Annotated in this window: 70 protein-coding genes, 1 tRNA gene and 1 other RNA gene (1 of these 72 cut by a window edge); 18 read left to right on the forward strand and 54 right to left on the reverse strand. The window is 65.2% G+C overall.

From position 1 onward, the window contains the following. Nucleotides 1-14: 14 nt before the first annotated feature. Nucleotides 15-1,214, reverse strand: coding sequence for an MFS transporter (locus tag N5J29_RS12315; RefSeq protein WP_164152967.1), 1,200 nt, complete (start codon nt 1,212-1,214; stop codon nt 15-17). Nucleotides 1,215-1,286: 72 nt separating this feature from the next. On the opposite strand from N5J29_RS12315, the gene N5J29_RS12320 reads away from it, so the two are divergent. After that, nucleotides 1,287-2,084 carry a helix-turn-helix transcriptional regulator gene (locus N5J29_RS12320; RefSeq protein WP_164152968.1) on the forward strand — a complete coding sequence of 266 codons (798 nt, stop codon included), beginning with the start codon at nt 1,287-1,289 and terminating at the stop codon, nt 2,082-2,084. A 61-nt stretch (nt 2,085-2,145) separates the two neighbouring features. Here N5J29_RS12320 and dnaJ read toward each other — a convergent pair whose 3' ends face one another. The 4 genes from dnaJ to hrcA form a co-directional block, all read right to left on the reverse strand. Continuing rightward, a complete protein-coding gene (gene dnaJ, locus N5J29_RS12325; protein WP_053519713.1) occupies nt 2,146-3,270 on the reverse strand; it encodes a molecular chaperone DnaJ in 1,125 nt (374 codons plus the stop codon). Between the two features lie 153 nt (nt 3,271-3,423). After that, on the reverse strand, nt 3,424-5,346 hold the full coding sequence (dnaK, locus tag N5J29_RS12330) for a molecular chaperone DnaK (RefSeq protein ID WP_053519712.1): 1,923 nt from the start codon (nt 5,344-5,346) through the stop codon (nt 3,424-3,426). Between the two features lie 206 nt (nt 5,347-5,552). Continuing rightward, a complete protein-coding gene (gene grpE, locus N5J29_RS12335; protein WP_053519711.1) occupies nt 5,553-6,068 on the reverse strand; it encodes a nucleotide exchange factor GrpE in 516 nt (171 codons plus the stop codon). A 63-nt stretch (nt 6,069-6,131) separates the two neighbouring features. Then, nucleotides 6,132-7,196, reverse strand: a complete 1,065-nt coding sequence (hrcA, locus tag N5J29_RS12340; RefSeq protein ID WP_164152969.1) for a heat-inducible transcriptional repressor HrcA — start codon at nt 7,194-7,196, stop codon at nt 6,132-6,134. A gap of 114 nt (nt 7,197-7,310) precedes the next feature. Here hrcA and recN point away from each other — a divergent pair, with 114 nt between their 5' ends. Next, a complete protein-coding gene (gene recN / locus N5J29_RS12345) occupies nt 7,311-8,972 on the forward strand; it encodes a DNA repair protein RecN (protein WP_053519709.1) in 1,662 nt (553 codons plus the stop codon). A 43-nt stretch (nt 8,973-9,015) separates the two neighbouring features. Here the strand turns inward: recN and N5J29_RS12350 are convergent, their stop codons facing one another. Next, on the reverse strand, nt 9,016-9,933 hold the full coding sequence (locus N5J29_RS12350) for a LysR family transcriptional regulator (protein ID WP_065181303.1): 918 nt from the start codon (nt 9,931-9,933) through the stop codon (nt 9,016-9,018). A 97-nt stretch (nt 9,934-10,030) separates the two neighbouring features. Between N5J29_RS12350 and N5J29_RS12355 the strand changes: the two genes are divergently transcribed. After that, nucleotides 10,031-11,284, forward strand: coding sequence for an SGNH/GDSL hydrolase family protein (locus N5J29_RS12355; RefSeq protein ID WP_164152970.1), 1,254 nt, complete (start codon nt 10,031-10,033; stop codon nt 11,282-11,284). 55 nt (nt 11,285-11,339) lie between these two features. On the opposite strand, the gene fur is transcribed toward N5J29_RS12355, so the two are convergent. Beyond that, on the reverse strand, nt 11,340-11,747 hold the full coding sequence (fur, locus tag N5J29_RS12360) for a ferric iron uptake transcriptional regulator (RefSeq protein WP_053519706.1): 408 nt from the start codon (nt 11,745-11,747) through the stop codon (nt 11,340-11,342). 103 nt (nt 11,748-11,850) lie between these two features. Between fur and bamE the strand changes: the two genes are divergently transcribed. Beyond that, nucleotides 11,851-12,243 (forward strand): outer membrane protein assembly factor BamE, encoded by a 393-nt coding sequence (bamE, locus tag N5J29_RS12365; RefSeq protein ID WP_053519705.1) that lies wholly within the window; start codon nt 11,851-11,853, stop codon nt 12,241-12,243. 36 nt (nt 12,244-12,279) lie between these two features. On the opposite strand, the gene N5J29_RS12370 is transcribed toward bamE, so the two are convergent. Beyond that, nucleotides 12,280-12,537, reverse strand: a complete 258-nt coding sequence (locus tag N5J29_RS12370) for an RnfH family protein (protein ID WP_053519704.1) — start codon at nt 12,535-12,537, stop codon at nt 12,280-12,282. A 3-nt stretch (nt 12,538-12,540) separates the two neighbouring features. After that, on the reverse strand, nt 12,541-12,966 hold the full coding sequence (locus tag N5J29_RS12375) for a type II toxin-antitoxin system RatA family toxin (RefSeq protein WP_053519703.1): 426 nt from the start codon (nt 12,964-12,966) through the stop codon (nt 12,541-12,543). Nucleotides 12,967-13,023: 57 nt separating this feature from the next. Here N5J29_RS12375 and smpB point away from each other — a divergent pair, with 57 nt between their 5' ends. Continuing rightward, the gene (gene smpB / locus N5J29_RS12380; RefSeq protein WP_019661238.1) at nt 13,024-13,527 is read left to right on the forward strand and encodes an SsrA-binding protein SmpB; all 504 of its coding nucleotides are present in this window, start codon (nt 13,024-13,026) and stop codon (nt 13,525-13,527) included. Nucleotides 13,528-13,578: 51 nt separating this feature from the next. On the opposite strand, the gene N5J29_RS12385 is transcribed toward smpB, so the two are convergent. After that, on the reverse strand, nt 13,579-14,151 hold the full coding sequence (locus tag N5J29_RS12385; protein ID WP_053519702.1) for a hypothetical protein: 573 nt from the start codon (nt 14,149-14,151) through the stop codon (nt 13,579-13,581). A gap of 229 nt (nt 14,152-14,380) precedes the next feature. Here N5J29_RS12385 and ssrA point away from each other — a divergent pair. Together ssrA and N5J29_RS12395 are read left to right on the forward strand one after the other, a co-directional pair. Continuing rightward, nucleotides 14,381-14,734, forward strand: a transfer-messenger RNA (tmRNA) gene (gene ssrA, locus N5J29_RS12390). 105 nt (nt 14,735-14,839) lie between these two features. Then, entirely contained in the window at nt 14,840-16,105 is a 1,266-nt protein-coding gene (locus tag N5J29_RS12395) for an integrase arm-type DNA-binding domain-containing protein (RefSeq protein ID WP_279924431.1), read from the forward strand. A 4-nt stretch (nt 16,106-16,109) separates the two neighbouring features. On the opposite strand, the gene N5J29_RS12400 is transcribed toward N5J29_RS12395, so the two are convergent. Next, a complete protein-coding gene (locus N5J29_RS12400) occupies nt 16,110-16,619 on the reverse strand; it encodes a hypothetical protein (RefSeq protein ID WP_279924432.1) in 510 nt (169 codons plus the stop codon). A gap of 109 nt (nt 16,620-16,728) precedes the next feature. Here N5J29_RS12400 and N5J29_RS12405 point away from each other — a divergent pair, with 109 nt between their 5' ends. Further along, nucleotides 16,729-17,394 (forward strand): SOS response-associated peptidase, encoded by a 666-nt coding sequence (locus tag N5J29_RS12405; protein ID WP_279924364.1) that lies wholly within the window; start codon nt 16,729-16,731, stop codon nt 17,392-17,394. Here the strand turns inward: N5J29_RS12405 and N5J29_RS12410 are convergent. From N5J29_RS12410 to N5J29_RS12585, 36 genes are all read right to left on the reverse strand, one after another. Further along, nucleotides 17,391-18,101, reverse strand: a complete 711-nt coding sequence (locus tag N5J29_RS12410) for a hypothetical protein (RefSeq protein WP_279924365.1) — start codon at nt 18,099-18,101, stop codon at nt 17,391-17,393. The genes N5J29_RS12405 and N5J29_RS12410 overlap by 4 nt on opposite strands. Beyond that, complete coding sequence (locus N5J29_RS12415) at nt 18,098-20,038, reverse strand: sialate O-acetylesterase (RefSeq protein WP_279924366.1); 1,941 nt, start codon at nt 20,036-20,038, stop codon at nt 18,098-18,100. Before N5J29_RS12415 ends, N5J29_RS12410 begins: the two co-directional genes overlap by 4 nt. Nucleotides 20,039-20,041: 3 nt before the next feature. After that, nucleotides 20,042-20,740, reverse strand: a complete 699-nt coding sequence (locus N5J29_RS12420; RefSeq protein ID WP_053517539.1) for a DUF2612 domain-containing protein — start codon at nt 20,738-20,740, stop codon at nt 20,042-20,044. Next, nucleotides 20,740-22,197, reverse strand: coding sequence for a baseplate J/gp47 family protein (locus N5J29_RS12425; RefSeq protein WP_279924367.1), 1,458 nt, complete (start codon nt 22,195-22,197; stop codon nt 20,740-20,742). Before N5J29_RS12425 ends, N5J29_RS12420 begins: the two co-directional genes overlap by 1 nt. Nucleotides 22,198-22,200: 3 nt before the next feature. Further along, the gene (locus N5J29_RS12430; RefSeq protein WP_053517536.1) at nt 22,201-22,560 is read right to left on the reverse strand and encodes a hypothetical protein; all 360 of its coding nucleotides are present in this window, start codon (nt 22,558-22,560) and stop codon (nt 22,201-22,203) included. Then, on the reverse strand, nt 22,557-23,186 hold the full coding sequence (locus N5J29_RS12435; RefSeq protein WP_053517535.1) for a Gp138 family membrane-puncturing spike protein: 630 nt from the start codon (nt 23,184-23,186) through the stop codon (nt 22,557-22,559). The genes N5J29_RS12430 and N5J29_RS12435 overlap by 4 nt, the downstream gene beginning before the upstream one ends. Next, the gene (locus tag N5J29_RS12440; protein ID WP_053517534.1) at nt 23,183-24,055 is read right to left on the reverse strand and encodes a hypothetical protein; all 873 of its coding nucleotides are present in this window, start codon (nt 24,053-24,055) and stop codon (nt 23,183-23,185) included. Before N5J29_RS12440 ends, N5J29_RS12435 begins: the two co-directional genes overlap by 4 nt. Beyond that, nucleotides 24,055-24,375: a hypothetical protein gene (locus N5J29_RS12445; protein ID WP_053517533.1), complete on the reverse strand. Its 321-nt coding sequence runs from the start codon at nt 24,373-24,375 to the stop codon at nt 24,055-24,057. Before N5J29_RS12445 ends, N5J29_RS12440 begins: the two co-directional genes overlap by 1 nt. Continuing rightward, nucleotides 24,375-24,980 (reverse strand): phage baseplate protein, encoded by a 606-nt coding sequence (locus N5J29_RS12450; RefSeq protein ID WP_053517531.1) that lies wholly within the window; start codon nt 24,978-24,980, stop codon nt 24,375-24,377. Before N5J29_RS12450 ends, N5J29_RS12445 begins: the two co-directional genes overlap by 1 nt. A 2-nt stretch (nt 24,981-24,982) precedes the next feature. Then, nucleotides 24,983-25,837 (reverse strand): hypothetical protein, encoded by an 855-nt coding sequence (locus tag N5J29_RS12455; RefSeq protein WP_279924368.1) that lies wholly within the window; start codon nt 25,835-25,837, stop codon nt 24,983-24,985. Nucleotides 25,838-25,900: 63 nt separating this feature from the next. Then, entirely contained in the window at nt 25,901-27,946 is a 2,046-nt protein-coding gene (locus N5J29_RS12460; RefSeq protein ID WP_279924369.1) for a tape measure protein, read from the reverse strand. Between the two features lie 148 nt (nt 27,947-28,094). Next, entirely contained in the window at nt 28,095-28,586 is a 492-nt protein-coding gene (locus tag N5J29_RS12465) for a phage tail assembly chaperone (RefSeq protein WP_279924370.1), read from the reverse strand. Beyond that, nucleotides 28,586-29,017, reverse strand: coding sequence for a phage protein (locus N5J29_RS12470; RefSeq protein ID WP_279924371.1), 432 nt, complete (start codon nt 29,015-29,017; stop codon nt 28,586-28,588). Before N5J29_RS12470 ends, N5J29_RS12465 begins: the two co-directional genes overlap by 1 nt. A gap of 11 nt (nt 29,018-29,028) precedes the next feature. Beyond that, complete coding sequence (locus N5J29_RS12475) at nt 29,029-30,111, reverse strand: DUF3383 family protein (protein ID WP_279924372.1); 1,083 nt, start codon at nt 30,109-30,111, stop codon at nt 29,029-29,031. Between the two features lie 70 nt (nt 30,112-30,181). Next, complete coding sequence (locus N5J29_RS12480) at nt 30,182-30,691, reverse strand: hypothetical protein (RefSeq protein WP_279924373.1); 510 nt, start codon at nt 30,689-30,691, stop codon at nt 30,182-30,184. Beyond that, complete coding sequence (locus N5J29_RS12485) at nt 30,688-31,059, reverse strand: hypothetical protein (RefSeq protein ID WP_080375266.1); 372 nt, start codon at nt 31,057-31,059, stop codon at nt 30,688-30,690. The genes N5J29_RS12480 and N5J29_RS12485 overlap by 4 nt, the downstream gene beginning before the upstream one ends. Then, complete coding sequence (locus N5J29_RS12490) at nt 31,059-31,508, reverse strand: hypothetical protein (protein WP_279924374.1); 450 nt, start codon at nt 31,506-31,508, stop codon at nt 31,059-31,061. The genes N5J29_RS12485 and N5J29_RS12490 overlap by 1 nt, the downstream gene beginning before the upstream one ends. Next, on the reverse strand, nt 31,496-31,900 hold the full coding sequence (locus tag N5J29_RS12495; RefSeq protein ID WP_279924375.1) for a DUF4054 domain-containing protein: 405 nt from the start codon (nt 31,898-31,900) through the stop codon (nt 31,496-31,498). Before N5J29_RS12495 ends, N5J29_RS12490 begins: the two co-directional genes overlap by 13 nt. 2 nt (nt 31,901-31,902) lie before the next feature. Further along, complete coding sequence (locus N5J29_RS12500; protein ID WP_279924376.1) at nt 31,903-32,247, reverse strand: hypothetical protein; 345 nt, start codon at nt 32,245-32,247, stop codon at nt 31,903-31,905. Further along, nucleotides 32,247-33,200, reverse strand: coding sequence for a DUF2184 domain-containing protein (locus tag N5J29_RS12505; protein WP_279924377.1), 954 nt, complete (start codon nt 33,198-33,200; stop codon nt 32,247-32,249). Before N5J29_RS12505 ends, N5J29_RS12500 begins: the two co-directional genes overlap by 1 nt. 66 nt (nt 33,201-33,266) lie before the next feature. Beyond that, nucleotides 33,267-33,725 (reverse strand): hypothetical protein, encoded by a 459-nt coding sequence (locus N5J29_RS12510; protein WP_279924379.1) that lies wholly within the window; start codon nt 33,723-33,725, stop codon nt 33,267-33,269. A 6-nt stretch (nt 33,726-33,731) separates the two neighbouring features. Next, nucleotides 33,732-34,799: a DUF2213 domain-containing protein gene (locus tag N5J29_RS12515; RefSeq protein WP_279924380.1), complete on the reverse strand. Its 1,068-nt coding sequence runs from the start codon at nt 34,797-34,799 to the stop codon at nt 33,732-33,734. Nucleotides 34,800-34,808: 9 nt separating this feature from the next. After that, nucleotides 34,809-35,603: a phage minor head protein gene (locus tag N5J29_RS12520; protein WP_279924381.1), complete on the reverse strand. Its 795-nt coding sequence runs from the start codon at nt 35,601-35,603 to the stop codon at nt 34,809-34,811. Further along, nucleotides 35,600-36,880: a DUF1073 domain-containing protein gene (locus N5J29_RS12525; protein ID WP_279924383.1), complete on the reverse strand. Its 1,281-nt coding sequence runs from the start codon at nt 36,878-36,880 to the stop codon at nt 35,600-35,602. Before N5J29_RS12525 ends, N5J29_RS12520 begins: the two co-directional genes overlap by 4 nt. Then, a complete protein-coding gene (terL, locus tag N5J29_RS12530; RefSeq protein ID WP_279924385.1) occupies nt 36,877-38,298 on the reverse strand; it encodes a phage terminase large subunit in 1,422 nt (473 codons plus the stop codon). Before terL ends, N5J29_RS12525 begins: the two co-directional genes overlap by 4 nt. A gap of 1 nt (nt 38,299) precedes the next feature. Next, nucleotides 38,300-38,773 carry a DUF2280 domain-containing protein gene (locus N5J29_RS12535; RefSeq protein ID WP_279924387.1) on the reverse strand — a complete coding sequence of 158 codons (474 nt, stop codon included), beginning with the start codon at nt 38,771-38,773 and terminating at the stop codon, nt 38,300-38,302. A 31-nt stretch (nt 38,774-38,804) separates the two neighbouring features. Continuing rightward, nucleotides 38,805-39,398, reverse strand: a complete 594-nt coding sequence (locus N5J29_RS12540) for a putative metallopeptidase (RefSeq protein ID WP_279924389.1) — start codon at nt 39,396-39,398, stop codon at nt 38,805-38,807. Between the two features lie 213 nt (nt 39,399-39,611). Then, entirely contained in the window at nt 39,612-39,893 is a 282-nt protein-coding gene (locus N5J29_RS12545; RefSeq protein ID WP_279924391.1) for a hypothetical protein, read from the reverse strand. Nucleotide 39,894: 1 nt separating this feature from the next. Further along, nucleotides 39,895-40,377 (reverse strand): hypothetical protein, encoded by a 483-nt coding sequence (locus N5J29_RS12550; protein WP_279924392.1) that lies wholly within the window; start codon nt 40,375-40,377, stop codon nt 39,895-39,897. Then, entirely contained in the window at nt 40,374-40,829 is a 456-nt protein-coding gene (locus N5J29_RS12555; RefSeq protein ID WP_279924393.1) for a hypothetical protein, read from the reverse strand. The genes N5J29_RS12550 and N5J29_RS12555 overlap by 4 nt, the downstream gene beginning before the upstream one ends. After that, a complete protein-coding gene (locus N5J29_RS12560; protein WP_279924394.1) occupies nt 40,826-41,386 on the reverse strand; it encodes a hypothetical protein in 561 nt (186 codons plus the stop codon). The genes N5J29_RS12555 and N5J29_RS12560 overlap by 4 nt, the downstream gene beginning before the upstream one ends. A 77-nt stretch (nt 41,387-41,463) precedes the next feature. Beyond that, nucleotides 41,464-41,537, reverse strand: a tRNA-Gly gene (locus N5J29_RS12565). A gap of 121 nt (nt 41,538-41,658) precedes the next feature. Then, the gene (locus N5J29_RS12570; protein ID WP_279924395.1) at nt 41,659-42,339 is read right to left on the reverse strand and encodes a hypothetical protein; all 681 of its coding nucleotides are present in this window, start codon (nt 42,337-42,339) and stop codon (nt 41,659-41,661) included. Then, the gene (locus tag N5J29_RS12575; RefSeq protein ID WP_279924396.1) at nt 42,332-42,568 is read right to left on the reverse strand and encodes a hypothetical protein; all 237 of its coding nucleotides are present in this window, start codon (nt 42,566-42,568) and stop codon (nt 42,332-42,334) included. Before N5J29_RS12575 ends, N5J29_RS12570 begins: the two co-directional genes overlap by 8 nt. Continuing rightward, on the reverse strand, nt 42,565-43,017 hold the full coding sequence (locus tag N5J29_RS12580) for a RusA family crossover junction endodeoxyribonuclease (protein ID WP_279924397.1): 453 nt from the start codon (nt 43,015-43,017) through the stop codon (nt 42,565-42,567). The genes N5J29_RS12575 and N5J29_RS12580 overlap by 4 nt, the downstream gene beginning before the upstream one ends. Beyond that, complete coding sequence (locus N5J29_RS12585) at nt 43,014-43,322, reverse strand: nuclease domain-containing protein (RefSeq protein ID WP_279924398.1); 309 nt, start codon at nt 43,320-43,322, stop codon at nt 43,014-43,016. Before N5J29_RS12585 ends, N5J29_RS12580 begins: the two co-directional genes overlap by 4 nt. 50 nt (nt 43,323-43,372) lie before the next feature. On the opposite strand from N5J29_RS12585, the gene N5J29_RS12590 reads away from it, so the two are divergent. Beyond that, on the forward strand, nt 43,373-44,011 hold the full coding sequence (locus N5J29_RS12590; RefSeq protein ID WP_279924399.1) for a hypothetical protein: 639 nt from the start codon (nt 43,373-43,375) through the stop codon (nt 44,009-44,011). Nucleotides 44,012-44,016: 5 nt separating this feature from the next. Here the strand turns inward: N5J29_RS12590 and N5J29_RS12595 are convergent, their stop codons facing one another. From N5J29_RS12595 to N5J29_RS12620, 6 genes are read right to left on the reverse strand one after another with little or no spacing between them, the layout of a single operon-like run. Then, a complete protein-coding gene (locus tag N5J29_RS12595; protein ID WP_279924400.1) occupies nt 44,017-44,421 on the reverse strand; it encodes a recombination protein NinB in 405 nt (134 codons plus the stop codon). Then, nucleotides 44,418-44,624, reverse strand: a complete 207-nt coding sequence (locus tag N5J29_RS12600; protein WP_249844434.1) for a hypothetical protein — start codon at nt 44,622-44,624, stop codon at nt 44,418-44,420. The genes N5J29_RS12595 and N5J29_RS12600 overlap by 4 nt, the downstream gene beginning before the upstream one ends. After that, a complete protein-coding gene (locus N5J29_RS12605; RefSeq protein WP_279924401.1) occupies nt 44,614-45,168 on the reverse strand; it encodes a hypothetical protein in 555 nt (184 codons plus the stop codon). The genes N5J29_RS12600 and N5J29_RS12605 overlap by 11 nt, the downstream gene beginning before the upstream one ends. Further along, complete coding sequence (locus N5J29_RS12610) at nt 45,161-46,036, reverse strand: hypothetical protein (RefSeq protein ID WP_279924402.1); 876 nt, start codon at nt 46,034-46,036, stop codon at nt 45,161-45,163. Before N5J29_RS12610 ends, N5J29_RS12605 begins: the two co-directional genes overlap by 8 nt. A 10-nt stretch (nt 46,037-46,046) precedes the next feature. After that, nucleotides 46,047-46,361, reverse strand: a complete 315-nt coding sequence (locus N5J29_RS12615) for a winged helix-turn-helix domain-containing protein (RefSeq protein WP_279924403.1) — start codon at nt 46,359-46,361, stop codon at nt 46,047-46,049. After that, on the reverse strand, nt 46,361-46,927 hold the full coding sequence (locus N5J29_RS12620; RefSeq protein WP_279924404.1) for a hypothetical protein: 567 nt from the start codon (nt 46,925-46,927) through the stop codon (nt 46,361-46,363). The genes N5J29_RS12615 and N5J29_RS12620 overlap by 1 nt, the downstream gene beginning before the upstream one ends. 297 nt (nt 46,928-47,224) lie before the next feature. Here N5J29_RS12620 and N5J29_RS12625 point away from each other — a divergent pair, with 297 nt between their 5' ends. Continuing rightward, complete coding sequence (locus N5J29_RS12625; protein ID WP_279924405.1) at nt 47,225-47,704, forward strand: hypothetical protein; 480 nt, start codon at nt 47,225-47,227, stop codon at nt 47,702-47,704. 134 nt (nt 47,705-47,838) lie between these two features. Here N5J29_RS12625 and N5J29_RS12630 read toward each other — a convergent pair whose 3' ends face one another. Continuing rightward, complete coding sequence (locus tag N5J29_RS12630) at nt 47,839-48,075, reverse strand: YdaS family helix-turn-helix protein (protein ID WP_279924406.1); 237 nt, start codon at nt 48,073-48,075, stop codon at nt 47,839-47,841. Between the two features lie 82 nt (nt 48,076-48,157). On the opposite strand from N5J29_RS12630, the gene N5J29_RS12635 reads away from it, so the two are divergent. The 8 genes from N5J29_RS12635 to N5J29_RS12670 form a co-directional block, all read left to right on the forward strand. Beyond that, the gene (locus tag N5J29_RS12635; protein WP_279924407.1) at nt 48,158-48,856 is read left to right on the forward strand and encodes a S24 family peptidase; all 699 of its coding nucleotides are present in this window, start codon (nt 48,158-48,160) and stop codon (nt 48,854-48,856) included. A gap of 15 nt (nt 48,857-48,871) precedes the next feature. Continuing rightward, nucleotides 48,872-49,501 carry a hypothetical protein gene (locus tag N5J29_RS12640; RefSeq protein ID WP_279924408.1) on the forward strand — a complete coding sequence of 210 codons (630 nt, stop codon included), beginning with the start codon at nt 48,872-48,874 and terminating at the stop codon, nt 49,499-49,501. A 138-nt stretch (nt 49,502-49,639) separates the two neighbouring features. Beyond that, entirely contained in the window at nt 49,640-50,050 is a 411-nt protein-coding gene (locus N5J29_RS12645) for a DUF1566 domain-containing protein (protein WP_279924410.1), read from the forward strand. A gap of 187 nt (nt 50,051-50,237) precedes the next feature. Further along, on the forward strand, nt 50,238-50,579 hold the full coding sequence (locus N5J29_RS12650; RefSeq protein ID WP_053517484.1) for a hypothetical protein: 342 nt from the start codon (nt 50,238-50,240) through the stop codon (nt 50,577-50,579). Then, nucleotides 50,576-50,785, forward strand: a complete 210-nt coding sequence (locus N5J29_RS12655; protein WP_111185492.1) for a hypothetical protein — start codon at nt 50,576-50,578, stop codon at nt 50,783-50,785. The genes N5J29_RS12650 and N5J29_RS12655 overlap by 4 nt, the downstream gene beginning before the upstream one ends. Next, on the forward strand, nt 50,782-50,922 hold the full coding sequence (locus N5J29_RS12660; protein ID WP_279924411.1) for a hypothetical protein: 141 nt from the start codon (nt 50,782-50,784) through the stop codon (nt 50,920-50,922). Before N5J29_RS12655 ends, N5J29_RS12660 begins: the two co-directional genes overlap by 4 nt. Beyond that, the gene (locus N5J29_RS12665) at nt 50,919-51,191 is read left to right on the forward strand and encodes a hypothetical protein (protein WP_279924412.1); all 273 of its coding nucleotides are present in this window, start codon (nt 50,919-50,921) and stop codon (nt 51,189-51,191) included. The genes N5J29_RS12660 and N5J29_RS12665 overlap by 4 nt, the downstream gene beginning before the upstream one ends. Then, nucleotides 51,188-51,913, forward strand: partial view of a hypothetical protein gene (locus N5J29_RS12670; protein WP_279924413.1) — the 5' portion only. Its footprint extends 120 nt past the window's final position; 726 of the gene's 846 nt are visible here — the first part of the coding sequence; it begins with the start codon at nt 51,188-51,190; its stop codon lies beyond the right edge, outside the window. The genes N5J29_RS12665 and N5J29_RS12670 overlap by 4 nt, the downstream gene beginning before the upstream one ends.

A 51,913-nucleotide genomic window follows, 5' to 3' on the forward strand; every position in this document is an offset into this window, starting at 1 on the left:
AAACCCACCCTCCCTCAGTGAGCAGCAGGCCGCGACGGCGGCAGCCATGCCGCCACGATGCCGAGCAGCGGCAGGAACGCCGTCAGGTGATAGACGTATTCGATGCTGGTCCTGTCCGCCAGCAGGCCCAGCACCGCCGCGCCCAGGCCGCCCATGCCGAACGCAAAACCGAAGAACAGGCCCGACACCATGCCGATCCGGTGCGGCATCATCTCCTGCGCGTAGACCACGATGGCAGAGAAGGCAGACGACAACACGAAACCGATCAGCACCGCCAGCACCGTGGTCCACAGCAGATCCGCATGCGGCAACGCCAGTGCGAACGGCGCCACGCCCAGGATCGAGGTCCAGATGATCGGCTTGCGGCCGATGCGATCGCCCAGCGGACCGCCCAGAAAGCCACCCGCCGCCGAAGCCACCAGGAACGCGAACAGATGCAGCTGCGCCTGCGCCACCGGAATGCCGAAATGGTGGATCAGGTAGAAGGTGAAGTAGCTGCCGATGCTGGCCATGTAGAAGTACTTGCTGAAGATCAGCACCAGCAGGATCGCCAGCACCTTGGCCACGGTGCGCGGAGGATGCCGCGACGCCACCGCCGCCACGCCGGCCGGGCGGGGTGCGCCCAGGTGCAGCGCATACCAGCGGCTCACATAGGTCAGCAGGGCGATGCCGACCAGCGCAGCACCGGCAAACCATGAGGCCGCATGCTGGCCGTACGGCACGATCACGGCGGCGGCAATCAGCGGCCCCAGCGCGGTACCGAAGTTGCCGCCGACCTGGAACACCGACTGTGCGAAGCCATGGCGCCCGCCGGACGCCAGCCGTGCGATGCGCGACGCTTCCGGGTGGAAGATCGCCGATCCGATGCCGACCAGCGCGGCGGCCATCAGGACCATCGCATAGTTCGGCGCGAAGCCGAGCAGCAGCATCCCGCACAGCGTCGAGGCCATGCCGATCGGCAACGAGTACGGCGCTGGATGGCGGTCGGTATGCATCCCCACCAGCGGTTGGAAGATCGACGCGGTGAGCTGGTAGGTCAGCGTGATCAGGCCGATCTGGGTGAAACTGAGATTGAAGCCGCCCTTGATGACCGGATAGATCGCCAGGATCAGCGACTGCATCATGTCGTTGACGACATGCGAGGTGGAAATGGCAGCCAATACACCGGGCGCCACCGGGCGGGAGGTCGTTGCAGGGGAAGCCAGAGTCGACATGGACGCAGTCAGATTTGGGGGCGGTTCCGCATGCTACGGTTGCCTTCCCCTCCCTTCTGCCGCGTTCGGGTCATGGCCTATCGCAAAAAGGACATTGGCGGTGACGTCGATCCGGCTGCGCCGTGGCGCGATGTGCCGCTGCATCGCCCGGTCACCTACCGGGTTACCCAGTACCCGGCCGGCACCCATATCGCAGGCCACAAGCACCAGCGCCACCAGCTGGTCTATGCCATCTCCGGGCTGATGGTGGTGCGCTCGGAAGTCGGTCGCTGGGTCGTGCCCTCCACCCGTGCGATCTGGATGCCGGCCGGCATGGTGCATGCGGTGGACTGCATTGCCGCCGTGCACATGCGCAGCCTGTACATCGACCCGTCATTCGCCCCGCAACTGCCGGCCGAACCGTTCGCGGTACAGGTGGCACCGCTGCTGCGCGAACTGCTGCAGGCAGCCACCCTGATCAAGGGCGAGCACATCGAAGACAGCCGCGATGGCCGCGTGGTGCGCCTTCTGCTGGACGAGCTGCATCGCATGGACGTATTGCCGCTGCACCTGCCCGCGCCTGCCGATCCGCGCCTGCAGCGGATCTGCCGGCACCTGCAGAAGCACCCCGGCGATGACGCCACGCTGCAGGACTGGGCGCAGGCACTGGAAGTGGATGTGAAAACCATCCAGCGCCACTTCGCCAACGAACTGGGCATGACCTTCGGCCAGTGGCGGCAGCAGGCGCGGCTGCTGGCGGCAATGGAACGGCTGGCGACCGGCGAGAAGGTCATCGATGTCGCACTGGCGATGGGCTACGACAGCCCCAGCGCGTTCACCAGCATGTTCAAGCGCCAGCTGGGGCAGACCCCGGCGGCGTTCTTCCGCTGACCCCATGCACAGAAACGCCGGGCATGGCCCGGCGCTACCGTTCAACGCTTGCGTTGAAAATTCAGGACGTCATCCGGTCCCAGAAGCCCTTCACGCCGTCCATGAAGGTGGCGGACTTCGGCGAGTGCTTGCGCGCTTCCTCACCGACGAAGGTGGCCTCGAACTGCTCCAGCAGCCTGCGCTGGTCGTTGGTCAGGTTGACCGGCGTCTCGACCACCACGCGGCAATACAGATCGCCCTCGCTGCGGCTGCGCACCGAACGCACGCCCTTGCCGCGCAGGCGGAACAGTTTGCCGGTCTGGGTCTCTGCCGGAATGCGGATCTCCGCTTCGCCGCCCAGCGTCGCCACGCGCACGGTATCGCCGAGCGCCGCCTGCGAGATGCGGATCGGCACTTCACAATGCAGATCGTCGCCATCGCGCTGGAAGATGGGGTGCTCGCGCACGCGCACTTCCACGTACAGGTCGCCCGGCGGCGTGCCGGCCGGCCCCGCTTCGCCCTCGCCAGCCAGGCGGATGCGATCGCCGGTGTCGACGCCCGCCGGCACCTTCACCGACAGCACCTTGTCTTCCTCGACACGGCCATTGCCGTGGCAGGTCTTGCAGGGCTTGGCAATGATCTGGCCGCGGCCGCCGCAGTTGTGGCAGGCCTGCTGCATGGCGAAGATGCCGCGCTGGATGCGCACCTGGCCGCGGCCGTGGCAGACGTTGCAGGTCTCCACCTTGCCATCTTCCGAGCCGCTGCCATCGCAATCGCCGCATTCGGCCAGGGTCGGGATCTCGATGCGGCGCTCGACGCCACGCACCGCTTCTTCCAGGTCCAGCTCCATCACGTAACCGATGTCGGCACCGCGGCGTGCCTGGCGCGGGCCGCCGCCGGCACCACCGAAGATGTTGCCGAAGATGTCGCCGAAGATATCGTTCATGTCCGGACCACCCGGACCGCCCCCGCCCATGCCGTGCTCGAACGCGGCATGACCGTGGCTGTCATACATCCGGCGCTTGTTGCCGTCGGACAGCACCTCGTAGGCTTCCTTGCACTCCTTGAAGGAGGCTTCGGCGGCCGCATCACCCGGATTTCGGTCCGGATGGAACTTCATCGCGCAGCGGCGGTAAGCCTTCTTCAGCTCTTCTTCGTTGGCGGTGCGGGCCACGCCCAGCACTTCGTAGTAATCGCGCTTGCTCATATCGTGAATCGGCTTCCGGAATGTCGGGATTCGTCAAAACGGAAGAGCGGAACCAGGTCCGCTCTTGCGTCGGGCGCCCCGACGCGCCGGAGGCGGTCAGGACCCTGATGCGACAACGGGACGCTGCCAGGCAGCGTCCCGCGTCGGTCCGGATCAGGACTTCTTGTCGTCCTTGACTTCGGTGAACTCGGCGTCCACCACGTCGTCGTTGCCCTTGCCCGCATTGCCGGCATCGGCGCCCGGGGCACCGCCCTGCTCTGCCGACGCTGCGGCGAACAGCGACTGGCCGGCTTCCTCCAGCACCTTCGACTTGGCTTCGATCTGTGCCTTGTCGTCGCCCTTCATCGCGGTTTCAAGATCGGCCAGAGCCGCTTCAACCTTGCCGATGACATCGCCGCCGACCTTGCTGCCGTGCTCGGTGATGGCGCTGCGGGTGCCGTGGATCAGGGCATCGGCCTGGTTGCGGGCCTGCACCAGCTCCTGAAACTTCTTGTCTTCTTCGCGGTTGGCTTCCGCGTCGGCGACCATGCGCGCGATCTCTTCCTCGGACAGGCCCGAGCCGGCCTTGATCTCGACCTTCTGTTCCTTGTTGGTCTTCTTGTCCTTGGCCGACACATGCAGGATGCCGTTGGCGTCGATGTCGAAGGACACTTCCACCTGCGGCAGGCCACGCGGCGCCGGCTCGATGCCGGACAGGTCGAACTTGGCCAGCGACTTGTTGAAGCGGGCCTGTTCGCGCTCACCCTGCAGCACGTGCACGGTCACGGCCGACTGGTTGTCCTCGGCGGTGGAGAACACCTGCGAGGCCTTGGTCGGGATGGTGGTGTTCTTCTCGATGATCTTGGTGAACACGCCGCCCATGGTTTCGATGCCCAGCGACAGCGGGGTCACGTCCAGCAGCAGCACGTCCTTGACGTCGCCGCCCAGCACGCCACCCTGGATCGCCGCACCCAGTGCCACGGCTTCGTCCGGGTTGACGTCCTTGCGCGGCTCCTTGCCGAAGAACTCGGTCACCGCCTGCTGCACCTTCGGCATGCGGGTCTGGCCGCCGACCAGGATCACTTCGCTGATGTCGCTCGAACGCAGGCCGGCATCGTTCAGGGCGACGCGGCACGGCTCGATCGACTTCTTGATCAGGTCTTCCACCAGCGCTTCCAGCTTGGCGCGGGTCAGCTTGATGTTCAGGTGCTTCGGACCCGACGCGTCAGCGGTGACGTACGGCAGGTTCACTTCGGTCTGCTGGGCGCTGGACAGCTCGATCTTGGCACGCTCGGCAGCGTCCTTCAGGCGCTGCAGGGCCAGCGGATCCTTGCGCAGGTCGATGCCCTGGTCCTTGTTGAACTCTTCCACCAGGTACTCGATGACGCGGTTGTCGAAGTCTTCGCCGCCCAGGAAGGTGTCGCCGTTGGTGGCCAGCACTTCAAACTGCTTCTCGCCGTCGACGTTGGCGATCTCGATCACCGAGACGTCGAAGGTACCGCCGCCCAGGTCGTACACAACGATCTTGCGATCCTTGTTGTCGCCCTTGTCCAGGCCATAGGCCAGCGCGGCCGCGGTCGGCTCGTTGATGATGCGCTTGACGTCCAGGCCCGCGATGCGGCCAGCATCCTTGGTGGCCTGGCGCTGGCTGTCGTTGAAGTAGGCCGGCACGGTGATGACCGCTTCGGTGACCTTCTCACCGAGGAAGTCCTCGGCGGTCTTCTTCATCTTCTCCAGTACCTTGGCCGAGATTTCCTGAGGCGCCATCTTCTTGGCGTCGCTGGTCGCCACCCACGCATCACCATTGTCATGGGCGAGGATGCTGTACGGGACGTGGGCGATGTCCTTCTGCACCTCGGCGTCGGTGAACTTGCGGCCGATCAGGCGCTTCACCGCGTAGAAGGTGTTCTTCGGGTTGGTCACCGCCTGGCGCTTGGCCGAGGCACCGACCAGGACTTCGCCGTCCTTGGTGTAGGCGACGATCGACGGGGTGGTGCGATCGCCTTCCGAATTCTCGATGACGCGGGCCTTGCCGCCGTCCATGATCGCCACGCACGAGTTGGTGGTGCCGAGGTCGATACCAATGATCTTGCCCATGGGGGAGACTCCTGAGAAATGCTGTGTGGATGTCAGTCCGGCCGCTCGGCCGGTGGATGAATGGGATGTGGGGGAGGCTCGTGGAACATTCAAGCCATCTCCCGAACGCTGTGTTCAGCCGTTCAAGGTTCGCCGGGCATGGCCCGGCGATGACGATCCGGGGGTAGCGCCGGGCCATGCCCGGCGGCCGCTCCCGGATGGACCGCTCAGTCGGCGGCCACCACCACCAGCGCCGGCCGCAGCAGGCGCTCGTTGAGCAGATAGCCCTTCTGGAACACGGTCACCACGCTGCCCGGGGCGGCGTCCGGGGCCGGCACCTGGCTGATCGCCTGGTGGTGCTCCGGGTTGAACGGCTGGCCGGTCGGGTCAATCAGGACCAGGCCGTTGTCGGCGGCGACCTTCAGCAGCTGCTTGTAGGTCAGCTCCAGGCCCTCGCGCAGCGGGTGCGGGTCGTCGCCGGCGGCCTTCAGGCCGGCATCCAGGCTGTCGAACACGGGCAGCAGCTCGCCCAGCAGCTTCTCGTTGGCGAACTTGCGGGCCTGCTCGATGTCGCGGGCCACGCGCTTGCGCTGGTTCTCCAGGTCGGCGCGCTCACGCAGCGCATCGGCCCTGACCTGCTCGACTTCCGCGCGCAGGCGCTCCACTTCGTCATTGACGCCTGCTGCGGCGGCCGCGTCGGCGGCGCTCTGCTGGGATTCGAAATCTGGATGTTCGTGGTTCATGTCTGGGTCCCTGGCGGTCACTCCCCGCCTCCACCCACCCTAGTGTGGGCGGGATGCTGCGTTTCAAGCGTCCGCGGCACCGGATCCGCGTCCGGTCGGTGAAAAGGCCGCCCCCAGCATGTCGGCGGTGGCCTGTACCAGCGGGATCATGCGGTCGTAGGCCATCCGCTTCGGCCCGATCACCCCCAGCACGCCCAGCACCTGCCCGTTGGCCGCATACGGGGCGGTCACCAGCGAAACGCCCTGCAGCGGCATCATCCCGGTCTCTTCGCCGATGAAGATGCGCACGCCCGGGGCCTGGATGGTCCGCTCCAGCAGCTGCAGGATCTCGCGCTTGCTGGAAAACAGCTCGAACAGTTCACGCAGGCGCTCCAGGTCGGACAGGTCCTGGACCCCCATCAGGCGGGTCTGGCCCGCCACCAGCATGTCGTCGGCCGCGGGCTGCAGGGCCTGCTCGGCCAGTTCGATGCTGTGCGCCAGCAGCTGCTCCAGCTCGGAGCGGGCATCGCGCAGCTCCAGCAGCAGGCGCGCCCGGATCTCCGCCAGCGGCAGCCCGGCGAAATGGGCGTTGAGGTAATTGGCGACCTGCTCCAGCTGGCCCGGCGCGAAGTCCTGGCGGGTTTCGATCACCCGGTTCTGGACCTCGTTGTCGGCGAACACCAGGATCGCCAGCACCCGGCGGCCGTCCAGCGCCACGAAATCGATCTGGCGGAAGGCGAACTGCTCGCGCCGCGGCGCGCTGACCACGCCGACGAAGTGGCTCATCGCCGACAGCAGCTCGGAGGCACTGCCGAGCAGGGCCTGGGTGCTGCCGCCACCGGCCAGTTCCTGGCGCAAGCGGGCCAGCTCGCCCTCGCCCGGCGGCTGCATCTGCAGCAGGCTGTCGACAAACACCCGGTAGCCATGCGCGGTCGGGATCCGCCCGGCGGAGGTATGCGGCGACGCCAGCAGGCCCAGGTCCTCCAGGTCGCCGAGGATGTTGCGGATGGTGGCCGGGCTGACTTCCAGCCCGGCCACGCGCGCCAGCGTCTGCGAGCCCACGGGCTCACCATCCTGGATGTGGCGCGCGATCAGCGTGCGCAGCAGATGGCGCGCGCGCGGGGCGAGTTGGTCGGCGGAACCGTGCATGGAATCAACCTGTGAGACACGGAGACTAGATAATGGCGCCGGATCACCTTGGCAAGCCATTGGACCGCCCGCGTGCGCGTGCTAGCGTTGCGCGGCTCAGCTACCCCCAGACCCATGCTCAGACACCTATCGATCAAGGATTTCGCCGTCGTCCGCGCCACCGAACTTGAATTCGGGCCTGGCATGACCGTGGTTTCAGGCGAGACCGGCGCCGGCAAGTCGCTGATGGTCGACGCGCTGGGCTTCCTGTCCGGCCTGCGCGCCGACAGCGGCGTGGTCCGCCACGGTGCCGCCCGCGCCGAGCTGTCGGCCGAGTTCGCGCTGGAGCATCTGCAGGCCGCACGCCAGTGGCTGGCCGACAACGAGCTGGACGATGAGGACCAGTGCCAGCTGCGCCGCGTGATCCGCGCCGACGGCGGTTCGCGGGCCTGGATCAACGGCCGCCCGGTCACCCTCGCCCAGCTGGGCGAACTGGCCGCGCTGCTGGTGGAAATCCACGGCCAGCATGAACAGCAGGCCCTGCTGGCGCGTCCTTCCCAGCTGGCCCTGCTTGATGCCTATGCCGGCAACGAGGAAGAGCGCCGTCAGGTCCGCCGCGCCGCAGCCGCCTGGCAGGCACTGGTCGATGAATCCCTGGCGCTGTCGCAACAGGGCGACGTCAGTGACCGTATCGGTTTCCTCGAGCATCAGCTGCGCGAACTGGACCGTGAGGATCTGGAGCCCGAATCGATCCTCGCGCTGGGCGCCAGCCATCGGCGCCAGGCCCATGCCAGCGCGCTGCTGACCGCCTGCCAGGCCGCCAGCAACCAGCTCAACGGCGACGAGGGCAGCTCGGCGCTGGATCAGCTGCAGCAGGTGCGGCACGAACTGGCCCGGCTGATCGAACACGACCCGCGCCTGGGCGAGGTGGACAGCCTGATCGAAAACGCGTCGATCCAGCTGCACGAAGCCCTGTCCCTGCTCGACCGCGTGCACGACGACCTGGATGCCGACCCCGAGCAGTTCGAGGAGAACGAGCGCCGTCTCGGCCGCCTGCACGACCTTGCGCGCAAGCATCGCGTGCCGATGGACGAACTGGGCGCGCAGCGCGAGCGCATGCATGCCGAAGTGGAGCAGCTGCGCGGCGCCGACGAACGGCTGCAGCGCCTGGCCGGCGAGATCGACAAGGCCGCGGCCGCCTGGCGGGTGCAGGCCGAAGCACTGACCGCAAGCCGGCGCAGTGCGGCGGCCGCGCTGTCGACCACCACCACCGGCATCATCGCCGAGCTGGGCATGGGCGGTGGCCAGTTCCTGATCGAGCTGGAACCCCAGGACGGCGGCAAGCCCGACCCGCAGGGCGCCGAACGCGTGGAGTTCCTGGTCGCGGCCAATGCCGGTCAACCACCACGCGCCCTGCGCAAGGTGGCCTCGGGTGGCGAACTGTCGCGCATCTCGCTGGCAATCGAAGTGGCCGCGCTCGACCTGGACGCCGTGCCGACCATGGTGTTCGACGAAGTCGACTCGGGCATCGGTGGCGCGGTGGCCGACATCGTCGGCCAGAAACTGCGCGCCCTTGGCGAGAAGCGCCAGGTGCTGTGCGTGACCCACCTGCCGCAGGTCGCGTCCAAGGGCCATGCCCACTACCGGGTCAGCAAGGCACCGGTGGAAGGCATGACCCAGAGTGCGGTGGAGAAGCTGGACCTCAAGGCACGCGAGGAAGAACTGGCACGCATGCTCGGTGGCGTCGAAGTGAGCAAGGAAGCGCGCGCGGCCGCCCGCAAGCTGCTGCAGGTCTGACGCCGGCGGCGTCGAGCGACGCCCGGTCCGTCCCACCGCAGGTTCACCCCAGCGGCCGCGCCAGATCCACCTTTTCCACCAGGAAATCCAGGAACGCACGCACCCGCAGCGGCAGATAGCCACCCTGCCCCAGGAATACCGCGTGCACCTCTTCCAGATCGCCGGGATTGGCCTCTTCCAGCACCGGCAGCAGCCGCCCGGCCGCTATGTCGTCCCTGACCTGGAACGCGGCCAGCCGGGCCAGCCCGAGCCCTCCCAGCACCAGCTGCCGCAGGGCATCGCCGTTGCTGGCGCGCGCATTGCCGCTGGTGGGCACGCGCAGCACCTGGCCGCCCTGCAGCAGCGGCCACCCCTGCATCGCCCGCGCATGGCCGATGTCCAGCCGGTTGTGCGTCTGCAGGTCGTCGACGTTGCCAGGCAGACCGTGTCGCTGCGCATAGCCGGGTGAGGCCACGATCATCATCCGCGTCGCCCCCAACCGTCGTGCCACCAGGCTGGAACTCTTCAGCGGACCGGCCCGCACGGCCACATCGGTGCGCTGCTCGAGCAGATCGATCACTTCATCGGTCAGGGTCAGGTCCACCCCCACCTGCGGGTGCTGCTGCAGGAACATGGGCAGCAACGGCAGCAGGAAATGCTGGCCGAAGGGCACGTTGGCATTCACCCGCAGCCGCCCGCGCGGTTCGGCATGCGCGCTCGCACAGCGCTCGGCCTCTTCCAGGTCAGCAAGCACGCGCAGCCCGCGCTCATAGAAGGCGCAGCCCTCCGGGGTCAGCTGCAGCTGGCGGGTGGATCGCTGCAGCAGGCGCGTGCCCAGCCGCTGCTCCAGCCGCGCCACCAGCTTGCTGACCGCCGAGGGCGTCATGTCCAGGCTGCGGGCCGCCGCAGAGAATCCGCCGGTTTCGATCACCCTCACGAACACTTCCAGCTCGCCGGAGCGATTGATGTCGGGTCGCGGCATGGTGATGAATCCAGTTCACAGATGATTATCCAGGCGCAGTCTAGTTCACAGAAAGCGGCAGGGACACCATGGCCCCTCCTTCCGACGGACCCTTCCGATGAACCGCCTGAGCACGTTGACCACCGCTGCCCTGCTCACCCTGTCCGCAGCAGCCAGCGCCACGGCCGCCCCTCCCCGGCACTGGGTGGCCAGCTGGCAAGCCAGTCCACAACCGGTTTGGCAGGCAGACTTCCTGTTTCCGACGCTGATCCCCGCAGAGCTGGCCGACCAGACCTTCCGCCAGACCGTCCGCATCAGCCTGGGCGGCTCGCGCCTGCGTGTCCGCTTGAGCAACGCCTACGGGACACAGCCACTGCGGGTGGGCCGGGCCACCCTGGCGGCACATCCGGGCGAGGTGCCGCAGGCGCTGACCTTCGATGGCCAGCCCGGCGTGCTGATCGCGCCTGGCCAGGACCGGCTCAGCGACGCGCTGCCACTGCCCACGCGCAACCTGCAGTCGCTGCAGGTCAGCATCCATCTGCCACAGCCCACGCCGCTGCGGACGTTCCACTGGGAGGGCCGGCAGACCAGTTGGATCGCGCCGGGTGACCAGAGCCTGGCTGCGGACCTGGACGGGGCCCGCAGCACCACGGCCCGCCTGCTGCTGTCCGGCATCGACGTCGAAACCGCAGCCCGCGCGCGCAGCGTGGTGGTGATCGGCGACTCGATCACCGATGGCGCAACGGCCAGCCTCGACCAGGACCAGCGCTGGACCGACCATCTCGCCGCACGGCTGGCACCGCAGGGAATCGCAGTGGTCAACGCCGGCATCTCCGGCGGACGCCTGCTGCGCGACGGCATGGGGGAATCCGCCCTGGCCCGCGTCCCGCGCGATGTCCTCGACCAGCCCGGTGTCGCCAGTGTGATCGTGCTGATCGGCATCAACGACATCAGCTGGCCGGGCACAGCGTTCGCGCGCGGCCAGGACCGGCCCGGGCTCGCCGAACTGCAGGCCGGCTATCGCAGCCTGGCCGGACAGGCCCATCGCCATGGACTGCGCATTGTCGGCGCAACCCTGCCGCCGTTCGCCGGTGCCCTGCCCGGCACCCCGCTGGACGACTACTACCAGCCGGACAAGGACACACTGCGCCAGCAGCTCAATGCCTGGCTGCGGCAGGACAGCCCATTCGATGCGGTGATCGACCTGGATGCAGTGCTGCGCGACCCCGCCGATCCCTCACGGATGGCCGCCGCCTACGATTCAGGCGACCATCTGCATCCGGGCGATGCCGGCAACCGGGCCATGGCCGAGGCCGTGGATCTGCGGATGCTGATGCCGCCATCGCACCCGGCGGTCACTCCGCCGCGCTGACGAAAAACCCCGGGCCCAGCCCGGGGTCTCGTCGCAACCGGCACGCAGGGGGTGCCTATCTGCGCTTCTTGCGCACGTACAGCACCAGCGAGTGTTCTTCCAGCTCATAGCCGTGATCGGCCGCGATCTTGCGCTGCAGTTCCTCGATCTCGGTACTTTCGAACTCGATGATCTTGCCGCTGTCCACATCGACCATGTGATCGTGATGGCCGCCGCGGTCCAGTTCATAGACGGCCTGGCCGCCTTCGAAATTGTGCTTGAGCACGAGGCCGGCAGCCTCGAACTGGGTCAGTACCCGGTACACCGTGGCCAGGCCGATCTCGTCACCATGCTCCAGCAGCTGGCGGTAGATGTCTTCGGCGGTCATGTGGTGCTGGGCAGTGCGCTGCTCGAGCAGCGCCAGGATCCGCATCCGTGGATGGGTTACCTTCAGGCCGACTTTACGCAGGTCGTGGGTTTCCATAGGTCTCCGTTCATTGGCGATTTAGCGCCAGCTGCCTCGGATTGGGTCGCGGTGGCACGCCGGGAGTGTATCATCGGTTCGATTTCCCCAACCGCCAGTCCCGATGCGCAATCTCCTGTTGGTCGCCGCCGTCGCCCTGTCCACCACCGGGTGCGGCATCATCTACAAGCAACCCATCTATCAGGGCAACCTGATCCGGGAAGATGCCGTGGCCAAGCTGCAGGTCGGGCAAAGCAAGCAGCAGGTGAACGCGCTGCTGGGCACGCCCTCCGTGCCGGACCCGTTCCATGCCCAGCGCTGGGACTACACCTCCAGCCAGCGGGTCGACCGTCTCGGCCGCACGGAAGTGAAGAACTTCACCGTGTATTTCGAGAACGACGCCGTGACGCGCTGGGAGGGTGACTATTTCCCGGCCAACGACAAGGCGCTGGCCCAGCAGACCGTCCGCCAGTTCGGCCGCAACCTGCCGAAGGACAAGAAGAAGAAGGGCCGCTGAGGCCGCCGGCCCGTTCCGACGGACGGGCCCTGGCCCTCAACCGCCGAGCGCGCGACGCCGGCGGTTGTCCTTGGGATCGGCCTGCAGCGGGCGCAGCAGTTCGACCCGGTCCCCATCCAGCAGTGCCTGCTGCGGGCGGGCCAGCACACCATGCACGGCGGCAGCCGGGCAGCCGGCACTGCCCTCAAGAGCGGCAGCGGCGATCGCATCGGCAACCGTGGCGCCCTCTTCCAGCTGCAACCGGCGTGACAGCACCCGCTGCGGCCAAGCAAGCACCACCTCGACCTCGATCATCGCTCAGTCCTCGTCGGCGACCCGGACGAAATCGTTGACCATGCGATCGGCCAGACCCTGGAAGCCGATCGCCAGCGCCGGGCCCAGCAGCCGTGAGCTGGGTTCGAATTCCAGGGTCAGCGTCACCTTGCAGGCGTCTTCGGCCAGCGCGTGGAATTCCCAACGGCCATGAAGCTGCTTGAAGGGACCGTCGCGCAGCTGCATGTCGATGCTGTGCGGGCGCTGCAGGGTGTTCTCGGTCTGGAACCAGGTACTGAACGAACCCAGGCCCAGGTCCAGACGCGCCACCAGCCGGTCCTCGCCCTGCTCCAGGATGCGGGCATCGGAGCACCAGCGGAAGCGGCGCGGATAAGCCTGGACGTCGTTGACCAGGTCGAACATGCGCGCGGCCGAATGTTCGACCAGGGCGCTGCGGCGGATAGTAGGCATGTATACGGGACGTTTCGGCAATCGACCGGGCGGGCCCGAATCGGAGACAATACGGAAATGAGCAAGAACAGCGGCAAGGATAAAGCAAAGAGCGCGACGGCCAACAAAACCATCGCGCTGAACAAGCGTGCCCGCCACGAGTACCACATCGAAGAGCGCTTCGAGGCCGGGCTCGCCCTGCAGGGCTGGGAGGTCAAGTCGATCCGGGCGGGGCGCGGCAACATCATCGACGCCTACGCTTACGTGAAGCGTGGCGAGATCTACCTGATCGGCGCACAGATCACTCCGTTGATCCAGGCCTCCACCCACGTGGTGGCCGAGGATCGGCGCGAGCGCAAGCTGCTGCTGCACCGGAACGAGATCGACAAGCTGATCGGCAAGGTCGAGCGTGATGGCTATACGATCGTGCCGACCGCGATGTACTGGAGCAAGAACAAGATCAAGCTCGAGATCGCGCTGGCCAAGGGCAAGCAGAACCACGACAAGCGCGATGCGGCCAAGGATCGCGACTGGGCGATCGAGAAGCAGCGGGTGATGCGGCGCGGCAACCGCGACGCCTGAGGCAGGCCCCGCCGCCATGTGGCGCCGGGCGATGCCCGGCGGCCCGGGCCATCAACCGGCCAGCATGCCCTGCCCGCGCGCGCGCGGCGCCAGGGCCGCGTGCATCACGGCCAGGTGCATCACCACCGCCAGTTCCGGCGCGTGGCGGTCATCGCCCGCCCGCCACTGCTGGGCGAGCTGGGCTGCATCGGCCGGCAGCAGGGCCAGCAGCTGCGTATCGTCGAGGGCATCGGCTGCACCCTGCAGCTGGCGCGCCAGCTGCCGCGACTGCCACACGTGAACGCCGATGCTGAGGCTGGCCAATGTCATCAAGGTCAGCGCCAGGCCGTGCTCGAACCACTGCGCCAGCACGTCCGGCCCCCACAGCAACGCCGCCAGTACCGCCAGCGCCGGCAGCCGCCAGCCCAGCCAATGGGTGCGCCCACGCTGCGGCCAATGCACCACCACTGCGCTGGCGACCAGCGCCACCGCTGCGGTGGCCGGCAGTTCGGTCAGCCAGGTCGCCGCCAGCAGCACCGCCAGCAGCGCCCAGACCCAACCGGGAGGCAACGCCCGTCGCTGATAGTCGGCCCCGACCGGGCCCACCAGCTGGCGCAGGCTGCGCTGTTGCATCGCGTCGGTCACCCACAGTCTCCCGTTTCTGTCCTGCCCTGGATGGTCACGACCAGTGTGTCGCAAATCCGTGCCGGAGACGTTAGCAATCCGCTATGACACAGGCAGTACAACATGTTGCGGATTGACCGGCCGCGCGAGGTGACTGTTCAGCTGTTTTGCCGTAGCATGACAACCGTTGGGCAGGCCCTGCCCGTGGTGACACGGAATCGGCCCTGTACCTTGCAGCACTGTAGAAACCGGGGGTGCATTGGTTTCGACGGGGGTTGTGAAGTCGCCTGGCGCATGCCGAGGGGGTAGCTTTCCTCGTAAATCCAGCTGCAAAACTCTAGTTGCCAACGACGACAACTACGCTCTGGCCGCTTAAGGCCTAAGCCTCGAAACCGCTTGTGTCCATGCTCGCGGTGTAGAGTCACTATCATGGAATCGCGCTGGACGGCTGCCTGTCAGTCCGGCACTAGAACACAACAGGCTGGTTCCCGGATGCGCTTTGCACGCCGTGCTGTTCGGGGACGAGATTCAACGGCGAGCTAAGCATGTAGTGCTGGGGATGGAGTGCCTTCGGACGGCGGTTCAATTCCGCCCACCTCCACCAACGAACGGTCCGCCAAGGACCGGAGAAGCCCGGAAACCCCCGCATCACAAGGGTTTCCGGGCTTTTTTATTGTCCGCAGCAGACCGGGGCAATCCGTTTCAATCCATGAGACGGTGGGGGTATATCAAGGGGTATCCGACCGCACCCACTGAAGCGATACCCCCAATGCCTCTGACCGACGCAGCCATCAGGCGCGCCAAGCCAAGCGACAAGCCGCAGAAGATCACCGACGGCGGCGGCCTGTACCTCTATCTCACCCCGACCGGCGCGCGCAGCTGGCGCTGGAAGTACCGCATCGCCGGCAAGGAAAAGCTGCTGTCGATCGGCCTGTACCCGGATGTTTCATTGGCCCGCGCCCGCGAGGCCCGCGACGAAGCCCGCCGGCTGTTGGCCCGAGGCGTCGACCCGGGCGCGCAGAAGAAGGCTGCTGCCCTCGCCCAATCCGCCCTGGGCTCGGACAGCTTCGAGACCATCGCCAATGAGTGGCTGGCCGCGCGCCCTTGGGTGCCCAGCTATGCGGAGAAGGTCAAAGCATGGATGAAGAACGACGTGTACCCGTGGATCGGGTCACGCTCTGTGGCCGACCTCACCGCGCCAGACTTCCTCCGGGTGGCCCGGCGCATCGAGGAACGCGGCGCGATCGAATCCGCGCACCGGATCATGCAGAACTGCGGCCAGATCATGCGGTACGCCGTGGCCACTGGCCGCGCGGAGCGAAACCCGGTTGCCGACCTGAAGGGAGCGCTCGCGCCGCCGAAGGAGGCCCACCATGCGGCGATTACCGACCCCGTGCAGCTGGGTGGCCTGCTGCGCTCCATAGAGGCGTACAGCGGATCTGCCATCACCCGTTCGGCGCTGCGGCTGGCGCCGCTGGTGTTCCTGCGTCCTGGCGAACTGCGGCATGCGGAATGGGAGGAATTCGACCTCGACGCGGCCGTGTGGACCATCCCCGCCAGCAAGATGAAGATGCGTGCTGCCCATCTGGTGCCGCTGTCCAGACAGGCGCTGCAGATCTTGGAGGACATCAAGCCGATCACCGGCCGGCACAAGTGGGTGTTCTCTGGAGCCCGCGATGCCAAACGCCCGATGTCGGAGAACGCCGTTACCGCAGCGCTGCGCAACATGGGCTACGACCGCACGATGATGACCGGCCACGGCTTCCGCGCGACGGCTCGCACCATTCTGGACGAGGTCCTGCACTTCCGCCCGGACATCATCGAGCACCAGCTTGCTCACGCGGTGAAGGATCCGAATGGCCGGGCCTACAACCGCACATCTCACCTGCAGGAGCGCGTGCGGATGATGCAGGTCTGGGCGGATTACCTCGATGGCCTGCGCGATGGGAACGTCGTGCAGTTGCGGACAGGCTGAGGAATCAGACTCCGCGCCGCAGCTGCTCCAGCGCCGCCCTTACCCGGGCCTTCTGGGGATCCCTTGCCCTGGGCTTGGTCGCTGCCGGTGGCTTGCGCGGCTCCAGCGCTTCCTTGATCCGTGTCAGATCCAGCGCCCCAGACTCAGCCAGGCGGCGCGCCTGTTGCTGCTGCGCACGCGTTGGCGGTAGGCCGGGCAGTGGCGGCGGCAGTTGGATCGGGGTGCTGTCGGTCAGCCGGGCGACGGCCTCGCGCAGGGGAAGGTCGGGATAGAGCCTGGCCGCGCACCAGCGCTCGGCGTACCGCTTCGCCTGCCGGACGCTCGCCGCGCGCACTTCCTTCACTTCCCAAAACTTTTGGCCTTCCAGCCATAGGCGCACCCCCGGACCGCCATCGAGTTCGACGCCGGCCGTCTCCCGGCCGTTGTACCAGAGCGCCCAGCGCTCGCCGGTCTGGACCCAGCCGGACGGAACTGGGGCGGTGCGGAAACCGTGGTGGCCGGGGGAAGGAAGCATGGCCGGAAGGATACGACCGGTGGTCGCAGATCCTGCGAACGCGGCCAGCATCTGCCTGAATCGTTCGGGATCACGCTCCGGCCACAGCCTCCCGGTCTACCCTCCGGCCATGTGCGGTCGATTCGTCCAGCTCCCCGTCGGCAACTTCGGACAGGCCGAGCTGGCTGACCTTGCCCCGGGCCTGGCCGAGATCCAGCCCAGCTACAACCTCGCCCCGACACAGCGGGCGTCGGTGATCCTGGACCGCGGCGAAGGCCGGCAGGTCACCCGGCTGGCGTGGGGCCTGCTGCCGTTCTGGGCCAAGGCCAAGGGCCTGCAGGGATCGACCATCAACGCCCGCATCGAGACCGTGGCCACCAAGCCGGCATTCCGCACGGCGTTTAAGAAGCGCCGATGCGTCATCCCAATGGCCGGCTACTACGAGTGGTCGGTCAGCCCGATCGACGGGAAGAAGGATCCGTGGTTCATCCACGCGGCCGAGCCGCTTCTGGCTGCCGGGCTGTGGGAGGACAGCAGCCCGCTGCTGCCCGACGGCAACCTGGGAACCTTCACCGTCATCACCGGGGACAGTAGCGGCGTGTCGGCCGACATCCACGACCGCATGCCGGTGTGGCTGCTGGCCAGCCAGATCGATGAGTGGATGGCAGCCAGCCCCGACGATGCGATGGCGATGCTACTGGCCAGCGAGCCCCCATCCATGGAGGCCTATCGCGTCAGCCGCGCGGTGAACACGCCGCGGAACAACTCGGCCACCCTTCTGGATGCGCTCGCTTAGAGTACGACCAGGCCGCGCGCCGCCACCCGGGCGGCCATCTCATTCACGGCCGTGGTCAGCTCGTCCATGCTGGATGGGCGTGGCAGGTACTGGTATTCGGCAAACGACACGGGCCGCAGGTATCCCGCCGTGCTGTAGCCGTTGTTGCCGAGCGTGCGCTTGACGCCCGGGCGCACCGTCTTGGTGCCCGCCGCGTCGATGGGTGCGCCGCCGCCATGGACGATCACCTTCCGCCCCTCCGAAGAGAACGACACACCGATGATCATCATGGTGGTGGCCGCAATGGTCGGGATGGATACATCGGTGTTCGGGAAGCCAACGGCGATGCTGCGGATGTTCTGCCCATTGGTGACGATGCCATCGCCGCGGTTCACGCCCTCGTCGGCGCCCACCGACCCGGCCACGAACATCAGCGAGGATGCGCCGCGCGCCACGGCATAGACCTCGGTGAAGCTGGCCGAGTCGGCGAATGGGGTGATCAGGCCCGCGCCAAGCTCCTCCGCCGTCGTCACGCGGTTGGCATCGAAGGTGGGGGCGGTGCCCGTAAAGGTCAGCGCCCTGCCCTTGTTCGAGATCAACGACGCCGCGCTGCCGCCGAACACCCAACGCTCAGCGACCTCGGGGAAGACGCGTGCCAGCGACGCACTGTAGTCGGGGCCGGTGGCATCCGGCACTTCAAAATCAAGCTGATTGACGAGGATCTTCATTGCGCAGGGGTTCCCGTTTTGAGGTTGGTGACGGCGGAATAGCAGTGGGGCATGACATACGGCAGCGGGTACTCCACGCCTCCGTACCAGTAGGTGTCGGCGGTGCTGTCCACGAGGTTGCCGGTACGAACGTTCGCCCCCCAGTCGGAGGTAGCTGCCCGGTGATCCAACGCGTAGCGGACCTCCAGCACGTCGGAATCGGCCAGGCCCAGGCCGCTCACGTCGAATACCAGGTCGGCGCCATCGATCCACCAGACGTAGCTGGCGCTGGCAGCCCGGGTTCCGTTGACGATCAGGGCAACCCCTGAGTTCTCCGTTGCCGGGAAGTCGGTGGCAATACGCAGCGGCGGTTGCGGCACATCGAAGGACCAGCGAATGGTGTTTCCCCGACGAACGGCACCCTTCGGCCAGATGCGTCGCGGCTCGATCCCCTGCAGCACCTGGTGCAGGGCGCGGCCGAATCGACGGCCCATCTTGTGGTAGCTGGCACCAGTGAGGTGGGTGCCATCGCTTGGCTTCAGGTCGTAGATCGCGGTGACATGGTAGAGGCCAGGGATATCGCGCTGCATCTCGAACTGCACACGGGCAATGGCCCGGGGCGTCTGGTAGGAAAGCCACGGAATCGAGTGGCCGACGTTGGCATAGGCGTCGGTGTCCGCGATCAGCTGCGCCATGGCGGCCTTGTAGGCGGCCGCAGCCGCGGGATCGGTCGCTGCCGACCCATCTGCCTCACCCTGCATCCAGAGCACGGCTGGAACATCCCAGCCTTCGCTTGCCTCCGTAGCGCGCGCACGCGACTCGTCCAACTGGTCGCGCAGCACCTGCGACCACCAACTGGAGAACGACAGATCGGCCAAGCTATAACCGCCCTTGCCGGCCGTGCTGGCGAACAGCAACGGCGGGGTATTGCCGGCATCGTAGAACCGCTCGATCACCTCATGCGCGGTCGCCATCAGGCCCGACTCGCCGTTGGTAGTCTCGCCCTCCGCCTGATTGGACAGGTTGTCCTCCACCAGCAGCTTGCGCGTGCCTGTGCCCGGCAGGTTCGCCGTAGATCCCGGCTTGGTTGAGCGCACGCCCTGCCCAAACGTCAGTGCCTGGGTATAGAAGGCGTTCGTGCTGAACTGCACGCCAGCTGCACCAATAGCCAGCGACTGGCCATACTGCTGAATATGCAGGCGTACCGACAGACTCAATACCTTGTAGTCGGCTGGAAGCGGCGTGTCCACGTAAAGGCTCACCGCCACCGAAGAGCCGCCACCCTGGTCCGGCCAGAACTTCCCCGTTGCCAGGTCATACCCGCAGACGCCGCGCTTCCGCGAGTCAAGCAGGAAGGGGATCTTGATTCCCGCCTCCACCTCAACGGCGCCCAAATCCTCCGCCTGAAACAAAGCGGCGGTGGCGGCAGGATTGGGAGTTGCCGTAACACCCGTGAGCGTGAGGTCCGAAGTCTCAATGCCGGCAATTCCCTTGCCCGTATTATCAAGGACAAGAGGGATCTCCGTTCCCACCTCTACTTCGACCATGCCGTGCATCTGACTGAACCGTCCTTCGTTGAGTTGCTGCTCGGTCTCCACCACCGACTTGTCGGCCTTCTGCGTCAGCACGTCAGCGCGAAGGAACTGCCAAGCAGCGCCATCCCACCGGTACTGCCCGGCCCCCTCGCCGTTGGTCACGAAGGCGCCCTGCCCCTCATAGGTGCCCACCAGGGCCTGAAGGTCCGCAAGCGTATCGGCGTAGATCGCGCTGGTCTGCTGGCCAGCCTTGAGCGCCTCCACATCGGCGGGAATACCGGAGGCATCCAACTGCGTCCCCACGAAGCTGGCCAGCACACTCGCTGGCGCCTGGGCGTTCCGCCCCCCTTCCATCACCGCCAGCTTCGTGGCGCTGCTGATGGCGCCAATGTCTTGGTACTGACTGAGCTCTTTCTCTGCCACGGTTTACCCCTTTCCGATAAGTTGATAGCCGTCGTGGCCAAGCAGCCATGCACCGTCGTCGCCGATCAGCAGCTGCAGGTTGTTGCCGGGCTCGAACTCGAAGGGTTCGTCCGGTTCATAGGTCCGAAACTCCAGGGCGACGCCGGCGGCAGATGGCACCCATTGCCCAACGTTGCCGAGGAAGAAGTCGTCCTCAGTAGGCTTACGACCGATGTGGATGCGGATACGCGCGGTCCCGATGTCTTCCACTGCGATCCGCGTCACGTCGAACAAGACCCTCAGTGCAGCTTCGATCTGCGGCGCAGTACCGAAGCCGCTGTCTACCAGCACCTTCCAGCGCAGCAAACGCCTGTAGTTGTCGTCATCCAGCGTCGAACCACCGGTGTAGAGTCCCGAGCCGCTCCGGTACATCGGAAACTCGCCGAAGCCACCAATGTTCGGCTGTCCCTGGAAGCCGAAGTGCCAGATGGCTCGCGTGTTGCTGATCTGCCTTGGCCGGTCCAACAACTCGCCCAGGCCATCCAACTGCCGACCCACAGCAGTATCCAGCCACCGGTCGTCCCGCAGCTGCCTGAGCGCTCCTTGCAGCGTTGTCATCGGCTGGACCAGCGCCAGCACCAGCGAGCGCAGCCGCTGTGACTGTTGGAACTGTGCCGTCCAGTTCGACCACGCAATGGAACCATGGTCCTGCTGAAGGTCCATCAGGTCACCTCAATGCGCGAGGGGTCAAACATCGCCCGCTGCTGCGGCTGAATCGTGATGTTCTCGGCCTGATATGCGCCGGGCGCCGGCTGAACTGCCGGACTGGACGACGTGGCAAACAGCAACGTCGCGTAGGCCACTCCAGGTACGCCGTAGACGGGACGATAGAACGACTGCCACACCACGTCGTCTCCGATGCTCAGCTGCCCGCCAAAGGCGGCCAGGCCAGCGGCGACGTCGTTCAGGCCTGCGTCCGGGAACGCCTGTTCCTGCGGGTCAAGCAGGGTGATAGATGCCTTGATCCATACGTAGACCGGCACAGGTCGGTCGAACCGAATGACGGCTTGCAGCCCGGAAGCGGTCTCCACCGGAACAGCGAACGCGCCATGTGTAGCGATTCCGGCCGCCTTGGAATCTCGGATCGCCTCAGCAATCTCAAGGTCCAGTCCACCCTCCACGATGACGTGCACCGAGTGCGGCGGCCTGCCTGCCATGTCCGCGTAGTCGCTGGTGTTCTCATACGCGACGACATTGGTAACGCCGGCGGCGTCTGCGCGCACCCGTGCAGCGATTGCCGGGAGGGTGGCCCCTCCCATCCGGTACAAGCCTTTGCCATACCGATTGCGCAGAGAGGAATCGCTTTCCGCTGGAGCCCCTGCTGCAGCCGGCGACGGGTTGTTTACCGACGCCCATCCGGCTACCGCTGTGTCGATCACAGTCAGCGTTCCCGGATCAGCTCCCAACGTCGATGGCTGAAGCGTCTCAGCCAAGGCAGGACTGCCCAGGATGCTCACCCTCAGGTTCGGCGTGAAGCCGAGAGGGAATCCTGTTCCATCAGCGGCGATCAGTCGCAGCTGTGCTCCATCTACCGACGTCGCAACGGTGGAATCGGTGATGGCCATGGCCAGTCCGTTGAGGATCTGTGCCTCGGTGGCCCCGGCCGCCGCGTTGTAGGTGTATCCGACGCCGTCGATGTAGACCGTATAGGCCTGCGCAACAGGCGGGCCGCTCAAGCTGACCGTAGCGTCGGCGGTGTTGGACCTGGTGATCCTACCCTCCTGCGCCAGACCCCACTGCTCGCCGCTGGCCGCACTCCGGATACGACTGCCGGCCGGAACCACGGTGCCTCCCTCCCCATAGAGCACCACATACCCACGCGAGGGGGTGGCGCTCTCTCGCTCAGCCCCAGTCAGGGAGACCGCATTGTCCAAGTTCACGCCGCTCGCCGAGCTCGGGTAGGTTGCGCCATATATCCCCTCGGACAGTTCCCAGAGAGCCGCCTCGCGCTCGGCGAACGTATCGATCAGAATCCCCATCACCGAGTCGGGTCGCGTCTCGATGTCGCCGGAGAGTCCGGCCGCCTGCAAGTTGTTCCGCAGCGCTGCAATGATTTCGGGCCGGATATCCGCCAGACGCTTGCGGATGAACCCGGCCGGGGTCACGCCGAATTCGGCCATGTGCTACTCCAGTGTGATGGTGTCGGCGATGAGGCCTTCGTCTGTGTTGGCCTGGAAGCTCACCTCCAGCCGCCTGCGCTCGCGATCGATGTTCAACTGCATGCTGGCTACCCCTGTCACGCCGGGAACGTCGTTTATCCGCTGTCGGAGCACCGCCTCGATCTCGCTGCGGTTGGGCCGCTTGACCAGAATGGATTCCAGGTAGGGGACGCCGAACGTGACGTCGAGGAAGTACTCCCCGAACCACGTCATCAGGGTGACCTTGATCTGCTGTCGTACCCGGGAAGCGCCGTCCACGAGCACCACGTTGGTGCCGTCCACGGCAAGGTCGTGCACCGCATTAAGCTTGAGGTCCAAACTCATTTCTGCGGCTTCCCAGAAGTACCAGTGCCCGGCGTGACGCCGGTCGTGATGTGCTCGATCAGGCTCACGCCGTCTGCGGTGACATCGCCCGTAGCGTCCAGCTTTCCTCTGAGCAGAACGTCCGCATCGATGGTCAGGCCCGCAGGAGCAGAAATGCTCGCTGCACCGCTTGCCGTGATGGTGATATCGCCTGCGGGCGATATGGTGATGCTGGCCGAGCCGAACTGGACCACCAGGTTCTCGGTGTCGACCTGCTGCACGCCAGGCCGACAGACTGGCGTCGCGAACGCGTCGCTGAGATCGAACATCCTGGGATCTCCTGGCTCTCCGTCCGTCCCGGAGAGCCAGTTCTCCAGTGCCCGCTCGGAGAAGTGCAGAGTGACGTCATCCCCAGCCGCCAGTGGCACCGAAATGGTTGCCTGGCCAGCCATTCCGCGCGGAAAGTGCACGGGAACGCTCACAATGCTGGGCGCCCCCAGCGCCTCGCCTGAGGACAGTGCCTTGCTGAGCGCGGGCGCAACGACAGCAGCATGCCCGTCGAAGCTCACGATCTTGCCGGGCAGGCATGTGTGCACCTCTGCCAGCTCGGTGGCGATCAGCCGCCGAAGGTCGGATGCCTGACTCATGACACCTCCACGATATGCAGGTCGGTTGTCCAGTCACCGCCGTGGTAGTCGCCACTGTGCGAGACTGATTCGACGCGCCAGATCCCCTTAACCTGCCGGCTGTCCATGCGCACCCGGTCGCCCGGATTCAACCAGGGAAGCAGCAGTGACCGGACGCGCCAGCCGTCTCGACGCTGCCGCTCGGATCGGACGGTCTTTCCACCGCCGGCGTCCTTCTCTCGGCTGGCCTCGCGCACACGCTCCGGTGAACCGATCAGTCCGGATGCAGCGTTCAGCACGACCACGCTGCGCTCGGTCACACCCTTGGTGGCCACTACCTGCAGGGTCTGGTTCTGGATTGACCATTCCAGACCAGCACCCCTGCATAGCTTGTGCAGCGCGGCACGAGCAGGCCCGTAGAAGCTGAAGCCGTGCTCCCACGTCCTCGGCGTCAGAGACCGAGGCATGTTCAGGACCAATCCCATCTTTCCCGCCACGTCCTGGATGATCGTGGCCGACGTTGATCCTGCGCCATAACTCAGGCTCACCGCGCTGTCGCGAAGCTCGCCATACCCATCGGCGATCGCAAGCTCGGTGACCACATCGGGCGAATCGAAGCGAGTGAAGGCATCGACCACCGTGCCAGCCGCCAGCAGGATGGCTCCACTCTCCTCCTCGTAGCCCGCGTAGAGATAGGCGCGAAGGTCAGGCTTCTCCAGAGCTTTCCGCGTAGACGGAGCGAGGTTATAGATCCGGATCGAGTGCACGTTAGGATCCTCTTCAGCATCCTTCTGCACGTCGAACTGGATCTGCATCGGCGGCAGGATGGTTGTGCCCTGCCCGCCTGGAGGTCCAACGACCAGGCGATAGGTGCGGCGGAACCGTGGCATCAGGCGATCTCCGCAGCGGGAATGTAGATGAGGCTGGCCAAGCCCTTCCGGAATCCATCCCGGGGAATTCCGGCCGTGTCGCCCAGCACCAATGCCATCAGCTCTCCAGGCGGTAGCGCGAGGTAGTGAAACCGAGCGAGTAGCGGAACGTTCGGCACAACCACGATGCCGGCCACAACGGTCTCCTGGTTGTAGTTCTGGACTTCCATTGCCCACTGCTCGGCCTCGCTATTCCAGCCGAGTCGAACAAAGTACGTTTCCCCATCCAGTTCCACTTCCAGCAGCTGGTCATTGGCGTCGATGGTTTCGATCTGGAACATCACTGCACCCCTGGGGAGATTCCGTCTCCGCCAATGCCCAGAGTTCTGTTCACGTACTCCGTGGCCGCCTGCTGCTGCTTCTCACTCAGCTCTTGCGTGCTAGCCTTTCCCCCGCTGGTACGTGTCGATCCGGCCTTGCCCTTGGCCTTGGGCGCCGCTTTGTCCTCAGGCACGGTTTCCGTCTTCAGCTGGGCCTTGACGATCTTCCGGAAGTCGCAGTCGATGGAGAAGTGGTCTCCTTCGTTAGTGCGACCGATTCGGCAACGCTCCATGACCATCTCAGTGTAGGTATCCATGCCAGTGCTGATCGTGACCAGCTCGCGGGCCTCGTGAAGTCGTCTCAGAACGTCTTTTGCCTGGACCAGCTTCTGCCAGCCGTTGGCGCCGAAGACCGTGATCTGCGCCGAGGTCACCATGCCCGACAGCGACAGCTTCTCGGCATCATTCGACACGTTGTCGGTGATGGTGCTGCCATCCTCGACGGGGTAGACGGTCGCATAGCTATCCAGCACCGTGTCCTCGCTGATGAGAGCATCCAACTCCAGTGCGCCGACGGCCGCACGAGTGCCGAACACCGAGCTGAAGGTCAGTGCAGTCAGCGCCATGGTCAGTATCCGATTGCGAAGTACCGGACGATGCCGGGGGTGGCAGTGCCCTGCAGAAGCGTTCCACCCGCTGCGTCGAGGTCGCGGATGGAGCAGCCAGCATCTCCAGTCGTGCTGAAGATGAAGCCCAGGCAGGAGAACGCGTTCAGACAGGCATTCGGGAACACCTTCGGCCACTCCACCCTGAGGGAGGAGTCGGCGGGCACGGTGGCTTCACCCCACTGAATGAGGAGGCGGAAGTTGCCGGCATCGTTTACCAGCTCGACAAAGCCGCTCGCGGCAAGGAGCGAATCGGCCAGGGCCATGAACGGGGCCATTCCGAGGTTGCTTCGCGCCTGAGGAACTGCCGTGGCTCCGGTCCCGCCTTTCCCCACCGGCAACACCCCGGATAGATTCGGCAGGCTGATGTCCACCTGCTCGGCACCGGTAATGCGCCCCTTCTGATCAACCTGGAAGCGGCCGACCGCGCTTGATGTCCCGTATGTACCCGCGTTCACGCCGGTGTTGTCCAGCGCATGCGTGTGCCCATCCGGACCCGCGTCGTTGCCCGACGCAGACGTGATTGACTTCGGCACCGCCGCTTCCCCACCCCTCCAAATCTGGTAGGCAAGCGCCTCCTGCAGGGTATCGGTATCGCCGCTGGTGAGCGTCAGACCGGCGGCGTCAGTGACACCTTTGACCTGGTTGAACAACCACTGCTGTCGCAGCCCGTCGCCGCGGTGCACTGCGTTGAACTGCTCGACTGCTGGCGGCACCTGGCCAATGAAGCCCCATCCAGTCCGAACAGCCTGTTCGGACAAGTCCGCGACCGGACCTTCTGCCGCCCAGGTGACAGTGAAACCTTGGAAGAATTCCATGCGCCATCTGGCCTCATGTTGCGGGCACGGCCACGGCCAAAGCCGTGGCGCGCGCCGAGTGGTTTAGAAGCTCTCGACCGGCGTCGGCAGCTGGTACTGGAAGCCGGTCATGGCCTTGCTGGTGCCGCGCTGTGCGGCTGCGCCATAGGCGGCGGGGTTGCCGCCAGGCGGCGCGGTAACTTGGACGCTCGCGGTCTGGGTTACCGTCTGGTTCACCGCAGAGCGGCCCGCATTCACGACCGACCCCGCCGATACGCCGCCAAGCGATCCCGTGCCATTGGCCGTGATCCCGATGCCTTTCTTGGCCCAATCCGGGATCAGCCCCGACACGAAGTTCCAGCCGGCGGCGAACTTGGCGGTGATCCAGTTCCACAGCGCCTCCACGCCGGACTTGAGCGAGGACCACGCGCTATCAGCCGTGACCACGATCCAGCCGATGGCAGTACCGATGGCCTCGGCCAGGCCGACTACCAACTTGATGATCATCCCGAGGAGCTTGATGTTTATCTTCAACGGGAACAGCAGAGCCTCGCCGAACAGCTTCCCGTAGTTCGCGGCATTCTCCAGCTCTTGCGATGTGCTCTGGACCGGCTTGATCAACTGGACGAACCAGTCCCAGATCTGCTGCAGCCAACCACCGATGGTTTCAAACGCAGGCATCAGCGGTGAAAGCGCATTGGTCAGTTCCTGGAGCGCCTCGCTACCGGCTGCCGCAACGCCTTCCCACACGCCACCGAAGAACGCCTTGATCGGTTCCCAGTACTTGTAGACCGCTGCCGCAGCCACAGCAATGACAGCTGCGATTGCCAGGAGAGGACCTGCGCCTATGCTGCCGATCGTTGCCAGTGCTGTGCCTATCCACCTCAGGACGCTTAGGAATCGCAAGCCCATGGGGCCGAACTTTGCGAACGCCTGCGCAACCTTCCCGCTGCTTAGCCTTGCAAAGAAGAGCAGCAGCGGCCGGCCAACCGTGCCAATCGCTGTGAATACGAGGCGAAGCGCGTTGAATGCTTTGACGGCCGCCCATCCACCGGCGAGTCCGGCGATCGCGGCCCCAATCTGCGGCAGGTGGTCGATGATCCACGACGCTGCCTTGTTGAACGCTTCGGCCGCCCGGGTGTTCTCGTTCCACACGCCCACATTGCGAATCAGCTGATTACGCAGTTGGGTCATAGACCGGGAGAACGTCATTGGTAGCCGCTTGAACTCCTCGTCAACTTGCTTGGTTTGCCGCAGCAGCCCATCCGCGATCTGCTTCGCGGTGATCTTTCCGTCCTGCCCGAGCGTCCGCAGGTTTCCAACCGTGGTTCCCAAGGCGTCGGCGATAGCCTGTGCCAAGCGGGGTGCCTGCTCGAGGATGCTGTTGAGTTCTTCTCCGCGCAAAACACCCGTATTCATCGCTTGGCCAAACTGCGTCAATGCAGCGGCTTGTGACGCCGCGCTACCTCCGCCAATAGTCATCAGCTTACTGATGGTGTTCGACAGCATCAGGGTCTGATCATTGCTAAGGCCAAGCGCTTGGCGGCCACGTGCCATCGAAACGAAGGTGTCCGCCAGTGGGCTGAACTCTTGCCCGGTCTGCTGTGCAGAGCGAAACAGGAAGTCGACCGAGCGGTTGCGAGTGGCTGCATCAGGTGTCTGAAGGCCAATGCGAGCCTTCGAGCCGGCCCATTCGTCCGAGGCGTCCATTAGGGAGCGAAGACTGAACGTTGCAATCGCACCCTGAATGGCACCTGCTACAAGGCCGGTGGACATGCCAGCCCCGCCAGCACCGCCGGTCCGGCGCAGCCGGCGCTGCCGGGCCTCCACTCGATCCATCTGCCGCAAGACCTCGCCGTATCCCTGACGGGCCCCCTGCCGCAAGCCAATCCCGAACTCCCGGGCTTCACGGGTCAGCCGGCCCATGGTGCGGGTCAGCTGGTTGCCAGTGCGGTTCATGCTGGCCAGCTCGCGATTGGCAACCTGTACGCCGCGCTTCAGCTGGTCGTTGGCGGCCTTGGCGGCCGTGTTAACCGCCTTCTCCGCCCGACGGTAGCCGTCGACATACTTCTTGAGGTTGCCCTCCCGCAGCTCATAGCGCAGGACGGTGACCAGTTCGCGCAAGGCCATGGCTACTTCCCTTTCGGCTTCTTGCCCGACGCCTCAGACGCCTCGCGGGCGTCCAGCAAGGCGTTGAGCTTGATCAGGTCCATGAGATCAACCGTTCCCTGGTTGATCTCGGTCATGGAGACGATGCCGGCCATCACCGGCCGGAAGATCAGGAACTCCCGTTCGAGCTCGGGTTCGAACCGTCCAGCAACCCGCCCAGCTTCTCCCCGAGGCCCGACCCAAAGAGGCCGAGCCATCGCCCCAAAGGGCCGGCGAAGTTCAGCTTGATGATCTCGAAGAGCAGTTCCAGGATCTCGCCGAAGTCATCGAACGCATCGTCCATCTGGCTCGGGGTGAGCTTCCGCGCGTCGCGCCCGGCCTTCTCGTAGGCGACGCGTTCGGCGTCGATCAACCGGCCGCACCAGGCATCGAGCCCTTTGCCGTCCAGCGAAGCGGAGAAGGACCGGATAGCCCCCAGCAGGACAGCCTCGTCCAGCTCGCCATCGTCGGCGTCGGCCTTGCCGGCGGCAGCCGTAAGCAGCGTGCCCACCGCCGGCAGCAGCTCCTTCTGCAGGTCGCCGAAGATCCGCAGCTGGTCGCGCGGTGCAAAGGTCGTCAGGTAGAACGTGGTCCGCCCGATCTTCACTTCCTTCTTGGCCATCAGCGCGCGCCTCCAACGTGGTAGGTCGCGTCATTGGACGTTTCGATGGTCCATTCGCGGTTACCGATGGTCGCCCCGAACTCGGTGTTCGGCTTTTTCACGACCCACGAACTGGGGTCCGCGATCAGCGTGCGGCCGGTCAGATCGGTAATGGCCAACGGCAGCGCTCCCTGCCCGTGCGAGGCCCGGTCGAAGTCGGCCGCAGCCGACAGCGCATCGTTGCTCTTGCTGGTCTGCAGCAAGGTGAGCGTGATCTGCAGCGACCGGTTCTGTGACATCGAACGGCCCTTCTCGCCGTTCGCGCCCACTACCGAGGAGATACCGTCGCCCATCTCTTCCACCGAGATGAACGTGTCCTCGGCGTAGCCGGTGATGATGTGCGGCCCGAAGGTGATGATCACCTGCGAGGAATCGTAGGTCTTGACGCCCATGTTCGAGGTCCTTAGATGCTGTAGGAGAGGGTGCCGGTGATCTCGGTCGTGTGGATCGCGCCGGCCAGACGCGCGGAGAACTTGATCCCCTCCAGCAGCCGCTGCGACTTCACACTGTCGGCAATCTCGGCCAGGCCGGGATAGGTAATCCGGTACGACTCAAGCACGTTGTCGTTGGCGTCGGTTTCGCGCGGTGCGATGCCGCCGGCGGTGACACCTGCGTCAAGTGCCGCGCGCAGCGCGGTGACGATCACCTGGATGCCCGCGCTCGTGTACGGAATCTTGCCGTCGGCCTTCGCCAGGACGTCCACGATTCCGGTCTGCACGCGATCCTTGAGCCAGTCGCGGAAGCGGATGATGTCGATCCACTCGCCACTGGCGACGGTCCCGTACTGGCTCAGGCCCAGATTGCGGAACTGTTCGTAGGTGTTCGCGTTCTTGCTGCGCACGATCTGCGACTGCCCCTCGGTCAGCGGGTCAGTCTGCACACCGCTCAGCCGCACGTTCGCCCAAGTCTCTGCGCCAGGGTCATACGTGAAGCGATTGGCGGCGAGAGCGGCTTCCACCCACTCCGTGCCGGCGCTGGCGTGATACCAGAGCGCCGTGCGGTTGTAGTTCAGGGCCTTCAGCTGGCTCGCGATATCCGCGTCGCCGGCGGTGATGATGCCGGCGTCGCCGCTGCTGGCCAGCTGCAGCTTGTCGTTTGCCTCCACCCAGGCGGCGGCTTCCATGATTTCGGCCGCAACGCGCGACAGCTGGATCAGGCCATACCACCCGGAATGGGCGGCCCGGATCGCCACCAGGGCTTCGGTGATGGTCTCGGTCGGGTCGCCGTCTTCGTCCACCGTGCGGCGGCCGACGTACACCTGATCGATCGCCCGATCCTGCTGGAAGACAGTCTGGACGGCCGTGTACAGGGCATCGGTCAGTGCGACGCCATGGTCCAACAGCTCGTCGGCGGAGGTGACCAGGAACACCCGGTCGGCCGAGGCCGGCAACGGGGCGAGGAACAGCAGGTCGCTGAAGGACTGCTGGTTGATCGAGGTGGTCGCCAGCGAAATCTCGACCTTGGCGATGCGGTCAATGGATGCCATTGCAGGTTGCTCCTGGGCATAGAAACGAACGCCTGGCGGCGCGGGAGGGCGTGGTGCAGATGCCGGGCGCTCAGGTGGCGCTGGTGGCGTCGAACGTGTCGACCAGGTCTGTGCCGTGGTCCTGCAGGGTCATCTCGCCCTGCACGGTCTTGATCAGCCCGACCTCTTCGTCGTGCTGCTTGGTGTAGCGGATGCCGATATCCAGCACTGCGCGGGGCTCGTACTTCGCCCCATCGCGCAGGACCGGTATGTTCTGCACCGAGTCGGTGGCGTAGACAGCAATGTTGGCCGCGTACCCCGCCGCGACCATGTATGGTCCCTTCAGGCGCTGGGACAGGTCGTCAAGCGCATCGAAGGATCCATCTCCGAAGCACTGCAATTCGACGGTGGCGTCCCGGTGGGCGGCATAGGTCTGATTCCCGTCATCGCTCAGGTCTGTTTCCAGCAGCGGCGCGCGCGGCGCCGTATCGACCCGAACAGTGATATAGGGCAGCTTGGGGCGGGGGCCATTCTGGTTGGCGAAGATCACCTGCAGGGTGGTTGCCTTGGCGATCAGGGCGCGGATTTCATCTTCGATCATGCGCCCTCCTCGCTCGACAGCTTCTGCCGGACGGCCAGATAGCGGTAGTGGTTCACCCCGCGCATGCCCATGTTCCAGTCACTGCCGGCGGTGACCAGGTAGCGATCTCCGCGGTAGATGACGATGTCGCCGTTGCTGTCGGTGTCGCCAGCAACCGCCAACTGCGTCCGGGTGTAGATCCGAACAGCCGACTCGACTCGACGGCCTTCGGCCAGCGCCTGCAGCTGGTCGTAGTCCTCCTTCTTGGCCGGCTGAATGCTGGCCCGAAAGTCGGTCTGCGTCTCCTGGCCGTCCTGCCAGCGCCCATCGATGTAGGCGCCTTCGCCCCGGGTGATTCGCGGATGTGTCCGTTCCCCGAGCATGCCCATCAGACCTTCTCCCAGCGGATGGCGTTGACCAGGGTGCCGTGGTCGACCAGTGGCACATCGCTGCCCTTCTGGGCGACGGTGGATGGTGCATTGGGCACGGCCCAGCTCTTCGATGCCCTGACGTGGGCCTGCTGTTGCTGCTGGGCGAACTCGCCCAGTTGCGCCAGGGCGATGTCGATCGGGGCGCCCTGCTCCACGCGTGTAGCGACTCTGTCCATGGCCATCCCGAGCACCCGCTCGTTCTTCTGGGCAAAGTCCCGGATGAAGGGTCGGGCGGGGATGTCCTGCGTCCCCAGCTCGTTGTAGATGGCAATGTCCAGCAGGCTGACCCCGTCCTGGGTGCCGGCTTTGGCCTGCACCCCGACCTTGATCCCCCGGCCATCCAGCGCATCGACCTGCTTCAGGTACTGCGCCAGGCCATCGCCGCTGCTCTTGGTTATCGCGGCCATCCGCAACACCCCATGGGCTTTGGGCTGACGGTGATGGCACCCAGCCGCGCGCAGATGTCGTTGAGGGCGGCCCAGCGCGCGTAGAAGCCCGCCGGATCGGAAACGCCACCGCCGGTGGCGCCGTCGAAGTAGGTGCGGCTGAGGTCGCCGTCCGTCTGGGATTTCACACCCAGCGGGACGACCTCGCCGTTGTCCGCAGCCTCCTTCTGCTGCTGGCGGCTGTAGAGAAGCCACGCGGCGTACCACGCAACCGCCTCGTCCGCCTTCTTCTCCGTGAGGCATGCCGGCCTGTAGGCCTCCGCCATCGAGATGGCCGTGGCCTTCTCTTCCGGCGTGGCGGTCAGGCCCGGGGCGAGGAAGTCCAGGATCTCGATGACGTCGGCCATGGCCATGGTTATGCGTCCTTCTTGTTGCCTTCTTCTCGGATCTGGTCCAGGCGCATGGACCCAGGCCCAGCCTCGAACGCAGCGATGGCGTCCTTCAGCTTCTCGATGCCCCAGTTGGCGCCGGCGTTGGGGACGCCCAGCTCCTTGGCGCGGGCGACCAGCGCGGCTTTGTCTTCGCCGTCGCCGCCGGTGCCGGCGTGCGCGCTGGCTGCGCCCGATACCACTTCCAGCAGATTCGCCTTGACCAGCTTGCCGAGGTTCTTCGTCGGCTGGGCGTCGAAGGTGCCGCCGGGGGCGATCACCTTGCCATCGTGGACGTGGGCGCCCACAGACTTGTTCTTGTAGGTCGCCATCACAGCACCGCCTTGGTGAACGCGAGGGGGTAGAAGACCGAAACGCCGGCACTGCGGGCCATGCACGGCACCACCAGCTCCAGGTTGCGGGCCTGCGCCGGCAGCTGGTTGAACTGCATCGGCACGTCGTGGGTGATGTTGTCCGGCGCGAACTCGCCGGCAATGATCAGATCATCGCCGCCCGGGCCAGCGCCCGAGAGCTCGGCCATCTCTTCGAACTCCAAGCCCGGATGCTTGCGACGGAAGAACTCGGCCACGGTCAGGCCGTTCGAGTCCGGCAGGCGCTTGGAACTGATGATCGACAGCGGCTCGGTGGCCATCGCGAAGCGATTCGGGGTGTGCACCCCCTTCGACTGCACGCGCACCGCGTTGTAGATCGCGTCCAGATCGGCCAGGATCACGTCCGCATCGGTGGCCATGGTCCATCCGCCGGTGATGGTCGTGGTGCCGATGTTCGGGTGGTTGGTCAGGCCGTACAGACCATAGGCGGCATCGCCAACCATGCCGATCAGGTTCAGCTTGATTTCCACCGCCAGGCGCGCGGCGTTGGCCTTCCGGGTCGGGAGATTGGCGCCGGTGGCGTTCGAGGCGATCAGCTCGTTGACGTTGTAGCCGTAGCTGTCACCGATGGTCTTGACCCGGATGGTCTTCTCGACGCGGGCCACGTCGGCGCGCGGCAGGTCGTCGGCGTAGTTGGCGATGACCTTGGCGATGCCCACCGAGTCGTAGACCGAGTAGGTCACGGTCTCGGCCCATTCGGGGACGTCGCTCGACGGCGGGACCAGCATCAGCCCCTTCATCGGCGGCAGCTTGCGGTCGTAGGTGCGGGTGCGGACGTAGTCCAGCTGGCGGGCAGTGAAGATGCCAGCATCCTGCCGGACCAGATCGGCTCCGGTGTTCTGCTGGAACTGCGCCACTGCCGAGAGGTCTGCCTCGTCGTAGTGCTCGTGCATGGTGGTTTCCTGATATGCAGAAGCCGCCCGAAGGCGGCTTGGGAGGGGTGTCGGTTGCAGACCGGCTTACGGAGCGGCCGGCGGCACCGCGAACGGGTTGTGCAGCTCGACCAGAGCGACGTTGGACGAAACGCCAGCCGGATCCGTGACGGCGACGATGCCGGTGCGGAACACCGCGTTGGGCAGGGCCGTGCCAGCGTTGGCCACCCGGCCATCTGCGGCGAAGGAGACCGGACCGTCGACGGTCACGGCACCGCCTGCGGCTACCTGTGCCCAGACATGGCCCTTGGTCATGACCGAAGCGCAGTCGTACTGGACATAGCCGGCACCGGTGATGGTGTGGCTGTGCAGGCTGATGCCGCGCACCTTGGTGCCAGCCCCTGCGACCAGCACTCCGCTCGCGTCCGTGCCAGTGACCAGGCCGAGGCCGAGGCCAGCAGCGCCAACCGGGAACGATTCGACGCGGTCGTCGCCCGAATCGCCCTTCATGCCCGCAAACGCGCGGGACTGGTAGTCCTCATACATGGGGAATCACTCCTCGGTGGTTTCGCCGCTGTTGCGGGCGATCATGCGCTCGCGCGCGGAACGGGCGTCCTGGCGGACTTCGGGGTTGTTGCCGGCGGGGCGCTGGCCGACCAGGTCCTGCCGCTGGCTGGCGACCGCGTCCTGGCGCTGCCCCTTCTCGGCGATGGCCAAGTCGTAGGCGGCTTCGATGTAGCCGTCGCTCTTGCCGGTCAGGTCGAAGCTGTCGCCGCGCACCTTCTTGATCACGGCACTGCGGATCTCGGTGTCGGTGGCGTCGGGCTTGAAGCTGGCGCCGATCTTGGTTGCGCTGTCCTCCAGCAGGATGCGGGCCTTGGCAGCAGCGGCAGCATCGGCGCGGATCTTGTCGGCTGCCTTCTCGGCATCGACCAGCTTGGCCTCGGCAGCATCGGCGCGAGCCTTCTCCTTGTCGATGTCGGAGCGAGCGGCGGTGAGCGCGTCCTGCGTTGCCTGCAGGGCGTTGGCGACCTCGGGCGCGGCATCGTAGGAGATGCCGGAGTCCAGGCGAACCTTGACCATGGTCATGGTGGTGTCTTCCTCGGTTGTGTCGGCGTCTGCCGCGTCAAGATTGAGCCGGGCGTTGCCCGCACGGCCACGGGGGACCAGGGCCAGATGGTTGACCCTGATGTTTCGCTGGATGGCGTCGTACCGCTCGCCATTGATCTCGCCGGGCGTCTCCTCGATGTCGAGGGTGTAGCCCAGGCTCAGTTCCTTCTTGCCGGCCGCGATGGGCGCCGTGTCGTAAATCACCACGTCGCCGCGCGCGTCGTCGCCATCCCGCCGTCCTTCGGTCAGGAGGGTGCCAACGGTGTGCACCTTGGCGTTGCTGGCAGTGACCAGGCCGGGGTGCCCGTCCGTGATCGGCTTGCCGCGGTAGCTGGACAGCGAATCCGCGTGGAAGACCTCTTCCGGCGGTCGGTACTCCCGGCGCAGCTTCCCGTCAGGACCGCGGTAATCAAAGATCCCCGTGCGGGTGAGGATCGGGGCGTCCTGGATGAAGCCCTCGACGGTGGTGGTCGCCTTCAGCTCCACCCGATCAAAGCGTTGTGCGGGCATATTGCCCTCCTAGTGAACGATGAGTGCCGCGAGGTCATCCAGATCAGGCAGTACGGCCTCAGCACTGCACCGGCAGCGAATGGGCTGCCCCGGATGGCCGTCGGCTGGCGGCTGATCCCAGCGATACGTCTTCCCCTCGCGAGCGACGTGCTCGGATCGCTCGCGGCCATCCAGCACGCCGCGCCAGCGGTACTCTTCGACGCCGATGCCCTGCTGCCGGGCTTGGGTGATATCGCCGTTCAGCTTGCCGATCTGGTCCCGAGCGATCAGCTCGGCTCGGTGCTTGGGCAGGTCGTAGGTGTCGCGCACGACCTTGATCACGTCCCTGAGGCTGCGGCCCGATTGGACCGCCGCCGTCACTCGCCCCCGCAGCTGCTCCACATACTGCGTGGGGATGGACTGGATAAGCGATAGGTTCTCCGCCTCCCAGACTCGCATCAGGTCGCGAAGGTCCGGATCCGCCGTCAGGATATTCACCCCGTAGGCGGACCTCAGAACGGCATGGAACTGCTGCTTGTTGAAGGCAGTCGTGCGCCTGGCGAACTCGGACACCAGTGGCCCGAGCACTTGGTCCTGCACCGATGACAGCGAGGTGGCCGCTGCCAGTGCCTGTACGAGCTCGTCGTACCACCCTGCCGCGATCGACGGGTCGACCGCGTCGGACCGGTAGCCCAGCGCTCGGATTACTGCCGGCCCCACGACCGCAGTGAGCTCGGTAGCGATGGCCGCCAGCGCCCGCTCATAGTCCCGCTCGACGCCAGCCGGATAGAGCCAGCGCCGAGGCTTGCGTGCCGGCCGGCTCACAGACCGCCCGCATAACTCGCCGCGGTCCCCGGTGTGCTGTCCTTCGGCACCAGCCCGAACAAGCCGCGCTGCTCGACATAGCTGCGGGCATCTTCCTCCGAAACCGCACTTGTGCCGGTGATGGCCACCACAGCCTCGGCCTCGGTCTTCAGCGCCTCAGCCTTGGTCTTCTCAATGTCGGCCAGTTCCTTCTCCGTCAGCTGCTTCAACGGCGACCACTGGACCTTCCAGTTGTCGGGAGCCTTACCCGCCAGCGCCCGCTGTGCACAGATCAACGCGATGACGCGCTCGAGTGCCGGCTGCATCCTCAGGCTGCGCAGCTGCTCGACCAAGTTGTAGTAGCCTTCGAAGTCGGCGTCCCCGGTGGCGTTCTGGCCACCTGGCGAGCGGCCGAACAGCAGCGTGACCGGGATGCCTGTCTCCGCCGACAGCGCGATCTGAAACTCCTGCAGGAGCTGGTTGACCCCGCCCACGTTGGTGTCGCGGATGTCGTAGTCATCCTCGGCGTCCACAGCGACGCTGTTTCGGATCCCGCGGGCTTGGTCCACCATCGTCAGGCGCTTCTGGATGGCCTGCTCTTGGTTCGCGACGATGGCGGCGGCCATGCCCTTCATCTTGTGCACGGCCTGTTGCTTGCGCCGCAGGATTTCCTTGGCGAGGCTGGTCGCTTCGATGTAGTCGCGGATCCGGCGGAAAGCGCGGGTAGCTGCCGCCCTCCCCCGCCAGGGGATGTTGTCCTGCCGCATCTGTGCCGGGAGCGGCTCACCCGGCACCTCGATCAGCCGCGACTCATGCACCAGAACCTGCGTGCCTGCCCCGCGTACCCGAAGCCGGTACAACTCGGGTTGCCCGTAGTTCCGGGCATTCGGGTCGTTGTAGGACCGATCGATCGACACATCATCGATCTCGAACGCACGCAGTTCCTCGATGGTGTCCAAGCGCTCAGGCTTGAGCGGGTCCCTCAGCAACCCGCCGTCAGCGGCAATCACCAGAAGGCATCCGCCGCCCCGCAGCCGAGACCAGCGCGCAGCATCGGCGAGCAACGGAAGCACGTTCAAGCGCTCCAGCTCCACCTGGATGACACCATCCGTGTCACCGGAGATCGTCACACCGCCCTTGACCGCGTTGTCCGCCGGAAGATCCACTACCCGCGCGGGCAGCCCGCCCTCGGCGTACAGATGGGAGTCGCTGACCAGCGCGGCGGAGACGACCGCCCCCAGGCTCTTGTCACCCAACACCGCATCCATGTATCCGTCTTGCTGCAGGTGGTTGCTCATTGGGCCTGTGCCATGAAGAGGGCCAGCTCATCGTCCAGGGAGTTGAAGGCGCGCGAGCACGCGTCCACCTGGTCGTCAAAGTGGCCGTTGGGAAACATCTTGAATTCGTTGATCAGCGCCTCATTCCACGGCGCGCGCAGCATCTTCACGTTGCCGGCGTTGACCTGGGCGGCGAAGCCTGCCGCTCGGGTGGCCTTGTCCCCGCTCTCAAGCGAGAAGGTGGCCGGAACGCCGTAGAGCTTGCGGCTCAGATGCATGACCTGCGCCTTGCCAGCCTGCCCAGGATCCTGCGGGATGGACTGGAGGACCATATCGGCCTTGCCTGTGTTACCGATCGCCGTCTCCACTTCGTCCGGCCCCATGCGCTCGCGCAGGATGTCCGCGATGTAGATGACACCGTCCTGACTGCGGCCCAGCTTTGCGCCTACCGTCCAATCACCTCGCTTCATCTTGGCTTCTGTTCCGGCCAAGTCCCACCCGCGCACGCACTGGAGGCCAGCGGGAAGTGCATCGACCGTCTCGATCTTGGCGGTCTTGATGATCCCGCCGTCGCCTGGAGATGGCTGCTGTTGGTATTGACCCGAGAAGACATAGGGCATCGACTCGCGCATTCGATTGAGGTCGGCGGCGGTGTGCTTCTCAGGCCACAGGGCCTCGCCGTCCTCCGACAGGGCCTCGAAGCAGACGTGCTCCCACACCTCGCCGTTCCCACCCGGCCGCGGCTCTTCACCAGGTTTGCGGCCTAGCAGCCACCCGGCCAGGTCCCGCTCGTGCAAGCGCTGCATGATCACGATGATCGGCGTGTCGGCGCTGTTCACTCGCGACTGCAGGGTGTTGTTAAACCAGTCCAGCACGCCTTGGCGGACGGTGTCGCTGTCGGCCTCACCCGGCTTGTGCGGGTCATCGATGATGATGGCGCCGCCGAAGCCAGGCCGGGCCTTGCCCGCGCCAAAGCCGGTGACGGTGCCCTCGGCACCGGTGGCGTACACCACCCCGCCCTTGGTCGTCCGCCAGTCTCCCTTGGCGCTGCTGTCCTTGCGCAGCTCGACCTCGGGAAAGATTTCCCCGTAGACCTCGTGCTGCACCAGTTCGCGGGTGTTGGCGCTGTTGTTCAGTGCCAGCGGCGCGGCGTAGCTGATGTGGATGAACTCGGAGTCCGGCACCTTGCCCAAGCACCAGGACATCCAGTTGACGACGGCGAGCTCGGTTTTGGAGTACCGCGGCGGCAGGTTAATCACCAAGCGCTTGCACTCGCCCCGAAAGACTCGGTCCAAGGCTGCGCACAATGGCGCATGGTGCTTGGCCCGCATCCACTGGAAGCCCTTCTTTCGAAGGAACGTGTAGCGGCTGTAGAAATAGAAGTCCTCGCGCGCCAGCTCGGCCGCAACCAGCTTCTGCTGAGCCGTCAGCTCGGGCACTTCACACCTCCTGCAGCAGCTTCTTCGCCTCCTCTCGGAACTGGCCGGGGGTCATGTCGGCGCTCTGGATCGGCCCGCCGTTGGGGCCGCTGTGTTCAATCTGCTGGCGGTTCGTGTACGCCCCGCCAGTCTCCTTTGCCGCCTGCTCGATGAGCTGCGCGGCAAGGCCCAGATTCTTCATCTTCTCGGCCTGGTTCACCATGCGATTGAGGGCCCGGAGCCGCACTGCCCGGTTGGCGATAGGGATGTTCGCCGTCTCGGCTTTGAAACGCTCTCGGGCGCTGTTGAACAGGTCCACCCAGCGGGCAGCCAGCTTCCGGCCGGCGTGCTTTGTCGGGTCGTGGGACTCAACCGTCTGGCGGCTGACCGTCACCCCGAACTCGTTCTTGACCGCTTCCACCACCGTGCTGGGCGTGTCGAAGCACGCCAGCTGCTGGACGATGAAGGTCTTCACATGGGCATCAAGGGCGGGCATCTCTGTTCAGCCTTGTCGTGCCCGGTCGTGTCTATGCCGCCCTCAGGAGGCAGGTCCCACAGGACCGGGCAATGTTGATCTTGGCCACCTCGGGCGGCCTGCTTGCTGCGTCTACCATCCGCTGGACCTCCTCGCTGGCTCCATACCTGCGCACCACGCCGACGAACTCGCCCACATCGTGCCCTCGCATGGCCAGGCAGGCGGTGCCGTCCCTGTGGAACTTCGGGGCACCGTACTGATCCGTCTCCTGGCTCAGGTGGTAGAGCTCATGCTCGACCAGCGCGCAGAAGTCGGTATCGCTGCACTCGGCGCAGTAGTCGGCGGCCAGGGTGATGACTGCATCCGGCACCCGGCCGAACCAGTCGACCATCTGGCGCTCCATACGGGCCTTCTGCCACCCACCGGCCCGGAAGGCGACCAGCTCGGCCTGCCCCACCACGGTCCTGCCCTGCTTGGTGAACGAGGAGGACGCCCAGAGGACTGCAACGTCTGCGCCTTGGAGGTGCTGGTGATCCGGGTTGTGGAGGTTCCCCCCTTCGTCCAGGACCTCCCCCTCTATCCATGCCCACACCTCAGGCGCTGGCCTGAACTGGTGGGTCAGGTCCTCAAGGTCAAGGGCCAGCAAGTCGGGGGGCGGAAGAGGCCGGGGCATAGCAATGGGCGGAAATTCCGGAAGTGGACCTTGGAGTTTGAAGGCTGTTTCCTACCCCCACACCCAGCGGAAGCAGCGAAACATGGAAATCACGTTAGAGGGCATCGCCATGGTCATTTCGGCGGTCACCGGTGCGATCGGCCTGTACCTGAAGCACCGCCGCAAGAAGTGACCACCTACGCCGGCTCAGGGCCCGATGCCCGCGGCCGGCTTCCCCTCCACCTGGTCGATTGCCTCGAGCTGCGCCTCGTACTGCAACAGGCAGCGCTTGCGACCGTTGCTCACCTCGAACACCGCTGATGGCGGCGCCTCCCTCACCCACTTACACCGCTTACGGAGTTGGGGATCGATCGGCACGTAGGTGGCCACCGGGACGGTGATGACCGTGGGTGGCGGGGGGTTGGGCTTTGACGGCGCGGGCTGGCAGGCTGCCAGCATTGAAGCGACCGCAATCGCGATCAGACGCATATCAGTACCCCTTCAATGCCGGGCAGGCGGAATCCAGCAGCTCCAGTGCTGCCTTGCAGGTATCCGGTCGCTCTTCGTAGCGACCGCGCCAGGTTGAGGCCTCCTTCTCTGACGCCTCGATCTTTCCCGCCAAGGCCTCAAGGGCAGCCGCGCTCTCCGCCCTGAGGGCCTCCAGCTTCTCGGCCTCCGCCCTTAGGGCACTGGCTACCTCCGCCAGGCGCTGGTCCCGCGTGTCCACGTCAGCTTGCAGCCGCGCGGCATCGGCCTTCCAGTCAGCCCGGACCTTGACCACCTGGGCGCTCAAGTCGCGGATCCGTTGCTCCTTCTCGTAGGCAGTCAGGCCCGAGACCATGCAACCGAATGCCAGGACGGCACACACCAGCTTGATCTTGCTCCCTGGGCGCCGCAGCCACTGGAGCCCATCGGCCGCAGCCCCGATCAGCAGGTTCCAGACCGCCAACAGGAATCGAATCAGGACGCTCATGGCTTATCGCCTCCGATGGCGCCGGTGGCTTTCTCCACCATGCGCACGTAGCCGGGCAGCAGCCGGCGGATGAGAACACCTGACAGGCCGGCCAAGGGCAACTGTGGTGCTCCGGCAAGGGTCGGCCAGATCGAGGCCGCCACAGCGATGACCCATGCAGCCACAATGGCGTAGGCGATGACCGCAACTGCCAGGGCCGCCCAGCGAGCAGCGGTCTGTAGCAGGCGATGGCCGCGGCGGCGATTGGCGTCGGCGGCAACCCTCTCGGCGTCCTTCTCAGGCAGCAGCAGGACCCCGATCAACGCTCCGGCCATGGCGACCAGCAACACCGACTGTGGGACGCCCAAGATGATCCGTTCGGCCTCCCGGAGAGCGTCGGCGGTAGCGGGCGCCACCACCGCAGCGGTGAACATGCCCACAATGGTCTTGAGGGCGCTCACTGGCTCGGTCATCGGGACACCATCTTCGCGTAGAGCGCCTTAGCCAGCTTGAGCTTGGCCTTCCGGTCTTCCAGACCGTTCGGCAGCCCCTTGCTGTCGGGATTACCCAGGTTTACCGCGCGGCTCACTGCCAGCACGTCGTCCCGGTCTGCGACCGAGTTGATCCCGTCCCGCTGCCAGAAGTAGCCGGCGGCCAGCGCAGCGTCCGGAAGGTTGCCCAGCAGGTCCGGATTGCGGACCGCGCGATCATCGCCGTAGATGGTCTGGCTGTAACGGGCGTAGTTGTCACGGCCAGTCAACTGGATGGCCCCCCGCCCTCGGAAGCGAAACCCATCGCCGGGCTGTGTGTTTCCCAGATCCTTGCGGCCCTCGTAGCGCGACTGGGCCGGGGTGGGCCCCCACAGCTCCTTGAGCCACCACCCGGTTCCGCTTTCGTGCGCCACCTGGGCGAGGAAATGGCAGACCCGCAGCTCGGTGTTGATGCCGAAACGGATGCACGCCCGTTCCAGTGCAAGCGCCAGCGCGGGTGAGAAGCCCATGCCGGCGGCGACGGTCTCGATGCTCACCATGGGGTCTCCTGCATAGGTGCCCGCCCCGCTGCCGGCTGGGCGCGAGGGTTGATCCGGTCGGGGGTTGCGGGCGTAGATGGAGCGGGCCATGGGAATCGAACCCACGTGGGCAGCTTGGAAGGCTGCAGCCTGACCACTCGGCCAGACCCGCATAACAAAAAGCCCCGCACAATGGCGGGGCGTTCGTCCGGGGCGTTGGCCCTGAGGGGCCAATTTCCCAACTGTACTTAGCCTATAGGGTTGGGCGAACGGGTTGCAACCGTTCACCAGACCTACGCTACCTCTCGTGTGCTGAGGGCTCGCGCCATGTGCTTGATTGCGTCCTGCTCGGCGTCCCGGAGCAGAGCCAGTATCCAGTTGTACATGCCAGACCAGGCATCTCGGTACGCTGATTGGCTACGGCAGATGGCGTTGGCACGAGTCCGATCCGACCACGAGACATACCCAGCGCCGCCACAACGGGTGCACGGGACCATCGGATACCCATGGCAGGCATCGCATGCGGATGACCCGGCTATCTCCTGCAGCGCGGCCAGCGTTATCGGCGCGACCATCGTCGCTGCGTCTCTCGGCCAGCACTGTGCCCTGGCGTTGTCGAGATCCGCCTGCGCTCTGTCGATCAACCGACGCAGATCCGGTGAGACGGTCCGGGAGAACACCGCCATCGCCTGATGGAAGCTCAGCTCCACTTTGGCGACGGACAGCTGCTCCTCCTGCTTCCTCCATTCGCTCAGCACCGCCCCAAGCACCTGCATACGGAGCTTCGCGGACGGGCGCACCTCCGTATCCAAGAAGCAACATTCCACCACCTCCCGGCCAAGGCCCGAAGGAACACAGCCAAGCGCATGCGCAATGTCGATGTTGGCTAGGCCACCTCCGCCTCCGCCGAGTCCAGTGTCGAACCTCACTGTCTGGGCACTGAGCCTTGCCAGTAGTTCACGAGGATCAGCCATGTTCTCTCTCCTGTCGCATATGGTCCCGGCTTGGCCGGTCAATGGTGTAGCGCATGTGTCGGCGGTTACCGGCTACCTGGACAAGCCCGGCGTCGGCCATGTTGCAAAGCGCCTTGATGGCCTTCCTTCTGTTGATTCCGCAGGCCTGCATGCCATCGGCGATCTCGGAAGCGAGGTGCCAGCCGGGGTGCTCTCCCATCCAGAACCGGACAGCGGCGGCGAGGCTCATGGTTCGACCCTACTGATCTCGATCACGCAACCAGGTGCATCTAGTGCGTCCACCCCCTCCCCCGGGTAACGCTTCGCCGCGGCGCACTCCACCACCCGGGCGTCATCGCGCCAGATGCCGGCGTCGGTCAGAGCGTCTTCAGTCGATCGCACTAGCTTGGAGAGGTCGGGCAACTTGCTGGGGAAGACCCTTCGGCGCTTCGGGGCGCTCAGCGGCTTGGGCAACGTAAAGGTCATCCGGACTTGCAGCGGCTCGTCCAGTACGGCAAGACCCAGTGCCTTACGCACCTGTTCGGCGGCCAGCTTCACGTCCTGCCGCCACGGGCGAACCTTCTTCGACGCCTCCACGAGTTTGGCGTGGATGAGCCCATCCCGGCCCTTATACGTGCCCTTGAACGCCTTGCTACCCTGAGGTGCGGGGGATCCGTAGACCACGATCCGGATGCTCATACAGCCACCATGACCAGTCCGTCCTGCCACATGGCGAGAACTGTTCGTTCATGGCCGGCCTGCCAGATGAGGGCCTTCTCTTCCTCGGTATAGCGCCGGCCTTGGTCCAACTCCCGGTGGCAGGCCCGGCAGCCACTGGCGAAGAAGCAGTCGTGGGCCTTCAGTGCCCCGCCCTTTCCGTGGCGGCTCTGGTTGCTGTGGCAGGGCTCGCCGTACCCGCCCACGCAGACGCCGGGGATGAGAAGGGTGCACTGGATGCGGTACGCCAGATCAAGCAGGTCGCGGTCGCGGTAATTGCTGTGCATCAGGCATGTCCCCCGCATACAATCGCGCGATCAGACACAGGGGATGTGACGTGGCGGATCCGGTCAATTACTGCAGCTGGCTGGTGAAAGGGTTCTGTATAACCCAGAGCGAGTGGGCCGCATGGACGCAAGCTGGATTTACCGTTGGGACGTTTGCCTTTGCCATGTGGCGACAGAAAGTTTTTAACGACAGAGCGGCCTATGAAAAGAAGGTCGCTGCGCAGGAGTTGCTCAAGGAAAAGCAGGCCCATCTGAGTGATCAAAAGGCCGCTGAGGCTGAGCGACGAGCTGATGTATCTAGAATCCAGGCTCTTCGCGCACGAGCATTGGCGATAGCCATCCGATCCGAACTCACGGCATTTGCTTCCGTCGTAAATGTCCTTCACAACGGAGAACATGGCCGCTCTCCGCGCGCCCTTCTCGATCGTATCAAGGATCATTTCGCAATCAGGCACAGGGCATTGGATTCGCTGGAACTCCTGAATGCAACGGATATTGTCCTGACCGTTGTGGAGCGAGCCGAGCGCGCATACCTTTTTCTCGAAGCGTGCGCCTTGCGCGATAGCTACATCAATGACGACGAGCAGTGGATTAGAGATCATTTTGGCGTGTCCAGGCCTATAGTGGACTTTGCACTCGTGGAAATACAAACGTTGATAACTGGTGATCGCAATGAAAAGCGAAGCTGACGTCTTCATGCAGCCTCGGCGAAATCGCGAGGGTTGAACCCGAGCCCCAGCAGCACAGTGTCGGACCAGCGAACCGGCTTGGCGCGTAGGCCCTGCTCTTCCGGGTGGTCACCGATCTGAACCAGCACGGTGATTGCGTCGCATGCCATCGACCTGGTGAGCTTCAGGCTTGAGCCGCCGAGCATGATCATTCCGGGGGCGCCCTGCCCCCGGTCGATCGCCGGCATCAGGCGCCAGCCCAGCATCGTGCCGGCCACCATGTGCCGCCAGTCGTCCTTCGTCAGGCGCTGGCCGTGCCAGGACAGGCCCTCGGCCAGATCACCGCAGATGGCGTTAAGCATGCGCTGCTGCTTGGGGGTCATCATCCCTTCGCCGCGCTGCTTCCAGTCTTCGGGGCGGATGGTGGTCATGCCGCCTCCCTCTTGGTCAATGGTCCTGCGTAGTGCGTGATGGGCACCAGCCGCATGCCCAGCCGCCATTGCGTCTGGCCGCGCGTGGCGTAGATGACCAGGGGTTTCTCGCCGTAGCCGTAGCAGACGTACCAGCCCGCTTCGGACACCGGCTCGGCTGCATCGCGCAGCTGCAGGACCAGGCGCGGCAGTTCACGCGGCATGGCAAACGGCCTCCGGGTCGTGAGTGGTCTCTTCCTGGGCCGCAGGCGGCGGATCGGCCACCATGCCGATACCGAGCTCACGGGCGATGTCATCCATGTGCCGTGCCACCTGCTCGCGTGTTGCCGGTGCCGCCCGAGCCACCTCGTACGCGATGTGGGCTTCGGGCGCCGGCGGCAGTTCCGCGCCGCGCATCACGGCCTCCTTGGCCCGGTTGTAGGCCGCCAGCAGCAGCTTGTCGGCCTTGTCGGCGCTGGCCAGCCGGTAGCGATGGCCGTCCAGGTACTGCCACACCAGCCGGGTGAACCCGTCCTGCTTGCCCGTGTCGGCACGCACGGCGTCGAACGGCGGGATTCCAAGGCACATCATCCGGAACTGCGGCAGCGTCGGTGGCCACGGCTCTGCGCTGGCGATGCAGGCGGCCAGGCCGTCGGCCAGCTGCCGGCCGCTCAAGCCGGCCAAGCCCTTCGCCCACGTCACCGCTGCGCCGACGTTCGGGTTCTCGCCGTATGCGCTGGACCACTTGAAACCGTAGATTTCAGCCATCCGCACCCAGAGCGTCCGCATAGCCGTGGCCGGTGCCTGCGAGGGTGGCGGCGTGTGCGGCGTCGGCGAGCTCGCCTTCGAGGGCAAGCTGCGCGGTGCGTTCGGCAGGTGAGAGGCGACGTGTTCCATGGTTCGATCCGTTGCTCGAGTTGACGGGCTTGGCGCCCTCCGCGTGTCGGCCTCGCGCGGCGGCGATGGCCCAAGTGAAGAGGTTCTTCGGGGGTGGAGCGCGCGCCCTCCCCTCCTCGACCAGGTCGACCAGCATCTGGAACGGCACGCCCTCCACCTCGACGGCGTCGATCAGGTCGGGATGGCTGGAGCTGGCGGTATGGCAACCGGCGCGCTTCATCAGCACGCCCGCCCACCCCGCTGCGGTCATCCCCTCAGGGATCTCGAAAGCGTGCAGTGATGTATCTGGAGTAGAGATCTTCTCTTCTCTTCTCTTCTCTGGGTAACGCTCCGTTACGCTTTTGGTAACGCTAGTGGCGTTACCTGTTCGCGTCTCCGTACTACCAGTTGCGTTACCGGCCTTATGCTTGGCTACACGCGAGGCAGTCTGGCAACGCTTCTTGGCAGATTTCCCGTTGTGATCGTCAAACCTTACGATCAGCACTCCATCAGGCTTGGCCTCAAGCCATCCGATATCCGACAGGGCCTCGCCCAACCCAGGCACACCCGACTTCCGGTCAATCTGGCGAAGAGACATACCCGGCAGCCAGCCGTCCTCGGTGTGCTGGTCAGCCATCGACCACAGCCAGTACAGGCCGCCGATCACCAGCGCCTCGCAGCTGTCAGTCAGATCCACAATGCGCGCAACCCGGGGGTCGTCCCACAGGTTGGTGCGCATTTTCATCCAGTCGCCGGCCATAACTGTTCCGTCACGCCGCCAGCGGCGTCTCGTCGTGGTCCAATACGGGCAACCAGGTCTGGCACCGCATCTCGCTGATGCGGCACTTGCGCGGCGCACCGTGGACAACAACGCCATCTGCCTCAAGCTCGGGCAGCCGGCGCGCGACCATATGCCTATCCATGCCAGCGACGTCAGCCAGTTCACGGCTGGTCAGCCCGGGATGCTGTCGGACTGCCGCGGCGACGCGCTGCTGCTGGGCCTTGCGCGTGCCGGATTCCACGATGTGGCGCGCGGCCTCATGGCTGGTATCTGGGTCGGTGTTGCGTGCGGGATAGTTGGCCATTACTCGGCATCTCCTGTGATTTCCGCAGCCAGCTCGGCCTGCAGGGTGGCCAACGCCGCTTGGGCGTCGGCAATCTCTTTCATGAGCCTCTGCTTCGATGCCCGGCTGCCGCAGGTCTTGCTCTGCGCATAGGCATCGATGACGTCAGCGTGTTCACGCATCACGCAGCTGATCGTGACGGCCCGGCCCACTTCCGCCGTTGGCGCCTTGGCCCCAAGGAATCCGTAGCGACGGGCAAGCTCTCGCTTACACTCCAGCCTGATGTCGTCTGGGAAAGACTTCACCCACGACTCTTCGAGGTCCACCGGCAACTTCACTGCGCCAGTGACATAGCGCTTGATGATCTGGGCGTTGGCCTTCATCGCCTTGTCGGCGGTCTCTGCCGTGGTGCCTACGTGGAATTCCACGATCCGGTGCGCGGCCGGCACTGCGTCCAGGTAGTTGTCCACGATCGCCGCGGCCAAGGATCTCTCGCAGGTGCCCGTCTCGAACAAGACCCGCTGGTGGAAGCGGAACACCACCTGCGACCTCGGCTCGTTGTTGTGAAACTCCGGCTTCATTTGCATTGGGCCTCTTGCAGCGCACCATCTGCGCCATGGAGATGAACTACTCAGAAAGCAGCGCCAGGGATGGCGTGGTGAGACTGATCCGCGAGTGCGGAATGCCGTTCGTGCTGCGAAGGATCGACGGGGAAATGAAGGCGTTCCCCCTATCCCTTCCTAACCTTGGCCCCGTTCCAGAAGGCGGTGGCCAGGTCCTCTGGATGTGGGGAGGCGTCGATGGCGACGCATCACGGTGAGGGTGCCGCCCTCCTTGCGGTACGCTGCTGCTTCCCAACGAGCAGCCCGCAAGGAGGGCGACAGATGGCCAAGGTGAATAAGGAACGTTTGATGCATATCCTGAGACTCGCGGAGGACGCCAACCCGCAGCACGTGAATCTGTCTATCGCACTGGGCGATGAGGTCGATGACGCCATCGTTGAGATCCAGTACCTGAAGGACCACGGGCTGCTTGACGTTCACATTTCGCGCATGTTGGATGGCGATTTCGCCTTGGGTGGGGCGCACATCACGTCCGCAGGGCTCGACTACCTGAGCGAGGACGGGGGGCTTACCGAAGAACTGGGGTCCATGAAGATCAAGATTCATGCTGAATCTCTCCAGCAGATGCTCGAACTAATGGTCCTTCGATCTGATCTAGACCAGCCTCAAAAGCAGCGATACGTTGATGAGCTTCGCAAGCTGCCTGCCGAGACCACAAAACACCTCGCACTAAAGGCAGTCGATGCTGCGATTGCGCAGTCAGGCAAGCTGCTCCCACTACTTCAAAGCATGCTGGGTTGATGGACATGCGCCTGAAGTGCACGGCCATGCCGACTGTGAGGGGCATGAGGAATTCGTCAAACGGAATGCTCCCGCTGTCGTCATGGACATGCGCACCTGCGCGCCCGAACGACAGAGCGTCAGGCTTGAAGAAGTCAGGCAGCATCGGCCACCCCCTGCCCTTCGGCATCCGGCGCCGGACCGAACACGTCCGGGCGCAGGTCGTGGCGGCTCACGCCTGTAGCGAGCTCGATCGCAATGCACCGCTCCGCAGGGACCCGACCCCGGTCGTACCAACCGGTCACAGACGGGGGCTTGATGCCGAGGATGGCCGCCAGCTTCAGCTGGCTCCCGGCCTTCTCGACTGCTCGATCAAGGGCTGTCATGTCCATGGCGCCCATTAGTGCACAGCTAACGAGTAATTGCAAGCCTTCCGCTAACCAAAAGAAATTAGCCTTTCACTAACATCCGAGCATGGATATCGCCGAAATCCGGAACCGAAACTTCCGGCACATCATCAATGCCCTGGAAGAGCGCGGCATCAAGAAGCGCCGGGACCAGGGGGCACAGCTCGGTGGCTTTCTGTCGGCTTCCTTCGTCTCGCAACTCATTGGCGGCAAGTACATAGGCGATGACCTCGCCAAGAAAATTAGCACCGCCCTGGGCCACGACAGCGGTTGGATGGATAGGCCCCAATGGGACGACGATGGAGCAATCTCACCGGTCTTAGAGAATGAGACGCCCGAAGGCTACGTTCGCTTTCCCCTGCTTGAGGGGTTTGTCGCGGCCGGAGGGGGTGGTTATATGCCAGAGCATCCAGAGGTGGTGCGGTACATCGATGTAGCGAAGGACTGGGTGGACCAGAACATTCGCGCCCCCAGGGAAGCCGTGCGGATCATCACAGCGCGCGGGGACTCTATGGCAGGCGATATCAGTGACGGCGACGTCCTGTTCGTCGATTGCCGCGTCCAAGACTTCGACACAGATGCCATCTACGTAATGAACTGGCAAGGTCGGCCACTCGTGAAGCGGTTACAGGCCAGGCGTGACGGCTCGGTTCTGATCCGAAGCACCAACCCAGCGTATGAGCCTGAGGTAGTGCCTGCCGGCGAGCTGGACCAGCTCTTCATTTCCGGGCGCGTTCTGGCCGCTTGGGTATTCCGCAAATTCTGAGTAGGAGCGCCACAGATGAAAGGAATCGATATCGACGCGCCGCACGGTCGTCTCATAGCCGGCGGCTTGGCTCTGTTTGTCACGTGCCTCATCGGCGCGTGTGGATATGCACCACCCTCATCAACTAGCGACAACAGCGACGCCAGTACGCCAGAGCCTGCCAGCGCGCAGCATTCCGAGGCAGCGGGCGTTGTCGTTTCCGCAGCCGAGGAGCTCGCGAGGTACGGTGTATCCGTTACTCAGTTCACCCCGACGCAAGAAGCGGCGCTCTACGTGACTATGGGGGTCGAAGGCATGGACGTGACCAGTGATGGATACGAAATCCCCCAGTCCGTAAAGGACAAGAGTGTCGCGGGGATGGAGTTCCGCATCCCGAGCGACCCGAAAGCTCGCTGGGGACTTATCGACGTCACGCAGCGGAATTTTCCAGTTTCATACATCTTCACGCATCGCGTCGGCCCTTCTGGAACGACCTATTCAATGCGTGAGTACGATTGTGATTCAAACATGGTTCGTTATCTTGCCACGGGCCAGAACATCGACGAAATGAGGACGTCCAAGCAAGATGACAGGATGAGCGAAATCCACCCGCGCTCGATCGCCTACTACCTAGGAAAGCTCGCCTGCACCGACCTGGCTCGGTAGAGAACGCCGCCGCGACAGCTGAACGGCATCAAAGCTGTTCAGCTAATCAGTAACGCAATTAGCTGTTAGCTGTTGACTAAGAGTTAGCGATCCGCTAATGTCTTCCTGCGCCCCACCTCCGGGGCCGGGAGACCCACAGTGAGCCAGCAGACCCAGCGCTTCACCTTCACCACCGACGAAGCCGGCAACCGGCTCACCGTCATCGACTCGACCACCGGGCTGGAGTTCACCGCCCGCCCCGTCACCAACGATCCGGTCACCCACCAGGGCGCCATCGACGCCTGCGCCAGCTGCCGCGTCGGCGGCCACGCCGACTGGGCCCTTACCACCCGCCAGGAGCTGCTCTCGCTTGTCGATCTGAGCCGCTACAGCCCGGCCATCGACACCGACACATTCCCCGAGTTCCCGTCCGACTGGTTCTGGACCGCCGACCTGTGCGCCTGGTCCTCGGCGTCCGCGTGGTTCGTCCTTTTCTCCTTCGGCAACGTCAGCTACGGCCACCGCTACCACGACGGGTTCGCGTTGGCCGTGCGTCGTGCCGGTCAGTAATTGCCCCTTTGGCGCTCTTCCCCGCCCCTTCCTTTCCCTCTCCATCTCTCCTGATTAGGACCGAGATCATGACCGTTAAGCGTCGCCCCCTCTGGATCTGGATCGGTGCCGTGTACGCCGGGACCGTCTTCGCCGCGGCGGCCGGCTTGGCCTTCGGCAACCGCCTGTTCGGCCTGGAGTGCTGAACATGGCCGCCGTCACGGAACTGCACCCCGAAGCTGAGGTCCGCCGCCAGCGTCGGAACGTACCGGTGCTGATCGGCAACCTGAAGAACTCTGGCCTGGGCATGCCCGGCGTAGAGACCGCCTATCGCGCAGCGCTGTTCGCTGGCGCCACCGAAGAGATGGCCTGGGAGGCGGCTCGCCGCCACGCGCTGACCATGATCGGGTTCCCGGACGAGCTGTCCGACACCGGTATGGACCTGAGCAAGGTCGAGTCGATGCGAAAGCGCCGTCAGGCCCTGATCGACACCTACCGTGCCCTGCCCAACCCGTTCGCGCTGTCGATCGACGCGGAGCGTGCGGCATGAGCGCCGTCGCCCTCTTCCCCATCCAGACCGACAGCCAGAAGTACCAGCTGGAGACCGTCCGGATGGCCGCACGTCGCGCTGGCCTGAACGTCAAGGCGGTCGAGCGCGAGTTCATCGAGGCGGGCTTCTCCCGCCCGAAGCAGAACGAAATCAGCGAGCGCTGCCGTCGGGCGCGCATGGTCATGACCTTTGGAGGTGAAGCGTGAAGCGGGAAACCATCCAGCTGCATCTCGAAGTCTTGAAGGATCTGGCGATCTACCTGGGCATGGCTGCCTGCATGACCGGGCTTGGAGCCATCGGCGTCCTGCTGGTGCAGGACCTGGCAAAGGCGGTGGCCCCGTGATCCGGCATCCGATTGCACTGCTGGTCCCCGCCGCCCTCAACGCGATGCTGGTCGGATTCTGCATAGCGCTGGCAACGGCCGCGTACCCGCGCGGCGCCGACACCTTCGTGGTGCTGGGGCTCGCATGTGCGGGGTTCTTTGCCCTCCGTGCCGTGGTTGAGGCCCGACAAGCATGGCACCCATTCGTCACCGGTCTCGCTCAGCGCCGCGCCATTCGCCGCGCGGCTCCGCTCACCCGCATCAACTTCCCCAAGGACGACATTCGATGAACGCCGTTGCTCAGCAAACCGCTCTTTCCACCCAGCCCCGCCAGCAGTTCGACCTCAGCCCGCAGACCTTTGACCAGGCGTTGCAGTTCTGCGACTACCTCGCTGACAGCGACTTCGTCCCGAAGGATTTCAAGGGCAAGCCCGGCAACTGCCTGATCGCCATCCAGTGGGGTGCCGAGCTCGGCCTGAAGCCGCTGCAGGCGCTGCAGAACCTCGCCATCATCAACGGTCGCCCTGCCCTCTGGGGTGACGCGGTCATTGCGCTGGTGCGCAGCTCACCGCTGTGTGAGTACATCACAGAGGCCGACGACGGCAGCACGGCCGTGTGCCGGGTCAAGCGCCGCGGTGAATCCGAGGAGGTACGCACCTTCAGCATGGAGGACGCCAAGGTGGCAGGCCTGCTGGGTAAGACCGGACCCTGGACCCAGTACCCGAAGCGCATGCGCCAGATGCGCGCCCGCGCCTTCGCCCTGCGAGACGTCTTCCCGGACGTCCTGCGCGGCATGCCCATCGCCGAAGAAGTCATGGATATCCCTCAGGCCGGTTCTGCCAGCGGGGAGCAGCAGCGCGTCGCCATTGAGGGGCAGGCCGACAAGCAGCTGCCGCTGTACTCCGAAGCCGACTTCGCGGCCAACCTGCCGAAGTGGCTGGACATCATCGCCAGCGGCAGGAAGTCCGCTGAGGACCTGATCGCCACGCTGCAGACGAAAGCTCGCTTCACC

The sequence above is a fragment of the Stenotrophomonas sp. GD03680 genome (genome assembly GCF_029844625.1).
GTDB lineage: Bacteria > Pseudomonadota > Gammaproteobacteria > Xanthomonadales > Xanthomonadaceae > Stenotrophomonas > Stenotrophomonas maltophilia_P.

Bases quoted from the DNA above. Each gene is read 5' to 3' on its own strand.
- N5J29_RS12425 (WP_279924367.1), bottom strand. From the start codon at position 22,197: ATGGCCGAATTCGGCGTGACCCCGGCCGGGTTCATCCGCAAGCGTCTG.
- N5J29_RS12395 (WP_279924431.1), top strand. From the start codon at position 14,840: ATGAGACGGTGGGGGTATATCAAGGGGTATCCGACCGCACCCACTGAA.
- N5J29_RS12470 (WP_279924371.1), bottom strand. From the start codon at position 29,017: ATGGGCGTCAAGACCTACGATTCCTCGCAGGTGATCATCACCTTCGGG.
- N5J29_RS12370 (WP_053519704.1), bottom strand. From the start codon at position 12,537: ATGATCGAGGTCGAGGTGGTGCTTGCTTGGCCGCAGCGGGTGCTGTCA.
- N5J29_RS12505 (WP_279924377.1), bottom strand. From the start codon at position 33,200: ATGCACGAGCACTACGACGAGGCAGACCTCTCGGCAGTGGCGCAGTTC.
- N5J29_RS12625 (WP_279924405.1), top strand. From the start codon at position 47,225: ATGGCCAAGGTGAATAAGGAACGTTTGATGCATATCCTGAGACTCGCG.
- N5J29_RS12355 (WP_164152970.1), top strand. From the start codon at position 10,031: ATGAACCGCCTGAGCACGTTGACCACCGCTGCCCTGCTCACCCTGTCC.
- N5J29_RS12600 (WP_249844434.1), bottom strand. From the start codon at position 44,624: ATGCCGCGTGAACTGCCGCGCCTGGTCCTGCAGCTGCGCGATGCAGCC.
- N5J29_RS12630 (WP_279924406.1), bottom strand. From the start codon at position 48,075: ATGGACATGACAGCCCTTGATCGAGCAGTCGAGAAGGCCGGGAGCCAG.
- bamE (WP_053519705.1), top strand. From the start codon at position 11,851: ATGCGCAATCTCCTGTTGGTCGCCGCCGTCGCCCTGTCCACCACCGGG.
- N5J29_RS12545 (WP_279924391.1), bottom strand. From the start codon at position 39,893: ATGCGTCTGATCGCGATTGCGGTCGCTTCAATGCTGGCAGCCTGCCAG.
- N5J29_RS12555 (WP_279924393.1), bottom strand. From the start codon at position 40,829: ATGACCGAGCCAGTGAGCGCCCTCAAGACCATTGTGGGCATGTTCACC.
- N5J29_RS12620 (WP_279924404.1), bottom strand. From the start codon at position 46,927: ATGCAAATGAAGCCGGAGTTTCACAACAACGAGCCGAGGTCGCAGGTG.
- N5J29_RS12560 (WP_279924394.1), bottom strand. From the start codon at position 41,386: ATGGTGAGCATCGAGACCGTCGCCGCCGGCATGGGCTTCTCACCCGCG.
- N5J29_RS12510 (WP_279924379.1), bottom strand. From the start codon at position 33,725: ATGTATGAGGACTACCAGTCCCGCGCGTTTGCGGGCATGAAGGGCGAT.
- N5J29_RS12605 (WP_279924401.1), bottom strand. From the start codon at position 45,168: ATGGCTGAAATCTACGGTTTCAAGTGGTCCAGCGCATACGGCGAGAAC.
- N5J29_RS12580 (WP_279924397.1), bottom strand. From the start codon at position 43,017: ATGAGCATCCGGATCGTGGTCTACGGATCCCCCGCACCTCAGGGTAGC.
- fur (WP_053519706.1), bottom strand. From the start codon at position 11,747: ATGGAAACCCACGACCTGCGTAAAGTCGGCCTGAAGGTAACCCATCCA.
- smpB (WP_019661238.1), top strand. From the start codon at position 13,024: ATGAGCAAGAACAGCGGCAAGGATAAAGCAAAGAGCGCGACGGCCAAC.
- N5J29_RS12500 (WP_279924376.1), bottom strand. From the start codon at position 32,247: ATGGCGACCTACAAGAACAAGTCTGTGGGCGCCCACGTCCACGATGGC.
- grpE (WP_053519711.1), bottom strand. From the start codon at position 6,068: ATGAACCACGAACATCCAGATTTCGAATCCCAGCAGAGCGCCGCCGAC.
- N5J29_RS12650 (WP_053517484.1), top strand. From the start codon at position 50,238: ATGGCCGCCGTCACGGAACTGCACCCCGAAGCTGAGGTCCGCCGCCAG.
- N5J29_RS12455 (WP_279924368.1), bottom strand. From the start codon at position 25,837: ATGGAATTCTTCCAAGGTTTCACTGTCACCTGGGCGGCAGAAGGTCCG.
- N5J29_RS12405 (WP_279924364.1), top strand. From the start codon at position 16,729: ATGTGCGGTCGATTCGTCCAGCTCCCCGTCGGCAACTTCGGACAGGCC.
- N5J29_RS12575 (WP_279924396.1), bottom strand. From the start codon at position 42,568: ATGAGCCTCGCCGCCGCTGTCCGGTTCTGGATGGGAGAGCACCCCGGC.
- N5J29_RS12640 (WP_279924408.1), top strand. From the start codon at position 48,872: ATGAAAGGAATCGATATCGACGCGCCGCACGGTCGTCTCATAGCCGGC.
- N5J29_RS12515 (WP_279924380.1), bottom strand. From the start codon at position 34,799: ATGCCCGCACAACGCTTTGATCGGGTGGAGCTGAAGGCGACCACCACC.
- N5J29_RS12450 (WP_053517531.1), bottom strand. From the start codon at position 24,980: ATGGCGCTGACTGCACTGACCTTCAGCTCGGTGTTCGGCACTCGTGCG.
- N5J29_RS12655 (WP_111185492.1), top strand. From the start codon at position 50,576: ATGAGCGCCGTCGCCCTCTTCCCCATCCAGACCGACAGCCAGAAGTAC.
- N5J29_RS12315 (WP_164152967.1), bottom strand. From the start codon at position 1,214: ATGTCGACTCTGGCTTCCCCTGCAACGACCTCCCGCCCGGTGGCGCCC.
- N5J29_RS12475 (WP_279924372.1), bottom strand. From the start codon at position 30,111: ATGGCATCCATTGACCGCATCGCCAAGGTCGAGATTTCGCTGGCGACC.
- N5J29_RS12495 (WP_279924375.1), bottom strand. From the start codon at position 31,900: ATGGCCATGGCCGACGTCATCGAGATCCTGGACTTCCTCGCCCCGGGC.
- N5J29_RS12420 (WP_053517539.1), bottom strand. From the start codon at position 20,740: ATGGACCTTCAGCAGGACCATGGTTCCATTGCGTGGTCGAACTGGACG.
- N5J29_RS12430 (WP_053517536.1), bottom strand. From the start codon at position 22,560: ATGAGTTTGGACCTCAAGCTTAATGCGGTGCACGACCTTGCCGTGGAC.
- N5J29_RS12585 (WP_279924398.1), bottom strand. From the start codon at position 43,322: ATGCACAGCAATTACCGCGACCGCGACCTGCTTGATCTGGCGTACCGC.
- N5J29_RS12570 (WP_279924395.1), bottom strand. From the start codon at position 42,339: ATGGCTGATCCTCGTGAACTACTGGCAAGGCTCAGTGCCCAGACAGTG.
- N5J29_RS12440 (WP_053517534.1), bottom strand. From the start codon at position 24,055: ATGCCACGGTTCCGCCGCACCTATCGCCTGGTCGTTGGACCTCCAGGC.
- dnaK (WP_053519712.1), bottom strand. From the start codon at position 5,346: ATGGGCAAGATCATTGGTATCGACCTCGGCACCACCAACTCGTGCGTG.
- recN (WP_053519709.1), top strand. From the start codon at position 7,311: ATGCTCAGACACCTATCGATCAAGGATTTCGCCGTCGTCCGCGCCACC.
- N5J29_RS12595 (WP_279924400.1), bottom strand. From the start codon at position 44,421: ATGACCACCATCCGCCCCGAAGACTGGAAGCAGCGCGGCGAAGGGATG.
- dnaJ (WP_053519713.1), bottom strand. From the start codon at position 3,270: ATGAGCAAGCGCGATTACTACGAAGTGCTGGGCGTGGCCCGCACCGCC.
- N5J29_RS12525 (WP_279924383.1), bottom strand. From the start codon at position 36,880: ATGAGCAACCACCTGCAGCAAGACGGATACATGGATGCGGTGTTGGGT.
- N5J29_RS12490 (WP_279924374.1), bottom strand. From the start codon at position 31,508: ATGGCCGCGATAACCAAGAGCAGCGGCGATGGCCTGGCGCAGTACCTG.
- hrcA (WP_164152969.1), bottom strand. From the start codon at position 7,196: ATGCACGGTTCCGCCGACCAACTCGCCCCGCGCGCGCGCCATCTGCTG.
- N5J29_RS12635 (WP_279924407.1), top strand. From the start codon at position 48,158: ATGGATATCGCCGAAATCCGGAACCGAAACTTCCGGCACATCATCAAT.
- N5J29_RS12350 (WP_065181303.1), bottom strand. From the start codon at position 9,933: ATGCCGCGACCCGACATCAATCGCTCCGGCGAGCTGGAAGTGTTCGTG.
- N5J29_RS12465 (WP_279924370.1), bottom strand. From the start codon at position 28,586: ATGGCCAAGAAGGAAGTGAAGATCGGGCGGACCACGTTCTACCTGACG.
- N5J29_RS12460 (WP_279924369.1), bottom strand. From the start codon at position 27,946: ATGGCCTTGCGCGAACTGGTCACCGTCCTGCGCTATGAGCTGCGGGAG.
- N5J29_RS12375 (WP_053519703.1), bottom strand. From the start codon at position 12,966: ATGCCTACTATCCGCCGCAGCGCCCTGGTCGAACATTCGGCCGCGCGC.
- N5J29_RS12320 (WP_164152968.1), top strand. From the start codon at position 1,287: ATGGCCTATCGCAAAAAGGACATTGGCGGTGACGTCGATCCGGCTGCG.
- N5J29_RS12400 (WP_279924432.1), bottom strand. From the start codon at position 16,619: ATGCTTCCTTCCCCCGGCCACCACGGTTTCCGCACCGCCCCAGTTCCG.
- N5J29_RS12480 (WP_279924373.1), bottom strand. From the start codon at position 30,691: ATGATCGAAGATGAAATCCGCGCCCTGATCGCCAAGGCAACCACCCTG.
- N5J29_RS12535 (WP_279924387.1), bottom strand. From the start codon at position 38,773: ATGCCCGCCCTTGATGCCCATGTGAAGACCTTCATCGTCCAGCAGCTG.
- N5J29_RS12435 (WP_053517535.1), bottom strand. From the start codon at position 23,186: ATGAGTCAGGCATCCGACCTTCGGCGGCTGATCGCCACCGAGCTGGCA.
- N5J29_RS12410 (WP_279924365.1), bottom strand. From the start codon at position 18,101: ATGAAGATCCTCGTCAATCAGCTTGATTTTGAAGTGCCGGATGCCACC.
- N5J29_RS12445 (WP_053517533.1), bottom strand. From the start codon at position 24,375: ATGTTCCAGATCGAAACCATCGACGCCAATGACCAGCTGCTGGAAGTG.
- N5J29_RS12550 (WP_279924392.1), bottom strand. From the start codon at position 40,377: ATGAGCGTCCTGATTCGATTCCTGTTGGCGGTCTGGAACCTGCTGATC.
- N5J29_RS12610 (WP_279924402.1), bottom strand. From the start codon at position 46,036: ATGGCCGGCGACTGGATGAAAATGCGCACCAACCTGTGGGACGACCCC.
- N5J29_RS12615 (WP_279924403.1), bottom strand. From the start codon at position 46,361: ATGGCCAACTATCCCGCACGCAACACCGACCCAGATACCAGCCATGAG.
- N5J29_RS12485 (WP_080375266.1), bottom strand. From the start codon at position 31,059: ATGGGCATGCTCGGGGAACGGACACATCCGCGAATCACCCGGGGCGAA.